The 57,451-nt window shown below is 62.9% G+C and carries 51 protein-coding genes and 2 pseudogenes (2 of these 53 running past the window's edge); 22 read left to right on the forward strand and 31 right to left on the reverse strand.

Translation table 11 applies throughout. The features are described 5' to 3' along the window. From N551_RS0125465 to N551_RS0125530, 14 genes are all read right to left on the reverse strand, one after another. Positions 1-41 carry the start of an SRPBCC family protein gene (locus N551_RS0125465; protein WP_027569315.1) on the reverse strand. Its footprint begins 397 nt before the window's first position, so only the first 41 of its 438 coding nucleotides appear in the window; its start codon is at positions 39-41; its stop codon lies off the left edge, out of view. Between the two features lie 9 nt (positions 42-50). Beyond that, a complete protein-coding gene (locus tag N551_RS0125470) occupies positions 51-2,954 on the reverse strand; it encodes a flotillin family protein (RefSeq protein WP_027569316.1) in 2,904 nt (967 codons plus the stop codon). A gap of 25 nt (positions 2,955-2,979) precedes the next feature. Continuing rightward, positions 2,980-3,813, reverse strand: coding sequence for a phosphoenolpyruvate hydrolase family protein (locus N551_RS0125475; RefSeq protein ID WP_027517172.1), 834 nt, complete (start codon positions 3,811-3,813; stop codon positions 2,980-2,982). Positions 3,814-3,816: 3 nt separating this feature from the next. Beyond that, positions 3,817-6,030 (reverse strand): ABC transporter permease, encoded by a 2,214-nt coding sequence (locus tag N551_RS0125480; RefSeq protein WP_027569317.1) that lies wholly within the window; start codon positions 6,028-6,030, stop codon positions 3,817-3,819. Further along, a complete protein-coding gene (locus N551_RS0125485; RefSeq protein ID WP_027569318.1) occupies positions 6,023-6,805 on the reverse strand; it encodes an ABC transporter ATP-binding protein in 783 nt (260 codons plus the stop codon). Before N551_RS0125485 ends, N551_RS0125480 begins: the two co-directional genes overlap by 8 nt. Then, on the reverse strand, positions 6,798-7,931 hold the full coding sequence (locus N551_RS0125490) for a branched-chain amino acid ABC transporter permease (protein ID WP_027569319.1): 1,134 nt from the start codon (positions 7,929-7,931) through the stop codon (positions 6,798-6,800). Before N551_RS0125490 ends, N551_RS0125485 begins: the two co-directional genes overlap by 8 nt. A 1-nt stretch (position 7,932) precedes the next feature. After that, positions 7,933-8,943: a branched-chain amino acid ABC transporter permease gene (locus N551_RS0125495; RefSeq protein ID WP_027569320.1), complete on the reverse strand. Its 1,011-nt coding sequence runs from the start codon at positions 8,941-8,943 to the stop codon at positions 7,933-7,935. Between the two features lie 200 nt (positions 8,944-9,143). After that, the gene (locus N551_RS0125500; protein ID WP_027569321.1) at positions 9,144-9,971 is read right to left on the reverse strand and encodes an AraC family transcriptional regulator; all 828 of its coding nucleotides are present in this window, start codon (positions 9,969-9,971) and stop codon (positions 9,144-9,146) included. A 129-nt stretch (positions 9,972-10,100) separates the two neighbouring features. After that, on the reverse strand, positions 10,101-11,351 hold the full coding sequence (locus tag N551_RS0125505; RefSeq protein ID WP_007593010.1) for an ABC transporter substrate-binding protein: 1,251 nt from the start codon (positions 11,349-11,351) through the stop codon (positions 10,101-10,103). 326 nt (positions 11,352-11,677) lie between these two features. Beyond that, positions 11,678-12,643 (reverse strand): ABC transporter ATP-binding protein, encoded by a 966-nt coding sequence (locus tag N551_RS0125510; protein WP_027569322.1) that lies wholly within the window; start codon positions 12,641-12,643, stop codon positions 11,678-11,680. Further along, entirely contained in the window at positions 12,640-13,614 is a 975-nt protein-coding gene (locus tag N551_RS0125515) for an ABC transporter ATP-binding protein (RefSeq protein ID WP_027569323.1), read from the reverse strand. Before N551_RS0125515 ends, N551_RS0125510 begins: the two co-directional genes overlap by 4 nt. Positions 13,615-13,617: 3 nt before the next feature. Further along, a complete protein-coding gene (locus tag N551_RS0125520) occupies positions 13,618-14,463 on the reverse strand; it encodes an ABC transporter permease (RefSeq protein ID WP_245287846.1) in 846 nt (281 codons plus the stop codon). Between the two features lie 11 nt (positions 14,464-14,474). Beyond that, positions 14,475-15,419 carry an ABC transporter permease gene (locus tag N551_RS0125525; protein WP_027569325.1) on the reverse strand — a complete coding sequence of 315 codons (945 nt, stop codon included), beginning with the start codon at positions 15,417-15,419 and terminating at the stop codon, positions 14,475-14,477. A gap of 79 nt (positions 15,420-15,498) precedes the next feature. Further along, entirely contained in the window at positions 15,499-17,040 is a 1,542-nt protein-coding gene (locus N551_RS0125530) for an ABC transporter substrate-binding protein (protein WP_027569326.1), read from the reverse strand. Between the two features lie 317 nt (positions 17,041-17,357). Between N551_RS0125530 and N551_RS0125535 the strand changes: the two genes are divergently transcribed. Further along, a complete protein-coding gene (locus N551_RS0125535; RefSeq protein ID WP_245287847.1) occupies positions 17,358-18,236 on the forward strand; it encodes a MurR/RpiR family transcriptional regulator in 879 nt (292 codons plus the stop codon). A gap of 145 nt (positions 18,237-18,381) precedes the next feature. Here N551_RS0125535 and N551_RS0125540 read toward each other — a convergent pair whose 3' ends face one another. The 3 genes from N551_RS0125540 to N551_RS36240 form a co-directional block, all read right to left on the reverse strand. Next, positions 18,382-18,657, reverse strand: a complete 276-nt coding sequence (locus N551_RS0125540; RefSeq protein WP_027569328.1) for a hypothetical protein — start codon at positions 18,655-18,657, stop codon at positions 18,382-18,384. 428 nt (positions 18,658-19,085) lie between these two features. Beyond that, entirely contained in the window at positions 19,086-19,418 is a 333-nt protein-coding gene (locus tag N551_RS0125550) for a hypothetical protein (RefSeq protein ID WP_027569329.1), read from the reverse strand. A gap of 277 nt (positions 19,419-19,695) precedes the next feature. Then, entirely contained in the window at positions 19,696-19,980 is a 285-nt protein-coding gene (locus N551_RS36240) for a hypothetical protein (RefSeq protein WP_245287848.1), read from the reverse strand. 322 nt (positions 19,981-20,302) lie between these two features. On the opposite strand from N551_RS36240, the gene N551_RS0125555 reads away from it, so the two are divergent. The 3 genes from N551_RS0125555 (at position 20,303) to N551_RS0125565 (ending at position 22,560) form a co-directional block, all read left to right on the forward strand. Further along, positions 20,303-20,821, forward strand: coding sequence for a hypothetical protein (locus N551_RS0125555; protein ID WP_245287849.1), 519 nt, complete (start codon positions 20,303-20,305; stop codon positions 20,819-20,821). 445 nt (positions 20,822-21,266) lie between these two features. Then, entirely contained in the window at positions 21,267-21,542 is a 276-nt protein-coding gene (locus tag N551_RS0125560; protein WP_027569331.1) for a hypothetical protein, read from the forward strand. A 265-nt stretch (positions 21,543-21,807) separates the two neighbouring features. Further along, entirely contained in the window at positions 21,808-22,560 is a 753-nt protein-coding gene (locus N551_RS0125565) for an outer membrane protein (protein WP_035962339.1), read from the forward strand. A 450-nt stretch (positions 22,561-23,010) separates the two neighbouring features. On the opposite strand, the gene N551_RS0125570 is transcribed toward N551_RS0125565, so the two are convergent. Then, complete coding sequence (locus tag N551_RS0125570) at positions 23,011-23,394, reverse strand: hypothetical protein (protein WP_245287850.1); 384 nt, start codon at positions 23,392-23,394, stop codon at positions 23,011-23,013. Positions 23,395-23,739: 345 nt separating this feature from the next. On the opposite strand from N551_RS0125570, the gene N551_RS0125575 reads away from it, so the two are divergent. The 3 genes from N551_RS0125575 to N551_RS0125585 all read left to right on the forward strand — a co-directional run bounded on the left by N551_RS0125575 (position 23,740) and on the right by N551_RS0125585 (position 26,756). Continuing rightward, the gene (locus N551_RS0125575) at positions 23,740-24,828 is read left to right on the forward strand and encodes an AI-2E family transporter (RefSeq protein WP_027569334.1); all 1,089 of its coding nucleotides are present in this window, start codon (positions 23,740-23,742) and stop codon (positions 24,826-24,828) included. A 155-nt stretch (positions 24,829-24,983) separates the two neighbouring features. Then, the gene (locus N551_RS0125580; protein WP_027569335.1) at positions 24,984-26,192 is read left to right on the forward strand and encodes an acetate/propionate family kinase; all 1,209 of its coding nucleotides are present in this window, start codon (positions 24,984-24,986) and stop codon (positions 26,190-26,192) included. Positions 26,193-26,297: 105 nt separating this feature from the next. Beyond that, a complete protein-coding gene (locus N551_RS0125585; protein ID WP_027569336.1) occupies positions 26,298-26,756 on the forward strand; it encodes a potassium channel family protein in 459 nt (152 codons plus the stop codon). Here the strand turns inward: N551_RS0125585 and N551_RS0125590 are convergent. Further along, positions 26,734-27,417, reverse strand: coding sequence for a helix-turn-helix domain-containing protein (locus N551_RS0125590; protein WP_027569337.1), 684 nt, complete (start codon positions 27,415-27,417; stop codon positions 26,734-26,736). The genes N551_RS0125585 and N551_RS0125590 overlap by 23 nt on opposite strands. Before the next feature lie 318 nt (positions 27,418-27,735). On the opposite strand from N551_RS0125590, the gene N551_RS0125595 reads away from it, so the two are divergent. Continuing rightward, positions 27,736-28,359: a response regulator transcription factor gene (locus N551_RS0125595; RefSeq protein WP_027569338.1), complete on the forward strand. Its 624-nt coding sequence runs from the start codon at positions 27,736-27,738 to the stop codon at positions 28,357-28,359. Between the two features lie 197 nt (positions 28,360-28,556). Next, positions 28,557-28,931 carry a response regulator transcription factor gene (locus tag N551_RS0125600; RefSeq protein ID WP_027569339.1) on the forward strand — a complete coding sequence of 125 codons (375 nt, stop codon included), beginning with the start codon at positions 28,557-28,559 and terminating at the stop codon, positions 28,929-28,931. Positions 28,932-28,943: 12 nt separating this feature from the next. On the opposite strand, the gene N551_RS0125605 is transcribed toward N551_RS0125600, so the two are convergent. From N551_RS0125605 to N551_RS0125615, 3 genes are read right to left on the reverse strand one after another with little or no spacing between them, the layout of a single operon-like run. Beyond that, entirely contained in the window at positions 28,944-29,555 is a 612-nt protein-coding gene (locus N551_RS0125605) for an invasion associated locus B family protein (protein WP_051462906.1), read from the reverse strand. Between the two features lie 29 nt (positions 29,556-29,584). Beyond that, entirely contained in the window at positions 29,585-30,460 is an 876-nt protein-coding gene (locus N551_RS0125610) for an alpha/beta hydrolase family protein (RefSeq protein WP_371180136.1), read from the reverse strand. Between the two features lie 17 nt (positions 30,461-30,477). After that, complete coding sequence (locus N551_RS0125615) at positions 30,478-32,166, reverse strand: transporter (RefSeq protein WP_027569342.1); 1,689 nt, start codon at positions 32,164-32,166, stop codon at positions 30,478-30,480. A 130-nt stretch (positions 32,167-32,296) separates the two neighbouring features. On the opposite strand from N551_RS0125615, the gene N551_RS0125620 reads away from it, so the two are divergent. The 6 genes and pseudogenes from N551_RS0125620 to N551_RS0125645 all read left to right on the forward strand — a co-directional run bounded on the left by N551_RS0125620 (position 32,297) and on the right by N551_RS0125645 (position 40,449). Further along, on the forward strand, positions 32,297-32,971 hold the full coding sequence (locus N551_RS0125620) for a YoaK family protein (RefSeq protein ID WP_027569343.1): 675 nt from the start codon (positions 32,297-32,299) through the stop codon (positions 32,969-32,971). Next, on the forward strand, positions 32,968-34,677 hold the full coding sequence (locus tag N551_RS0125625; protein WP_027569344.1) for a SulP family inorganic anion transporter: 1,710 nt from the start codon (positions 32,968-32,970) through the stop codon (positions 34,675-34,677). Before N551_RS0125620 ends, N551_RS0125625 begins: the two co-directional genes overlap by 4 nt. Positions 34,678-34,881: 204 nt before the next feature. After that, positions 34,882-37,635 carry a decarboxylase gene (locus N551_RS0125630; protein WP_027569345.1) on the forward strand — a complete coding sequence of 918 codons (2,754 nt, stop codon included), beginning with the start codon at positions 34,882-34,884 and terminating at the stop codon, positions 37,633-37,635. Positions 37,636-37,649: 14 nt separating this feature from the next. Further along, positions 37,650-39,350: an aspartate:alanine exchanger family transporter gene (locus N551_RS0125635; protein WP_027569346.1), complete on the forward strand. Its 1,701-nt coding sequence runs from the start codon at positions 37,650-37,652 to the stop codon at positions 39,348-39,350. 31 nt (positions 39,351-39,381) lie between these two features. Beyond that, entirely contained in the window at positions 39,382-39,819 is a 438-nt protein-coding gene (locus N551_RS0125640) for a hypothetical protein (RefSeq protein ID WP_027569347.1), read from the forward strand. 176 nt (positions 39,820-39,995) lie between these two features. Then, a pseudogene (locus N551_RS0125645) lies at positions 39,996-40,449 on the forward strand (hypothetical protein). A gap of 82 nt (positions 40,450-40,531) precedes the next feature. Here the strand turns inward: N551_RS0125645 and ppk2 are convergent. Both ppk2 and N551_RS0125655 read right to left on the reverse strand, forming a co-directional pair. Further along, on the reverse strand, positions 40,532-41,332 hold the full coding sequence (ppk2, locus tag N551_RS0125650; protein ID WP_027569349.1) for a polyphosphate kinase 2: 801 nt from the start codon (positions 41,330-41,332) through the stop codon (positions 40,532-40,534). A 36-nt stretch (positions 41,333-41,368) separates the two neighbouring features. Beyond that, a complete protein-coding gene (locus N551_RS0125655; RefSeq protein ID WP_027569350.1) occupies positions 41,369-41,821 on the reverse strand; it encodes a hypothetical protein in 453 nt (150 codons plus the stop codon). A gap of 181 nt (positions 41,822-42,002) precedes the next feature. On the opposite strand from N551_RS0125655, the gene N551_RS0125660 reads away from it, so the two are divergent. The 5 genes and pseudogenes from N551_RS0125660 (at position 42,003) to N551_RS0125680 (ending at position 47,783) form a co-directional block, all read left to right on the forward strand. Then, a complete protein-coding gene (locus N551_RS0125660; protein ID WP_035962349.1) occupies positions 42,003-42,410 on the forward strand; it encodes a hypothetical protein in 408 nt (135 codons plus the stop codon). Next, complete coding sequence (locus N551_RS0125665) at positions 42,403-43,635, forward strand: HlyD family secretion protein (RefSeq protein WP_027569352.1); 1,233 nt, start codon at positions 42,403-42,405, stop codon at positions 43,633-43,635. Before N551_RS0125660 ends, N551_RS0125665 begins: the two co-directional genes overlap by 8 nt. A gap of 113 nt (positions 43,636-43,748) precedes the next feature. Further along, a pseudogene (locus N551_RS36245) lies at positions 43,749-45,118 on the forward strand (TAXI family TRAP transporter solute-binding subunit). Positions 45,119-45,222: 104 nt separating this feature from the next. Then, complete coding sequence (locus N551_RS0125675) at positions 45,223-46,869, forward strand: DUF3300 domain-containing protein (protein ID WP_027569353.1); 1,647 nt, start codon at positions 45,223-45,225, stop codon at positions 46,867-46,869. Next, entirely contained in the window at positions 46,866-47,783 is a 918-nt protein-coding gene (locus tag N551_RS0125680) for a DUF2950 domain-containing protein (RefSeq protein ID WP_027569354.1), read from the forward strand. The genes N551_RS0125675 and N551_RS0125680 overlap by 4 nt, the downstream gene beginning before the upstream one ends. Before the next feature lie 113 nt (positions 47,784-47,896). Here the strand turns inward: N551_RS0125680 and N551_RS0125685 are convergent, their stop codons facing one another. The 3 genes from N551_RS0125685 to N551_RS0125695 form a co-directional block, all read right to left on the reverse strand. Next, positions 47,897-49,591 (reverse strand): MASE4 domain-containing protein, encoded by a 1,695-nt coding sequence (locus N551_RS0125685; RefSeq protein WP_027569355.1) that lies wholly within the window; start codon positions 49,589-49,591, stop codon positions 47,897-47,899. 102 nt (positions 49,592-49,693) lie between these two features. Beyond that, positions 49,694-51,061, reverse strand: coding sequence for an amidase (locus N551_RS0125690; RefSeq protein WP_027569356.1), 1,368 nt, complete (start codon positions 51,059-51,061; stop codon positions 49,694-49,696). Then, positions 51,042-52,238, reverse strand: coding sequence for an MFS transporter (locus tag N551_RS0125695; RefSeq protein WP_027569357.1), 1,197 nt, complete (start codon positions 52,236-52,238; stop codon positions 51,042-51,044). The genes N551_RS0125690 and N551_RS0125695 overlap by 20 nt, the downstream gene beginning before the upstream one ends. A 26-nt stretch (positions 52,239-52,264) precedes the next feature. Between N551_RS0125695 and N551_RS0125700 the strand changes: the two genes are divergently transcribed. Continuing rightward, positions 52,265-52,600 (forward strand): hydroxyisourate hydrolase, encoded by a 336-nt coding sequence (locus N551_RS0125700; RefSeq protein WP_027569358.1) that lies wholly within the window; start codon positions 52,265-52,267, stop codon positions 52,598-52,600. On the opposite strand, the gene N551_RS0125705 is transcribed toward N551_RS0125700, so the two are convergent. From N551_RS0125705 to N551_RS0125720, 4 genes are read right to left on the reverse strand one after another with little or no spacing between them, the layout of a single operon-like run. Further along, positions 52,601-53,416, reverse strand: a complete 816-nt coding sequence (locus N551_RS0125705) for an ABC transporter permease (RefSeq protein WP_027569359.1) — start codon at positions 53,414-53,416, stop codon at positions 52,601-52,603. Next, positions 53,416-54,279, reverse strand: coding sequence for an ABC transporter permease (locus tag N551_RS0125710; RefSeq protein ID WP_027569360.1), 864 nt, complete (start codon positions 54,277-54,279; stop codon positions 53,416-53,418). The genes N551_RS0125705 and N551_RS0125710 overlap by 1 nt, the downstream gene beginning before the upstream one ends. A gap of 19 nt (positions 54,280-54,298) precedes the next feature. Continuing rightward, positions 54,299-55,345, reverse strand: coding sequence for an ABC transporter substrate-binding protein (locus tag N551_RS0125715; RefSeq protein WP_027569361.1), 1,047 nt, complete (start codon positions 55,343-55,345; stop codon positions 54,299-54,301). A 30-nt stretch (positions 55,346-55,375) separates the two neighbouring features. Next, positions 55,376-56,470, reverse strand: coding sequence for an ABC transporter ATP-binding protein (locus tag N551_RS0125720; RefSeq protein WP_027569362.1), 1,095 nt, complete (start codon positions 56,468-56,470; stop codon positions 55,376-55,378). A gap of 88 nt (positions 56,471-56,558) precedes the next feature. Here N551_RS0125720 and N551_RS0125725 point away from each other — a divergent pair, with 88 nt between their 5' ends. Further along, positions 56,559-57,451, forward strand: partial view of an amidase gene (locus N551_RS0125725; RefSeq protein ID WP_027569363.1) — the 5' portion only. Its footprint extends 499 nt past the window's final position; the window shows 893 of its 1,392 coding nt (coding positions 1-893); it begins with the start codon at positions 56,559-56,561; its stop codon lies off the right edge, out of view.

Below are 57,451 nucleotides of genomic sequence, written 5' to 3' on the forward strand. Positions count from 1 at the left end.
TTGCGTGCGTTGACGACGGTTGAGACGTAGACCCGGGCCATGGTGCCACCTCAGCTCTTCTTCCGAGGGCTGCGCTCAGGGGGCGGCTCCCCGTCGGGCGAGGGCGCAGCAGCTGGCTTCTCGCCACCGCCACTGTCGCTGCCCTTGCGTGCGGAGTCCTTGATGCCCTGCATGTCGCGAGCTTCCCGGATCAGGCCTGGCATCTTGGCGAGGCTGCCACCTTCGACGCCGATGTCCGCCAGAAGCGAGTCGATCAGCGGCGCCTGGACGCGGTAGCGCAGCGCCGAGTCGATCACCTCGTCGGTGGCGCTACGGCCGCCATTGCCACCATGGCCGTTGCCATTGAGGCCATCGACCTGAAGGATGCGGATGCCCTCGATCTTCTCCATCGGCTTGACGCTCTCGCGGACGATACCCTCGATGCGGTCGAGCAGCTTTCTACGGAACAGCGAGTAGCGCGCCTGGTCGGTCAGCACGTTCTCGGCCTCGTTGAGCATACGCTGCGCCTCGGCCTCGACTGCAGCGCGGATCCGTTCGGCTTCCGCGGCAATTCGCGTTTCCTCGGCCTGCTTCTCGGCGATCAGGATCTCCACGGTCTTACGGCGCTTCGCGATCTCGCTCTCGCGCGCGGTAATGACGCGCTCGGTGGCTTCAGTGGCATGCACCCGCGCTTCCTCGGCCGAGGCCTTGGCCGCAGATTCTTCGAGCGACTTCAGGTGAATGGCAATCGCCTTCTCCATCAGAACGGTCTCGACCTCCTTCTCGCGATTGATTTCAAGCTTGCGCAGCTCGCGCTCGCGGCCGATGCGGGCCTCGTCGAGGCCGCGATCGGAGGCAATGCGGGCGCGGTCGACCTCTTCGCGCGCGGCAATCTCGGCTTCCTGAAGCGACTGGACACGGGCGACTTCGAGTTGTTCGATCGAACGTCGCCGTTCGATTCGCGCCGCCTCCAGCGCTTGTTCGCGCGAGACGTCCGTGGTCTCGATCTCCTTGCGCGCGACAATCTCGGCCTGCCTGACCTGGCGGTCGGCGTCGATGCGCTCGGATTTCTTGGTCGAGAGCGCAATGACGCGGTCCTCGTCCGCGATCTCGATCGCCTTCTTGTGCTCGATGTTGAGGACTTCGCGCTTCCTGGAGGAGGTGATGCGCTCGGCTTCTAGCGCGAGATCGACGCCGATGCGCTGGCGCTCGATGGTGTCGCGACGCTTCAGCTCGGCGGCCTCGAGCACGGCTGTGCGCTCGATCTCGAGCGCACGTGTGTCACGCTCGGCCTGGATACGCTCGGCTGCAACGGACTTCTCCTGCGCGATCCGGGCGGCTTCGATGGCTTCGCGTGAGGCGATGTCGGCTTCCTCGACGGCGCGGTTGCGGGCGATCTCCAGGGAGCGCACGCGTTCTTGCTGAGTGATGCGGGCAGCTTCCGTGGCTTCGCGCGCGGTTACCTCTGCGACTTCCAGCGCCTGGTTGCGTTCGATCTCCAACTGCCGCGTATTCTGCTCGACTGCGATGCGCTCGACAGCGAGCCTGTGCTCGCGGGCGATGCGCGCCGCCTCGACCGCGCGCTGCGCCTCGATCTCGGCTTCCTGGATGTTACGCACCTGCTGGATCTCCAGCGCACGGGTGCGCTCATCGGATGCGATCCGCTCGACATTGACAATCATGGTCTGGGCGATGCGGGCCTTTTCGGTCGTCTCGCGGGCAGCGATCTCGGCTTCGTCCACGGCGCGGGTCCGGTCGATCTCGCGGCGCCGGGTCTCCTCTTCGTTGGCGATGCGGGCGTCGGTCACGACGCGGTCCTGCTGGATACGCGCTTTCTCGATCGCCTCGCGGGCGGTGATCTCGGCTTCCTCGACGGTCTGCATCCGCTCGATTTCGCGCTGGCGCACCTCGCGCTCGGAAGCGATGCGGCTGGTATCGATCGAGCGCTGGTTGGCAATCCGGGCCTTCTCGATTTCTTCCCGTGCGAGCAGTTCCTTCTCCTCGATGGTGCGGGTGCGCTCGATCTCCCGCTGGCGGGTCTCACGCTCCGAGGCGATACGGGCTTCGGCGATCGCCTGGTCGTTGGCGATTCGCGCCTTCTCGATGGTTTCACGGGCGGAAATCTGCGCCTGCTCCGCTTCGGTCTCGCGCAGGGCCCGCTCGCGCGCGACCTCGGTGCGTTGCAGGGCGCGGCGCATCTCGATGTCACGCTCCTGTTCGAGGCGCGCCGTCTCGCTTTCGCGCTCGATCTCGAGCGCCTGCCGCTCGGCCTCCAGGTTGCGAGAGCGGATCCTGATCATCGAATCCTGCTCGATGTCGTTGCGCAGCTTGCGCTTGGCCTCGATATCCTCCATCAGGCGGGTCAGACCTTCGGCGTCGAAACGGTTCGAGGGGTTGAAGAATTCGAGATCGGTCTGGTCAAGATCGGTGATCGCGACTGATTCCAGCTCGAGTCCGTTCTGCGCGAGGGCCTCTGCCGCGTTCGCCTTGAGGCGGGCGACGTACTCGCCGCGTTGCTCGTGCATCTGTTCGAGGGTCATCTCCGAGGCAACGGACCGAATGGCCGAGATGAATTTGCCGGCGAGGAGGGCGTGGAGCTGCTCGGGCTCCATGGTACGGCGGCCGAGCGTGGCGGCCGCGATAGACACGGCTTCGCGAGTCGCCTGGACTCGGACATAGAAATCGGCCTCGATGTCGACGCGCATGCGATCACGGGTGATCACGGCGTCCTGCCGCGAGCGCACGATGCCCATCGGCTGCACGTTCATGTTGACCGGCGTGTAGTCGTGGATGAACGGCAGCACGAAGGCGCCGCCGTTGATCACAACGCGCTCGCCGAGCAGGCCGGTACGAACGAATGAGGTCTCCTTGGACGAGCGGTGATAGAGCCAGTTCACGATGTAGACGCCGACCACGATCACCACGACGGCGACGATCAGCCAAAGGATCAATTCACCGACCAGAGTCCCTGACATGTTTCTCTCCCTCGACCTTTCGGCGTTATCGCGCGCCGATCGCCTTGAATTTGCGAACCTGATCCGTCAGCGCCCGTTCGACCGGCAGCCGCTCCATCGAGGAGGCGCCGTAGAAGCCGTGGCAATTTCGTGTGTTCCTCATGATGAAATCAGCATCGTCCGGATCGGAGATCGGTCCGCCATGAGCGAGCACCAGAATGTCCGGATTGACGCCGAGCGCGGCGGAGGCCCAGGTGTCGATGTGCGCCGGGCAATCCGTCAGCTTGAGTGCGGTCTGCGCGCCGATGGTGCCCCCGGTCGTCAGGCCCAGATGACAGACGATGATATCCGCGCCCGCGATCGCCATCGCGGCGGCTTCCTTCTCGCTAAAGACGTAGGGCGTCGTCAGCAGGTCCTTCTCGCGTGCCTTTGCGATCATGTCGATCTCGAGCGCATAGGACATGCCGGTCTCTTCGAGATTGGCGCGGAACACGCCGTCGATAAGGCCGACGGTCGGAAAGTTCTGCACACCGGCGAAGCCGAGCGCTTTCAATTGGTCCAGAAAAAGATCCATGTCGCGGAACGGATCGGTCCCATTGACGCCGGCGAGCACTGGCGTCCTGGTCACGACGGGCAGCACTTCGCCGGCCATCTCCAGCACGATGGCGTTGGCGTCGCCGTAAGCCATCAATCCCGCGAGCGAGCCTCGGCCGGCCATTCGGTAGCGGCCGGAATTGTAGATGACGATGAGGTCGACACCGCCGGCCTCCTCGCATTTGGCCGAAAGGCCGGTGCCGGCGCCGCCGCCGACGATGGGCTCGCCGCGCCTTGCCATGTCGCGGAAGCGCTTCAACAGTGCAGCGCGTTCAAACCGGGCCATCGGTCACCTCGCTAGTCTCCGGCGCGCCCCAGTGCGGCCGAACAGTGTTCGGAACGCGCTGACAATGGTGGAGGCGAACTCGGGGTCATTGATGTTCTTGGGAACGCGGATGAGCTGACGGTTGGCGGTCTGCCGCACGTTGCGCTCAAGCGTGCGGAACAGCGCCGCATCGGTGTCCGGATCCCAGAACGGCTGTCCTCGCGCGTCGAGCGCGGAGACGCCGCCCTCGGGCAGGAAGAAGCGCACCGGGCCGTCCATCCGGTTGAGTCGATCGGAGATCCAGTGCGCCATGCGCTCGTTCTCCTCCGCCGTGGTCCGCATCAAGGTAACCTGCGGGTTGTGGACGTGGAATTTCCTGCCGCGGTAGCGCTCCGGGATGGTCTCGGGCGCGCCGAAATTCACCATGTCCAGCGCGCCCGCCGAGCCGACATAAGGCACCCGGCTGCGGATGATGGCGCCGAAGCGGTCGTCGGTCGCCGGGAACACGCCACCCATCAGGAGGTCCCCGACCTCCGTGGTCGTGAGGTCGATGACGCCTGCAAGCTGCCCGGAATCGACGAGTGCCTCCATTGAGCGCCCGCCGACGCCGGTGGCGTGGAAAACCAGGCACTCGAAATCTTCGCGCAAGTCGGCCGCGATCTTCTGCACCGCCGGCGTAGTGACACCAAACATGGTGATGCCGACCGACGGCAATCCGCTGTCGCTCCGATCCTTTCCTGCATGCTGATCAAGGCGCGCCTTGACCATGCCGGCCAGCGCGTTGGCGCCGTTGGCCAGCACGGCGCGCGAGATCGAGTTGAGGCCCTGCACGTCGGCGACGGAATGCATCATGGTGATGTCCGCGGGGCCGACATAGGGCCCGACGTCACTGGAGGCGACGGACGAGATGATAAGTTTCGGCACTCCGACAGGAAGGGTCCGCATACCGGGCGCGACCAGTGACGCTGCGCCCGAGCCGCCGGCCGAAATCACGCCGGCAACATTGCTCTGGCGCCGCAGCCAGCTGGCGAAGGCCTCGGCCATCGCGGTGACGGCGGCGCCGCGGTCGGGTCCGAATACCGCCGATCCGCCGCGACCATGGTTCAAGGCGATCTCCTGGGCGGAGACGTCGCTGGTCGCGTGCCTGCCGCTGGTGGAGACATCGACCAGTCGGGTTCGCAGGCCGGTCCCGGCGATGATGTCGCGGATGAAGCGGAGCTCGGTGCTCTTGGTGTCGAGCGTACCGACGACGAGCACGACCGGAGAGCCCTGCGTTTGTGCCGCGACCGGTTCGCGCCGGCGTCGTGCCGTCTCGTCGAGACGCATCACCTGTGTCGAGAACGTGCGGGCCGCAGCCTCGATGCGGGCGATCGGCACCGGTTGCGACCAGCGTGTCGGCGGCGTCGGGTTGGACATGTAGATGCGGATCGCGCCGCCTGGCCGCGTCTGCTGCGGAGAAGGCTTCGGTTCCGTATCCGCCGGCGGCACGTCGAGGTCGAGCTCGAGTCCGGCGTGCATTCCGACACCGAGCAGGCGCTGCTGCAGTTCGCGATCGGCGGCAAGCCGCACCGAATCGATGATGCGGTTGACGCGGCCGTTGACCATGATCGCGACGTTACCCGACACGGCCGTCGCCACGCCGATATTCTGCTCGATCACGAGCACGGACATCTCGCCGTCCTCGCCAAGCCGTAGCAGCATCTCCTCGACCTGGGCCACAATGACCGGCGCGAGCCCCTCGGTGGGCTCGTCCATGATCAGGAGCCGCGGGTTGGTGAGCAACGCGCGGGAGATCGCAAGCATCTGTTGTTCGCCGCCGGAGAGCTGGCCGCCGCCGTGATCCTTGCGCTCGGCCAACCGCGGAAACGTCTTGTAGATGCGCTCGACCGTCCAGGCGCCGCGGCGCAAGCCGGCGGCAAGCTGCAGATGCTCGTCGACACTGAGCGAACGCCATAGCCGCCGTCCCTGCGGAACGTAGCCGACGCCGAGTCGGGCTATGTGGGCGGGCGGCTGCCGGGTGATGTCATCGCCGCGGATACGAATCGAGCCGCCGCTGACCGGCACCAGCCCCATGATGGCCTTGCATAGCGTGGTCTTGCCCATGCCGTTGCGGCCGACGACCGAGAACACGCCGGCCTCGAGCGTCAGGTCCACGCCCTGCAGCGCGTGCGAATGGCCGTAATAGACGTCCAGGCCGCGGACTTCGAGCGCGGCGGCGGTACGGCGGACCTCACTCATGGCCGCCTCCGAGGTAAAGCTCCTGCACTTCGGGATCGGACTCGATCTCCTGCGGACGGCCTTCCTTGAAGATCCGCCCGTTGTGCATCATTGTGACGCTCTCGACGACGCGCAGGGCCACGTCCATGTCGTGCTCGATGATGATGTAACCGATATGCGCGGGCAGGGAGATCAATATCTCGATCAGCTCGGCACGCTCGGTCGGCGACAGTCCCGCGGCGGGTTCATCGAACAGGACGAATCGCGGCGCGCCGGCAAGCGCAAGTGCAATCTCGAGCTGGCGCTGCTGGCCATGCGCGAGCTCGGCAACGCGCTGATCCTTCACGCCCGAGAGATGGACGGCCTGCACGAGATTTTCGGCTGCGTGCATCAACGCATCGTTCTGACCGGGGCGGAGAAACGAGAAGCGCCCGCGTGAGACGCCCCGGCAGGCGAGGTAGACATTGTCCTGGACGGTGAGGCCGGGAAACAGCGCGGAGATCTGGTAAGTCCGGCGCAGGCCACGGCGGATGCGCTCATAGGGCGGGAAGTGCGTGACGTCCTCGCCGAAGAAGCGGATGGTGCCGGAAGAGGGTGGGAAGTCGCCGGTGATGCAGTTGAACAGCGTGGTCTTGCCGGCGCCGTTGGAGCCAAGCACGGCGCGCCGTTCGCCGGGGCGGACGGTAATAGTGATGTCGGTGAGCGCCGCGAGCGCGCCGAACAGACGCGTCACGCCGCGCAGCTCCAGCGCCGCGCCGGCGCCCACGACAGAGAGGCGTTGCGCGACGCTATCCATGGCGGGATCCTTGGGTGGATCCTTGGCCAGAGTCTCGGCCAAGTTCTCGGCCATGTCGTCCACTTGAACTTGCCGCGCCGGAGCGTTGGCGGCGCCGCCAGCTCTGCCAGAGCCCGATGACGCCGTCGGAGGACCAGAACACGATGGCGAGGAAGCCGAGGCCGATCAGGAGCCGAAAGCGGTTGCCGTCGAGCCCCAGCTTGACCAGGAAGTCGAGTGCGAAGGTGCGCAGCAGCACGAAGATCAGCGCGCCGATAAAGGGTCCGACGGGGCGCGTGATGCCGCCGACGATCGCGATGATAAGGATATCGATGCACGCTCCAACGCTCACGGATCCCGGCGAAATCTGCCGGTAGTTCCAGACCTGGAGTACCCCAGCCAGCGCCGCGACGAAGGACGCGAAGGCGTAGGCCGCAACGCGATGCGCATTGACGTTGAAGCCGAGCGCTGCCATGCGGCGGGGATTGTCGCGTACGCCTTGCAGCGCGAGGCCGAACGGTGCGCGGGAGATGTAGTCCACGGCGAAGTAGCACAGCGCGGCTACCGCGAGGACGATATAATAGAAGGGAATGTCGGCACGCCAGTTGACGCCCCAGAAATGCGGCGTGGCAACGGTATTGATGCCGGTATGGCCGTTGAAAATCGCCCAATTCTGGTTGGTGAAATAATAGAACGCCGCGCCGATTGCGAGCGTGATCATGATGGTGTAGATGCCCTCGGTGCGTACCGCCAGCGCGCCGCCGAGCGTGCCGAAGATGGTCGCGAGCGCGAGCGCCATCGGGACCGCAAGCCACCACGGCCAGCCCAGGCTGATATTGGCGTTACCGCTGACGCCAAACACCGCGACCATATAGGCCGAGAAACCGGCGATGGTGAGCTGCATCAGGCTGACCATGCCGCCATAGCCGGCAAGAAACATCAGACTCAGCGCCATGGTTCCGAGGATCAGCGTGGTCGCAAAGATCTCGATCAGGAAGAAGCCGTTGGCGATCAGGGGCATGATCAGGAGAATGGCCGCGACGGTCCAGGCCGCCGGATTGTCGATCTCCGGCCATCCGCGCAATCTGGAGCGTTGCACAGCAGCGGTGGGACGAACCGGGACGCGGGCGTCGTGGGCGAGGGACATGTCAGCCCCTCGCCAACAGGCCCTGCGGCCGAACTGCCAGCACCAGAACCATGATCAGGAAGGTCACGACGATGGCGTAGGTTGGGATGTAGACCGAGCCGAGCTGCTCGGCGAGGCCGATGATAAGCGCGCCCAGCGCAGCCCCCGGGATCGAGCCCATGCCGCCGACGATCACGACGACGAGGGAGGCGAGCAGAAAGCGGATATCCTCGCCGGGCGAGAGCGACTGGAACGTTCCGCCGACGACGCCGGCGACGCCGGCGAGGCCGGCGCCGAGCGCAAACACCACCACGAAAACGAGTTGGATCCGCACTCCGGTCGCCGCCAGGATGTCGCGATCGTCGACCCCGGCGCGGATGATCATGCCGATGCGCGTGCGGTTGAGCGCCAGCCACATCGCCACGCCGATCACGACGGAGGCGGCGAAGATCACGAGTCGGACCATGGGATAGCGGAGATAGACCGGCTCGCCTGAGGATTTGACCGCGGTGACCAGCGGCAGCTCCACAGGTCCGATCAACCAGTTCGGGGTCTGGATCTGATAGAAATCGCCGCCGCAGGCCCACAGCATCAAATCTGCGAACACGATCGAGAGACCGATCGTCACCATGGTCTGGCGCAGGTCCTGGCCCTCCATGCGGCGGAAGACGAGGACCTGGAGCAGGACGCCGACCAGTGCCGTCAGGATGAAAGCGACGATGAAGCTGAGGACCCATGAACCGGTCGCGGCGCTGATGGCGTAGCCGACATAGCCGCCGAACAAATAGAGTGAGCCGTGCGCGAGGTTGACGTTGCGCATCAGGCCGAAGATCAGCGTAAAACCGCTGGCGACGAGGAAATAGAGACCGCCGAGTGTGATGCCGTTGAACAGAGCGTTGAGGAAGACCCGCTTGCGGCCGAACGCATCTTCAACGCCCTGCGGCCAGACCGCGAAAATCAGCCAGAGTGCTAACGCGATCGCGATGATGACGATCAGTGCCCAGGCGGGATGGCGTTCGACAAAGCGGGTCATGATCGCCGCTCCGTCTTCACGTCACCCCATCTCTCGCCCCGCAAGCGGAGCGAAGGGGCACGCAGACCGTTGCCGGCCGCAAGCCCTGCCATGCACGTGCGCTCCCTATCGCGCGCGATCCTCGTTTCGGGACCGCGTTTGGCGCATCCTAATGCGGCTGTAAGGGAGGCGCTTGATCGTGAGTATCTTTTCGCGTGGCCTCAGGCGCGCAAAACCTTGGCCGCGCGGCGATAATCTGTCGGCGCCATGCCGACGTTGGCGGCGAAGAAGCGGGTGAATCCGCTCTGCGATGAGAAGCCGAGATCGAAGCCGATATCAGCGATCGGCGCTTCGCTCGCCACCAGCGCCTCCAGTGCCTGCTCCATCATCAGCGTATTGAGATAGAGGTGTGGCGTGACGCCGGTCTGGGTGCGGAAGAGCCGGTAGAAATGCGGCCGCGACAGGCCGGATTCGCGCGCGATGGTGTCGAGCTCGATCTCGGCGCCAGGACTCTCCGACATCATCTTGATGCATTTGCGAACGCGAAAATCCGTGACGGAGCCGTTTGCGCGTGGATCGCGCGCGGTCGCCGCCTGTTGCCAGCTTTCGTCGTAACAGATGTCGATCAGGCTTCTCAGCTCGCCATCGAGGCTGTTGAGCGAGGGAGCGCCGCACACGAGGGCGGCTGCGTGCCTGATATGCTTGTCCAGCGCAACGGACCGCGTGAACTGGGTGCGGCCGAAGCGCAGGCGGTCGGCGCCGGGCGCATCGGGCGCAAACCACTCGGCATTGACGTAGAGCACGAAGAAAACGGCGCCGCCTTCGAGATCGGACGGCAAGAAATTATGCGGCTCCCACGGATTGACCGCGACGACGGACCCTTCGGTGAGCTCGTAGCGTCCGTCGCTGACATCGATGCATGCGGAACGCCCGCCGACATGGAAGATCAAATGACCTTCGCGATGTGCGTGGATGTTGAAAGGGCGGTTCAACTGATAGACCGTCGCCCGACCAAAGCGGCCGTGGAAGACGGCGAGCGCCCGGCTCATGCCTCTCCTCCCAAAAGCTCTTGTATTTTTTGGTAGCGTTCAACAACCGGGGAGAGAATGCAAGGGCGCACGTGTCGCGCTTCTGGCAAATCTCTCCCCGGCCGGTCCACGTTCGCGAATGAGACTAGGTCAGTATTTCTTACATTCCGGTACTGTGCGGCTCGGTAAACCGATTTTGGCGAACACCGCGGGATCGTAGCCCAGGGTTTGGTTGACGTTCGGGATCACGTTCACGACCTTTGAGAACAGCGCGCCCTTGCCGTCGTCGACAACCTCGGTGACGAAGTTGGTGCCGATCGCCTGGCGGTTGGAGTCCAGCTTGATCTTTCCGTTGGGTGCGTCGAGTTCGATCTTGGCAAGGGCCTCCTTGTACTTGGCTTGATTGTTGGAGAGATCTCCGTTGACCTGGCGCAGCGCCAGGATCAGCGCCATTGTCGAGCCATAATAGTTGGTGGCGAGCAGCGATGGGCTCGGGAAGCGCTTGTTGGGCGGGAAGGCGTCCTGATAGTCCTTCACGAACTTCTGCCAACTCGGGTTCTCCCAGGTGTCGGCCTGGCCGCTCGCGGCCAGCGTGCCAATCAGGGCATTCTTGGCGTTTCCCTTGGACGACAGGATGGTCTGGTCGATCATGATCGAGCCGCCCATCAGATGCGCCTTGCCGCCGGCCTGCTGGTATTGGTTCAGGAAGTTGACGGCGTCGGCGCCGCCGAGGCCGAGATAGATTGCGTCGACGTCGTCGGGCAGTGCGGCGATAACCGAGGCAAAGTCCTTGGTGCCGAGCGGCACCCATTGCCGGTTGGTGACCTGTCCGCCAGCACCGCAGAACTCGAGCACGAGGCCGAACACCTGCGTATAGATGAAGGAATAGTCTTCGCCCACGGTCGCGATCTTGCGATACTTCTTTTGGTCATAAGCGTATTTGCCGAGGCCCACCTGCCATTGCGCCCCGTCCATGTTGTAGCGGAAAAAGTTCGGAGCGGGATCGACATAGGTCGTTTCCTGGGCCCCGGAGGCGGCATTGATGAAGGTCAGTTCGGGATGGGTCTTTGCAAAATTCTTGACCGCGATGCCTTCGTCGCCAGAGAGCGGCGACAGCAGGATCTGTACCTTGTCCTGCTCGATCAGCTTGCGCACGGCTCGCACGGCGGAGTCCGGCGTCGCGTCGGTCGAAGCGATGACAAATTCGAGTTCCTTGTCGCCGACCTTCTTGCCGAGCACGTTGAGGGCCGTCTGGAAGCCGCGGATACCGTCCTCGCCGAGCACGGTGTAGGTACCTTCGAGCGTCGCGGTGACGCCGACCTTGATCTTCTCCTGTGCGAAGGCGGTGCCTGAAAGTAACAGGCTGCTCAACGCGATCAGTCCTAGACTGCCTTTCAACATTGCTCTCCTCCCAGGGCGTTCTTTGTCGCTGTTTTTCACCGCGCCCTGACGCGTCCGCCGCGCGGTGCGGCGTTCGGACAAGGCCAACGGTTCTTGAAAGGGAGGCTATCCGAACTCGGATGCAGTGCACGTGTCGGAGCCGTGGGCGGTTTAACGAGCAGTCTCATTTTGAATGTTGCGTCGCGATTAACATCGCGGTGCAACAGGCGTCAGGCTTCCCGAATTGGCACCGGCCAGCCGCATGGCGGTTGCGACTGCGGCCGCTCGAATAGAGGAGAAATCAATCGTAGGCGTTGCGTGATTTCGCCGCGCGCGGCACTCGCTGGTTATACGTTGTGGCAGGCGATTGTCCGACCGTCCGCACCGACGGATCGAAGTTGTGGCACATCGACGAGACAGCGATCGCTGGCCATTGGACAGCGGGGCGCATACGCACAACCGCGCGGTCGCGTGAAGAGACTTGGCGGTTCACCCATTTCGATCGCACCCTGGATCCGTTTCGATGGATCGGGCTTCGGAATTGCTGCCACCAACGCGCGCGTATAGGGATGGAGCGGACAATCGAGGACCGTCCGCGTCCCGGCCTGCTCCACGATCCGGCCCATATACATGACAGCAACGCGGCTGCTGATCTGTCCGATCACGCCAAGGTCGTGCGAGATGAAGAGCATCGACAGTCCCAACTGGTCACGCAGATCCATCATCAGATTGAGCACCTGCGCCTGCACGGAAACGTCGAGGGCCGAGACCGGCTCGTCGGCAACGATGATGGACGGGGTGGGAAGAATGGCGCGTGCGATTCCGACCCGCTGCCGCTGCCCGCCACTCAGCTCGTAGGGATAGCGAGCGGCGAAAGAGGGGTTCAACCCGACGGCCGTCAAGGTGGCAGCTATGGCCGCGCTTCGCTCGGCGCGGCTCTTGAAGAAGCCGCTGATGTCGGCCGCCTCCGCCACCGAATCTCCAATTGCGCGCCGCGGGTTGAGCGATGCATTGGGATCCTGGAAAACCATTCGAACACTTAGACGCTTCTCACGGAGGCCGGAGCCGCCGGCTCCGATCAATTCGGTTCCCTTCAATTTGATGTTGCCGCTGTCGGGCTGGACCAGCCCGACGAGGGTGCGGCCCAGCGTGGTCTTGCCGCAGCCGGACTCGCCGACAATCCCGAGGACCTCGCCTTCGGCCAGCGACAGCGATACACCATCCACCGCCTGCACCCGGTATTTCCGACCGGCTCGCCTGGCACTGAACGAGACCATCATGTCCCGGACGTCGAGGATGGCATTGCCGCTCATGGCAGCTCCCCGCCGGCCAGTGGAAATGCGCAGAGCACCTCGTGCCCTTGGGAGGCCTCCAGGCGAGGCGGGGTCGCCACGCGGCACTCATCGCGTACCGCTGCGCAACGCAAGGCAAACACGCAGCCAGCAGCGACCGAACCTGGCAGCGGCGGCTGACCAGAAATTGTAGGCAGCCGGCGCGCGCCGGAATTTCGCGACGGCATGCAATCCATCAGTCCGCGGGTGTAATGATGACGGGGTGCGCTGAACAGCGCATCGACTGCCGCGGTTTCCACAATCCGGCCGGCGTACATGACAGCAACGCGATCGGCGAGCTGCGCAATGACTCCCATGTCGTGGGTGATGAACAATATCGCCATATCTAGCCGATTGCAGAGCTCGCGCAAGAGCCCGAGAATCTGAACCTGTATGGTGACGTCCAGCGCGGTGGTCGGTTCATCGGCGACCAGCACCTGTGGCCTGCAGGCCAGCGCAATCGCGATCATGACCCGCTGGCGTTGGCCTCCCGACAACTGATGTGGATACGCGGACAGCTGCATTTTGGGGTCGGGCATGCGGACCAGTTCGAGCAGCTCGCGAGCGCGGACGAGCGCCGCTGCGCCCGAAATTCCCTCATGCACGCGTACGGCTTCGGCGATCTGATCGCCGATCCGACGGACCGGGTTGAGTGAGGTCATCGGCTCCTGAAAGATCATTGCCATGCGGCCATGGCCGGCTTCGACACGTTGCCAGGGCTGCAGCTGCGTTACGTCGCAGCCCTCCAACAGGACCCGCCCGGCCCGGACCCGAGGACCGGGCTGCGGCAGCAATCCCATGACCGCAAGCGAGGTCATGCTCTTTCCACAACCGGACTCGCCGACGAGACCAAGGATCTCGCCCTTGGCCAATCCGAAGGACACGCCCGCGACGATGTCGACCGGCGCGGTTTCCGGCCCCACTGACACCGTAAGGTCGCAAACTGTCAGCACGGCCTAACCCTTCTCACCGAAGACTTGACGGAACCGCGGATCGAGTCGATCGCGCAATGCATCGCCGACTAGGTTCAGAGAAAATGCCGTCGCCACGATCATCATGCCCGGGAAGAAGAGCAGCCACGGAGCGCGCGTGATGAAGGTCCGCGATTCCGCCAGCATATTGCCCCAGCTCGGAATGTCCGGCGGGGCGCCGAGGCCCAGGAAGTCGAGTGAAGCCGCGCCGAGCTGCGCGAACGCGAAGACGAAGCTGGCCTGCACGAGAAGTGGTGAGACCAGGTTCGGCAAGATGTGCCGACTGATGAGCCACGCCGCTCCGGCGCCCATGCTGCGAGACGCCTCGACGTAGGTTTCCGCGCGCAAGCGCAGTGTCAGTCCATAGACGATGCGGGTCGTCGTCGTCATGTAGCCGATCCCGATGGCCAGAATGACGGTGGCCACACTCGGGCTCAAGATGACAATCAGGCCGAGTGCGAGAAGCAGAGTCGGGAAAGCCATCAGCACGTCGACTATGCGCATCAGCAGGTGACCCAGCCGCGGGAACAGAGCGGAGAGTACGCCGGCGGGAACGCCTGTCGCGAGAGCGAAGACGACCACGCCGGAGCCGATCAGAAGCGCCATGCGTGCTGAATGAATGGTGCGCGACAGGGTATCCCGGCCGAATTGATCGGTGCCAAACCAGTGGGTCACGTTCGGCGGCGTCAGACGGATCAGGGGATCGATGGCATACGGATCGTAAGGCGACAGCCAGGGTGCGAAGACCGCGGCGAGCACAGTCGCCAGAAGAACCCCGAGCCCGGCCAGCGCGATCGGGCGGGCGATGAACGGCTTGAGCCACAATGTCACGCTGTTGCTACTCATTGAAGTTCAACCCGCGGATCGAGCAGACGATAGCTCAGATCGACGATCAGATTGATCAGGAGATAAACCACCACGATGACCAGGATGACGCCCTGGATCACAGGGTAGTCTCGGCGAAGGATCGACTGAACGACGAGGCGACCGATGCCGGGCAGGGCAAACACGGTTTCGGTCACCACCGCTTCGGACAGTAGTGCGGCGAAGGTGAAGCCGAAGGCCGAGACGACCGCCAGGAGTGCATTACGCCAGATGTGGCGACGCACGACCTGCCACGGCCGAATTCCCTTTGCACGGGCCGTGCGCACGTAGTCCTCCCGGGAGACGTCGAGCATGCTGGCGCGCGTCAGCCGCAGGATCAAAGCGGCATTCGGAGCCGCAAGCGCCAGGCTTGGGAGGACGAGATAGCGGAGATTGAGGACACCACCTTCGAAGATCGACGGATAACCGGAGCTCGGAAACCAACCGAGCCAGGCGGCAAAGATCAGGATCAGATAGAGCCCGACCCAGAACGTGGGTATCGAGGCCATCAGCATCGCCCCGCCGGACAATCCCTGATCGAGCCACGTGCCGTGCCGGACCGCCGCAATCATGCCGATCGGCACCCCGATGACCGCAACCCAGATCATCGTCATGGTGGCGAGCAAAGTGCTGGTCTCGGCGCCATCGGCAATTACCGACAGCACGGGCGCCTGGAAGAAGATCGACCGCCCGAGGTCGCCCTCGAGCACATGGCAGGCCCAAGTGAGATATTGCAGGATAATCGGTTGGTCGAGACCGAGCTGGTGTCGCAAGGCGTCGATCTGGTCGGGGGTCGCGGTGTCACCGAGCAGAACATAAATCGGGTCACCCGGCACGATATGGATGAACGCGAAGATGATGATGGACGCTGCCAGCAGCGTCACCGCCGTCGTTGCTGCGCGCTTGAATGCGTAAGACCACATGTGATTGAGCGCCTGGTCAGCTGCAACGATGCGCGCCGGCGCCGGCGCTCGACAGTCTTCGCGGCCTCATTGCCCGTCCTTATTTCGTGGACACATTCCAGAACACGGGGCCGTTTGGGTTGAGCCCCTTGAGCTTGGGAGAAGCAATGTCATAGGTGTAGGCATCGCCTACTTTCATCACCGGTACCTGCTCATAGATCAGCGACTGGATCTTGCCCCAAGTCGACTTGCGCGCGGCTGGATCGGTCGTGTTGATCAACTCTGTCCGAAGCGAGCCGATCTCGGGGCTGTCCCACCAGCCGGGATAGCTCGCATTCAAGAACGTGAGCAGCAGCGGGTCGGGCGCGAAGGAATGGTGGGTGACGAAGATGTCCCATTGTTCCGGCTGGCCGCGCATCTTCAGAAGGGTAGCCCAATCGACGACCATCATCTGAACATTGATCCCGGCGTCGGCCAGCTGGCGGGTGAAGACGGAGGCTTCGTCATAGTGTGCCTGGTAGTTCGTCGAGACCAGCAGGCGGATCGGCGTCCCCGTGTAGTCCGCCTCCTTTGCGAGCTCCTTGGCCTTCTTCGGGTCGTGCGCACTGTAATTGGAGACGCCTTCGCTCGAGTACCAGGGTGTGCCGTTTGGAAAGATCGATCCTTCGGCATTCCACAGGTCCTTGGGACCGAAGGCGACGCGCAGCGCCTGCGACTTGTCCAGCGCGGTCTGGATAGCGCGACGGAGCTTGTAATTGTCCTTCAGGATTCCCTGCTTCGAGTTCATGAAGAACAGGCCGAAGATCGGCGCGTTGGTACGCTGCACCTGAACCGATGGATCTTTGCTCAGGGATTCGTACAGATCACCGGAGATCATTTCCGCATAGTCGTAGTCGCCCGCCTGCACGCCGCTCACGCGCGTGCCGACGTCTGGCACCGGAATGAAACGGATCTTGTCGAAGCTCGCAACGCGGGCGCCGGCGAAGCCGTCGGCCTTTTCCTTCACCGGCTTGTAGCCCTCGAACCTCTCCACCTCGACATAGCGGTTCGGCCGCCACTCCATGAACTTGTAAGGCCCGGTGCCGATATATTCTTTTTGCTCGATCGGCCGGTTCCCCGCTTTGGCGGCTATGTCTTCCGGATAAATCGCAAGACCGCCATTGACGTCCGCAATGAGAGCCTTCCAGGCGCCGTTCGGCGCGGACAATTTCAGGGTGACTTCATACTGTCCGGTGGCCTCAACCGACGTAGCCGCCGCCATCAGGAGCTTGCCGCGGGCACCGAAACTGCCCCATCGCGTCATCGAGGCGGCCACGTCCTTGGCGGTCATCTCCTTGCCGTTGTGGAAGAGGACACCTTCGCGGAGCTTGATGACGATGGTCCGACCGCCGTCTTCCGTGCGATCGCTCTCGGCCAGCATCGGACGCGGCGTATAGGTCGAATCCAGCGCATACAGGGTCTCGAAGATGTGGCGGCCGATGACCGATGCGACGTCGGCTGTCGTCAGCATGACATCGAGCGGCGGCGGTTCTCCGATGGTGGCTTCGCGCAGCAGCGTGGCGGCATTGGCCTGTGCAAGCAAGAATGACGCGGTGGCCAGCCCCACGACGCCACGCATCAAGACACTTGGACCGTATCTCATGATCGCCCTCCCGCCTTGCTGACCGCCTGCTTCCCGGTGCAGGGGATGTGCCTTTCAGCAGTTGGGCTGCTGGCACGCTATTGGTTGTTTGAAAGTTACATACAAAATTTGCCAATTATCAAGCGGAAAATGCTATTCTTGATGGGGCATGCCGATATACGTTTGGTCGATGCTGAAGGTTTCTTACGGCAGCTTCCCGCCAAGGGCGCAGGTGGATCTGACCTGGGGAAGGGCAAGCAATGGCGCGTGCAAAGCGAAATCATCCGGCGAGAGCCGTTGGTGCAGCGATCTCGAAGCCGTCGGGCGACGACAATGTCGTGGCCGGCGACATCATCTCCCTTATCAGGCAGAGCGCTCCAAGCCTCAGTCCATCGGAGCAGCGCGTTGCCACGGTGCTGCTGGCCGATATGGAATTTGCCGTTCACGCCAGCAATTCCGAGCTGGCCCGTCGGGCGCGCGTCAGCGAGCCGACGGTAACCCGGTTCAGCCGCTCCGTCGGTTGCCGGGGCGTCCGCGATCTCAAGGTGAGGCTGGCTCAAGCAATGGCGGTTGGGCGGATTTACGTTGAGCCTCCCCCGCATCTCGGGACCGATCTGGCACGCCCCGCGCTCTGGCGGTCGGTGTTTCAGGAAATTCGTCGTGCAATTGCCGCTGCCGAGGAGGGACTTCGCAAGGACGACATCGAGAGGGCTGCCGAAGCGATCTCCCGCTGTTCGAAGCTTGCTGCGTTCGGGGTGGGGGGCGGTTCCACTCTTGCGGCGGCGGAAGTTCAGAACCGGTTCTTTCGTCTTGGGATCGCCGTCTCGCATGCCTCCGATCCGAGCTTGATGCGCATGATCGCCGCGACCTTCGGGCGGAATGACGTCGTCGTTGCCATCTCGACCACCGGTGCGGCGAACGAAGTGATCGAGGCAGCCACTATCGCCAAGCAATACGGCGCCTTGGTCGTCGCAATTACAAAGCCGCAAAGCAGGCTGGCCTCAATCGCCGATATTGCGCTTGGCGTGCACGTGCCCGAAGCGCCAGACGCGCTTAAGCCGACCGCGTCGCGCTATGCATTTCTCGCCACCATCGATCTGCTCGCAGCGTCAACCGCCTATTGCAAGCCGCTCGAAGCCCAGGCCCGCATGCGGCGGATCAAATACGAGTTGCTGAAGGGGAGCGACGGGGACGCCAAAGGGCCGCTGGGGGACTGAAATATTTACAGTGGCCCAATGAGGATTTGGTCGGTGCATGCCGCTCGCAAGTGGCAACATCAATCGCGCTGTGAAACCTGAACCGCACATCCCGCAGAAAAACCATCCGGCAGGATGCGGTGTTCAAAGCCGGCAACGAAGGCTATCAGCGGCAGACGTAGCTGCCATTGACCAGCACGCGGACACATGCCGTGCCGACAGCGGCTGCACCGACTGCCGCGCCGCCGACGACCGCGCGCCTGGTGGTGCGCCGTGCTACGCCGGCGACTGATACGGGCGTCAAGGGCCGCCCGACTCGTGCTTCAGCCCGGCCGAGCGAGAGCGAAAGGCCTTCCTCCGCCGACCAGTCGATCGAGCCGGACACTCCGAGGGCGACCACGGCAACCGCGAGTGATAGCTTTGTGACCAAACCACGCTTCATGATAGTCTCCGCCTGTGAGAGTGAATTTGGATCGCTCCACGGACTGGCGCTCGGACCATTGATCAAGATCAAGGAACCGTCGAATCGTGAAGCTGTTAAGCGAAAGCGAAACACCAGAACGATTCAGTCGGGTTCGGGTACATGCGTCACCCTTTTCGCCGCTTTTTTACTTCTGTATGCAGAGCGGCCTGAGTGTCTCGTCGCTGCTGTGCGCTTTCGCGTATTCCATCAGCGCCGTCCGGGCTGCTTCGCAACGCTCTGCGCTTGAAATTCTTGTGTCGATATGACGGCGCCATTCGCGACGCCAAGCCAGCTGATGACGACCAGAACATAGGTCATGGTATCCTCCCCTCAGCCGTCACCTCCTGAGCGCAGATTAGCGCGAGAGGCGGCTTAATGAGCGCCGTCCATCGCGCCATCATAAAGCTCTATTGGCACACGTACATGATGCCTTCGCCGCCCTTCACCAACGAGCCTGGGACGCAACCGATGCCGTTGCGCGCCGCATAGTCGGTCCAGCCGCTATAGCCGTAGCTCCACGGTCCGCCAAAATAATAGGCTCGCACCGCGTACCAGGGCAGACCGTCATTCGTGTAGTAGTGACCGCGATAATAGGGAGTGACGTATAATCGCGTCGCCGCTTGCGCCTTGTCGACCTGCAGCGAAATTCCGCCTTGGTCGTTCCAGCCGATGGACAACGTCGTGCCGCATACGAGGACGGCGACAGCAGCGGCAATCTTCCTTGCGCTCGCTGAGTTCATGGACCTTCTCCAAAAATGAACTTCAACGTCATAAGACCAACGCAGCACCAGGGCCGTGGCTTGCTTTAGATCAAGGGATTCAACAAATCGCATCTGCTTCGTCTTCGATTTTACCGGGTCAAGTTCGGATCGCGTTAAGGGAATCTGGATGACGACGCTTTGACGTCGAGTGCAGCCCGCCGGGTCGCATCGGAAAGCATGCTGTCACGTGGTGCGCCGGCTCTCTCCACACTTGAGCCAAAAATGCCATCGTGCGAACGCTTCTCGCTCGAATGCGTCAGGCCGTCGGTGACAAGCTCCGAGACGGCATGACGCGTTTGGATCTGCTCTTCATCATTTCTGCCGGCGTAGGCTCGTGTTGCGCCGCGACCAATTTGTTGAAGGCGAAGAATAGCCGGGCGGTGATACCGCCTTTCCATCGGTGCTCATCAGGAAGCGCCTCGGCCGCCAGGCGTGACCAGCTTCTTGCCTCGGCCATCCAGGCCGTTTGGTTTGTCGGATCCTCGCTTGCAAGCTGCCGGCAAAGTGCTGCACGCGAGCTCAGTTCGAATTGGCTCATCATCGGCCCTCCCTGCCAGAAGCTCGATGTACGCGGTGAGAATTCTGCCTTGCCTGCTGCATCTCTGCAATTGCCCTCCCGGCCATCGTACCAAAGGGCATGTCACTGACACTGACCAAGCCGTGCGGCACTACGCGAGGCCCTGTTTGGGACAATTCAATTCGTTGATCTGGCTCAAGCGAAGCCGCGTTCGGACGCGGTGAACATTAGCCTTGCTGCAGCGTGCATGCGCTTACCGACTAAGTGCCGCCATGCCTCAGCAAGTACTTCACCAGGGGCGCGCCGCGGCTGACGCAACGGCGGGTCGATTTAGGCTACCACGTCCATGCAGGTTGCATTGCTGCGCCAATTCTGCCGCCGTGGGCCGTTGCTTGCCAGACGAAGATCTGCGGCGGCAATGGCGCTGACGATGCCCATCTCGCGATATCTGTTCTATGTCGGCGGTACGTTGCTCGCGATGCTCTTCGTTGCGGATGCCCTGGTGCCGGATCGGCCTGCCGTACGCGGTGAAGCTGCGCGCTCCGCCACCATCCGCATCCATTCCGATTGGAAATTGCCGGAGCGGGTCGTTCTCGACACGAGCCGGCCCACGATTGTCGCAACCGACATCGCCAAGGTCGAGCTTGGTGCCCTGCCGGGCGCCGACTTCCAACAGACGCGCGTTCGCGAGGCCTTTGCTCAGCTCGGACCGCTCGATGCCGAACGACCGCCAGCGCGTTCGTCGGCAAAGGCTGATGCGAAGCCGCAGCGTCAAAACAAAATTGTGAGGAGGCACATCGAAAAAAATATCCGGCTCGTCGCGCGGCCGCCGCAGTACGGCTGGTTTGGTAACCAGGTTTGGTGAGCGTCTCCGATGGTCGCATCTTCGGAGTGGGGCGCCCGCCATGATACTGTCAACGAGCGCACGTCGAGGCATTGCCCAATCAAACGTCCTCAAGATCGGGAGTAACTGACATGAGTGAAACGTTAAGGTCTGGACGGGTCGATCGTCGCGAGGCGTTTTCGTTGCTCGGATGGGCCGCTGTACTCGGATTGGCGACATCCGGCACGTTCCTGTTCGGAACAGAAGCGCCGGCGCAGACGATCGGCATGGAGCGACGCCAGGAGAGGCGGGGAGCCCGCCACGAGCGGCGTCAGGAACAGCGCACGGGGCCAGACTGAACGCCGTCAGGAAAGGCCGAGAGGGCGCACGGAGCGCCGCGAGAGCGGCGCAACTAGGACGTCACATGATCTTACCGATCTTCATTTGCCGACAGATGTCCGCTTGATTGAGATCCGGAAGCTGGCGGATGCCGCAAACCTGGTACGTCACGTTCGAGGTGCACAAGCGCGGGACCTTGCCGAAGCGGCGAAGTCCCCGGGAAACGCGCACATTCGAGAGCGAAGCCGAGGCGCGGACCTTCGCGCGAGAGAAATTCAACGAGGGATTGATCGTGTTCGCAGGCACGCTCAATCCTTTTTTGCCGCGACGGTTGATTCCCTCGAGCGACATTCCGTCCTGGATCGAGCAAGGCCGAGGCGACGAGATTACCGGCCCCGATGCCAAGCGCGACCCGGAGAAATAGGCGGGCCATCACGGTGGTTGATGCGGATGACTGGAGGTGACTCGGAGCGGACGGCTGCCTTTCGGCCAATTCGGATACTGGCGCAAGTCGTTCGACTCCGCGGGCGAGGCAAACCGAAGCCTGGTTCGAAATGTCTTGAGTGTTGCCATTTTGGCACGTGGAGTTTGCGGCCTCGCCCGTAGAGTTTCAGCTGGAAGTTGGGGGATGATTGCAATGCAACAAGCCGCCGTTCGAGCAATCAAAAAGCGGCCGGCAAGGAGAGAGCATGATGAAAAGACTTCTGCTGACAACAATTGGCCTGGTGGCGTTGGCCATGGGACCCGCCATGGCTGCCGATATGGCCGTGAAGGCGCCGCCTCCGGCACCGATTATTCCGATCTACAATTGGACGGGGTTCTACATCGGCGGCAATGGTGGCTGGGCGCAGAACCACAACTGCGTGGATTTCCTTGACGCGGCCGGCGTCGCCGTCGCTTCCGGCTGCCGCGATCGATCCGGTGGCGTCATCGGTGGCCAGCTTGGCTATCGCTGGCAGGCCAGCCAGTGGGTGTTTGGTCTGGAGGCTCAGGGCGATTGGGCGGATCTCAGTAACCAGCGCGTCAGCCTGTTCGATCCGACGCTCTCCACGCGCGCCAAAACGAGCGCCATCGGCCTCTTCACCGGCCAGATCGGCTACGCCTGGAATGCGTCACTGCTCTACGTGAAGGGCGGCGCGGCGGTGACAGACAACCGGCTGAGCGTCCTTGATACTGCGTCCGGCGTCGAACTCGCCGCGCAAAGTGCGACCCGTTGGGGTGGCGTCATTGGTGTTGGATTCGAGTACGGCTTCACCCCGAATTGGTCGGTGGGGCTCGAATACGATCATCTGTTCATGGGGCACCGGAATAATTCGTTCACGGTCGCCGATCCGCGCCTTGCCGCTTTTGTGAACGACCGGATCACCCAGGACGTCGATATGCTCACCGTGCGCTTCAACTACCGCTTCGGCGGGGCCAACCCGGTCGTCGCAAGGTACTGAGCTCTCCAGGGTCTGACGTCTTCAGGGGGCCGGCAGTCATGTCGGCCCTCATTTTTGTGGCCGTACCGCGCAAGCCAGTCAGCGCCTGTCGGCGCGATCGACCGGACCGCCGCGGTTGGTCGGAGTGCCGGGCCGCACCGCTTCCCGTGCGGCAGCGCGTGCGACGGGACGCACTCCCAACACGACGCCTGGCCTCGCGACGCAATGCGCCGGATAGTCCACGTTTTGGCAGTATATAATGACGTTGGCGCTTTCAGGACTCGCGAGAACCAGCTCGGTCGTCATGAATGCAGCTGCTAGTCCGATGCGCCTCCTCTGTTCGAAACCGCAAGTCGATGTCAGCGCTCCTGCCTGCGTGCTGATCCAGATCAATGGAGGTATCGCGCTCGCGCTGCCATTGCGCCACGGCGACAACAAGAGCGCGTGTGCTCGAGAGAATCCGAGGCAAATCTACCAGCCGGAATAGTAGCTCCGCCTCGCGTAGTAGCCGCCATAACCGCCATAGCTTCCGTAGGCGCTGTAGGCACTGGGCGGACAATAATCATAGCCGTATCCTCCGCCGTAAGAGGAGTATCCGCCGCCGTAGTAGGGATATGCACCATAGTAGCCGGAGCTTGCGATCGCGCCACCGACGACCGCCCCCGCGACCACTGCGCCGGCGCCCCAGCCACGGTAGCCTCTAGATCCGTAACCTCTGTAGCCATATCCGACGCCGCGATACCCCAAGCCACGATAGCCCAATCCCGCTCCGCGGTAGCCTCCGCCCCATCCGCCGCGATAACCCCAGCCTCCGTAGCGCACTTTCATCACGTCGTTATCAAGCGTGGCTCTCATCGCGCCAACATTGGTGGGCAAAGGCGCTGCTTCGCTTTCGGGTACGGAAATCATGGCGCTCGCGACAGTAAGAAATGCTGCCAATGCCCCTTTGATGAACCTCATAATGTCCTCCACCGCGTTGAAATCTCGACTGACCGGCGAGGGAGGGATTCCGTCGCGCCGGCGGCATGACCGTGCATATGAAATGTTGCGATCGTTACAGTGTTTGAGGCCAAGCGTGAGCTGAACCCGCCCGGACTTCAGCTGTAGGAGAGCCGCGACGCTTGATCTGGATCAAGCCAGCTGAGCGAGAGCAGGGGCTAGTTCGCCTCAGCATGCGCGGCATGAGCTGAAGGCGAGTCCGTGAAAACACTCCGCCAGATATTCTCCGGAGACGAGATCATCCAGCTTCTCATCCGGCTGGGGTTGCTGGGGCTGTTGCTCATCTGGGCGCTCCTCCTGGTCCGCCCATTCGTGCCCATATTGGCCTGGAGTGTCGTGCTTGCCGCTGCCCTTAATCCGGTGTTTCGGCGCCTCAGTGACATTCTCGGTGGCCGACCGAAGCTTGCAGCAACGATCCTTACTCTCGTCAATCTTGCTGTTGTGATCGGACCCGCGACCTGGCTGGGCATGGGCGCGGTCGACGGGATCACCGATCTTGCCGCCCAAATGACGGCTGGCGAACTGCACGTGCCTTCGCCGCCGCAGTCTCTCAAGGATTGGCCCGTCATCGGCCCTCAGCTCTTCGATCTCTGGGACCAAGCGACGACCAATCTCCGATCGCTCTTGCGCGCTGTGGTGCCCTACCTGAAGCCATTCGCGGCGACCCTGCTCGGATTTGCAGGCAATGCCGGGGTAGGTACGGTCAAGTTTCTACTGTCGGTGGCGGTGGCCGGGGTGCTGTTTCCGTATGGACCTCAGCTCGTGGGGGCGGGGCGCAGCTTTCTGTCGCGCGTCGTGCCCGACCAGAGCGAGCACTTTCTCGACCTAGCAGGTGCCACGATCCGTGCTGTGGCCCAAGGCGTGATCGGCGTCGCCATCATCCAGGCATTGCTGGCGGGCATCGGATTCAAGCTGGCCGGCATCGCCAGCGCGGGGCTGCTGGCATTTGCGGTGTTGTTGTTGTCGATCGTACAAATAGGCGGCGCTATTGTCATCCTGCCGGTCATCATCTGGATCTGGACCGACAAGGAATTTCCGATCGCGCTCCTGCTGACGGTGTTTTTCGTGATCGTTTCGGTTCTCGACAACATCCTGAAACCACTTGTCATGGGCCGCGGCCTGACCACGCCAGCGCTCGTGATCCTGATCGGGGTGATCGGAGGAACCCTCTTCCATGGGATCATCGGCCTCTTCATCGGACCTATCATCCTATCTGTGGTCTGGGAGCTGACGGTGGCCTGGATTCGTACCGAACGTGCCGTGCCGGCGAAACTGGCGATCGAGCTTTGACCCATATCAATTCGACCGAGCCTTTCAGGTAAAGCGATACAACAACGAGGTCGGAACGTGGTGGTGGAAATGTCTGGCCCGCCTGGTCCAGCTGCTGTGGCCACCGGTGCTGATGCAGGGCTTCGACATGCTCCGACGAGTGCGACGTGAGTGCCATGGATACTATCCTTGTCATCGATGCCGGCTCTTCCCGCCTCAGGTTCCGGATCTATTCGATCGAAGGAGAAGGAAGCCTGCGGCAACAGATCAAGGGACGGATCGACGGGATCGGGCGTTGCCCGCGACTGCAAGCGAGCAGCGCCGGCGGCGATCCGCTTGCCAATCGCGCCTATCCGATCGACGCAGTGCCGGATATTCCGGCCGCACTGAACATTGCAGGCATCTGGTTGCGGGATGAGCTTCATATCAGCCCCATCGCCGTCGGGCACCGCGTCGTTCACGGCGGTACGGAGCATGACCGGCCGGTCCTGATTGATCAGGGGATGCTGGCTCGCCTGGAAGGACTGACGGCGTTGGCGCCGCTTCATCTGCCGCACAATCTGGCGCCCATACGAGCGATCCTGGCTGACTTCCCAACGCTCCCGCAGGTCGCCTGCTTCGAGACCGCATTTCATCGAACCCATGCCGCCGTGGCCGACCACTACGCGATCCCTCGTGGGCTTCATGCCGAGGGCGTACGGCGCTACGGATTTCATGGCCTCTCCTACGAATACATCGCGAAGACCTTGCTGAGAGTTGCGCCGGAAATCGCGATGGGACGCGTGATCGTCGCGCATCTCGGGAGCGGCGCATCAATGTGCGCCCTCCATGGAGGACGGAGCGTCGAGAGCACCATGGGCTTTACCGCGATTGACGGACTGCCGATGGAAGCGCGACCAGGGCAGATCGACGCCGGAGTTGTGCTTTATCTCATCTTGGAGAAGGGAATGGCGGCGTCCAAAGTGCAGGAGTTTCTTCACGGAGATTGCGGGTTGAACGGCCTCTCGGGTCTCGGCGGCGATATTCGTCAGCTCGAGGCAAGTGAAGATGTCAGCGCGAAATTTGCGATCGACTATTTCGTTCACTGGGTCGGGCTTAACGCCGGTATGCTCTTGGCTGCGTTGCAGGGGCTCGATGCGTTCGTCTTCACCGCCGGGATCGGCGAAAGCTCCGCGTCGATCCGTTTGCGCGTGGCGGAGCGGCTCGCATGGCTCGGTGTCGAGCTTGATGTGGCGCAGAACGCGCGGCAATCGCAGCTGATATCGTCTTCAGCGAGCCGCATTCCGGTTTACGTCGTGCCGTCCGACGTGGATCTCATGATCGCGAGACACACGTTGGCGCTGCTGATGAACAGCAGCGCGACAGCATCAAAGGGGGCATCGTGATCGGTTCTGCTTGATCGGGGTTGCAGTCAAACGTAGAGAGCTTTGGTGGTCGGCGCTTGCCGGATCATCGGACGACTTCTTCGATGTCCGCGCTAGGAGTGCGCAATGGCGGTCCAGTTCCTGCTCGGTACCTTGATCAGCGTGATCAACATCATGATTCACGCGCTGGTGACCGTTGCGGCCATCGACATCGCTCGTACCGCTGGCTTGAAGCATACGGCGCGGCCCCGGTCGCACCTGATGGCCGTGATGGTCACCACTGCTGTCATTTTGATGGTTGCGCACACTGTCGAGGTTCTCATTTGGGCGCTCGCCTATGCGACGGTCGGCGCGGCGCCTTCGGGGAGCGATCTGCTATATTTCACCTTCGTGAACTACACCACGCTCGGCTATGGGGACATCACGCCCGCCGCGGGGTGGCGGCTGACGGGACCCATGACAGCGATGAACGGCATCCTGATGTTTGGTTGGTCAACCGCAGTTCTTTTCGAGGTGCTGCGCAAGACGGTGGAGCATCTTGCGGCGATCGCGGCGCCACAGTCTAATTCTGGAGATCGAGGCTAGCGAGCTTCAGCCTGTCCAGCAGCACGATCTGGCGCTGAGTGTTTCCGATGAAGCCGAGGATACCGAGCTCATGCAACCGCGATAGTGCGCGGGAGACGGTTTCCAGCGTTAATCCGAGATAGTCGGCGATATCACGCCGCGACATCGGCAGCGCCATGATCCCGGCCGCCGTCAGCCGCTTGTCCATCTCGATCAGGAAGGCTGCGACCCGCTCCAGCGACGTCTTGCGGCCGAGCAGCAGCATGTGGTCTTCCGCATGCTGAAGGTTGGTCGTGGTCATGCTCAGCAGGTTGCGAGCCACCACGGCGTCGTCCTGCGCGACCAGCTCGAGACTTTGGCGCCTCACGAGGCGAACCGTGGTGTCGACGATCGCTTCCGTCGTGAACCTGTGCGCGCTGCCGTTCTCCAGCCCGAAGATGTCGCCCGCAAGATGAAATGCGCCGATTTGGCGTCGGCCGTCCGACAGGAGCTTGTAGCTTCGCACAGCACCCTTCTTCACCTGATAGACGTACTCCGCGGCCTCCTTTTCGCCGTAGACTTCCGAGCCCTTCTTATAGGTAAATTCGTTTAAACTGATGATTGGATTTGACTCGGTGTTTAGCCCGAGCTCCCGGAGCGAATGAAGCGGCGAAGAGGCGTCGGCAGCGGTGCGAACGAACATGGCCAACTCCCGAACTGATGGTGGCGCGATATTTCCATGGCCGGGAGTAAGGAGCCGCCGAAAATCCGCTTCCCGCGAGGGTTGTTTAGGTCATAAGTGGGGTTTTCAACCATTGTCTGTAGGTGCATTGTACCAAGGTACAGGTAGGGTTCGATGCGCTGGATTGAGAACCCGTCAGAGTGTCTGTCAGATGGTGCGGCAATATGCCGAAAACGGACGCTCCGTTCGCGGTTGTGGCATCCCAATCTGGCTGCTTTGCTCAGGCATTAACGGCACGTCTGGTTTCTGCATTTGAAGTACCCGTCGAGGGAGAAAAATTTGCCCGGCTTCGTTTATGTCGTGGACGACGACGCATCCTTCCGGATGGCGATCCAGCGTCGACTCAAACTGGCCGGGTATGAAGTTGTGACCTACGCGTCCGCGCAGCAGCTACTGGATGATCCGCCAGGGTCCAGCCATCCGGGATGTATCTTGCTTGATGTGCAGCTTCCGGGCCTGAGCGGGCCGGAGTTGCAAACCTCGCTCCTCCAATGCCAGTCGCCGCTGCCCATCGTCTTCCTGACCGGACATGCCGATACCGCGACGACGGTCCGTGCGATCAAGGCCGGCGCGGAGGACTTTCTGACCAAGCCGGTATCGTCAGAACAGTTGATCGATGCGATTGAGCGCGCGATGGCTCAACAGGAGGCGGTGCGCAGCCAACAGAGCAAGCTCGATTCGCTGCGTTCTCGCTTGACGTCTCTGTCGCGGCGTGAACGACAGGTGTTCGACCTGATCGTACGCGGCAAAATCAACAAGCAGATCGCCTATGAGCTTGGAACGACCGAACGTACGGTGAAAGCGCACCGCCACCAAGTGATGACTAAGATGCAGGTACTGTCGTTTGCCGAACTGGTGTCCGCTGCCGAGCGGCTCGGTCTTCTGGATTCGGAAAAGGCGTAGTGCAGGCCTATTTTCGTGCGCTTCGTCAGGTCTGCGGTGAGACCTGTACGATGGGCCAATATGAAATGTTATTGACATAGTTCGGCCTGGACCGCCTACATACCGGCGTCGTTAGCCGTCGGATTAGCGCAGGAACCATTGCCGCGTAGCGTCGTTGCGACGCAAGTGCCGGGTTTCCAATCAGAAAGACGGGTCCATTGTTTGCACGTAAGTCGATTTACGTCGTGGATGATGATTCATCGATGCGCCGAAGCTTGGAGCGGCTGCTTCGGAAGCACGGCTTTGATGCGGTTGCTTTTGATTCCGCCGACGCGCTGCTTCGTTATGGCTGCATCGACGAGGCGTGCTGCATCGTTCTGGATATCAATCTGAACGGAGAGTCGGGCATCTCACTCCGCCGCAGGCTCGCTAGCGAGGGTGCCACGACCCCCATCATCTACATTACCGGCAACGACTGCCAGGCGAATCAAGTGGCCGCGATTCAGTCCGGGTGCGCCGCCTATCTGGCCAAGCCCTTCGCGGCAAGTGCACTCATCGACTCCATTGAACGCGCCTGCGCCGGGCATAACTGATCTCGCCGTTGCTCACTCCTCGATATCCTGCTCCAGCGTCTGAGCGGGCGCGCCATTGTGAGCTGAGGCGAATTGTGCCAGCGGCAACGATGTCGTCAGAGACAGAAGATTGGAATCGGTGACCTCGAGCACCAGCGCCTTGCCGGCTTCCATGTCCTTGACGAACTTGGCATCGGCGGCGTCGGCGGCGATACAGGCATTGCTCAGGCACCAGGTGTAGGGCAACGACTGGGAATGTCCCTGATCGACGGTCAGCTTGGCAGGCCGTTGCAGATACATCCCGACGGGGACAAACACTTGTAGCCGGGCAGTGGGGTCGGCGTCACGCTCGATCAGGTCCACGCGCACCGCCATCTGGCCCGTTGCAAACTTGCCGGTGATCGAGGTCCGGCACAGCATCGGCGCACCGCCGGGCTTGACGCAAAGCTTCCGCCAGTCGCCATACGTGATGTCTCTGGCTTCGCGCTGTCCGCGAGGCGCGAGTTCGGTGGGTTTTGCCTCGCGCGCATGCTGTTGCGCCGCAGCATTCTGGGACGAAGCGGGTGCGGCAATAGCCGTTGCGAACAAAAGCAACAGATGGGCTCGCGTAGGCTTACGTCGCGGCTTGAGAGCAGGGTTGATCATATTGCGCCTCCAGGCGTCGGCGTCTGCGGCTACTTTTGCGCATTGAGGAATTTTTCGACCAGTGGTGACCACGTCGCGATCGTGTCGGGCGAGCCGATGAAGAAATGCCCTTCGTTGCCAAAGGGCGGCATCAGATGATATTCGGCCCTGCCGCCGGCAGCGGTAAAGGCGTCATGCATGCGCTTCGACAAGGCCGGACCGAAAAACGTGTCGTTCTCGATATAGAACCACAGCATTGGCACCCGCGAGGTTCGGCCGAAATCGGCAGTTGCTTCGACCAGCTTGTCCGGTGCGCAATTGTTGTTGGGTTTGCCGTCGACGCGCCCGCCGCGTCCTGCGGCGAATGTGATGATTGCCTTCACCTGCGGTGGGTTTGCGCTCGAGAGCGCAATGGACGCCCAGCCGCCCGCGGACTGTCCGACGACGACCACGTCCATCGGCAGAACGCGTTTCTCGGCCACCATGTAGTCGATGATCCAGAGATCGACCTGCGCCACCGCACGCCCGGCGTCGTGGAAGTTCGGATTGGTGCAGTTTCCGACCTTGGAGAAGAACGGTCCATAGAGACCGTGCTCGGGAATATCGATCGCGGCTGCGCCGTAGCCGGTGCCGACTGGTGCCACCACGAGGTAGCCGCGCTTGGCAAACCACTTGGCGGCGTCGCGGAACTCCACCAGCGGGAAGAAGCTGCGATCGACGGCCTTGAGCGACACGCCGTGGTTCATGATCGCCAGCGGGAAGGGGCCGTCGCCGACGGGCCGCACGACATAGGCGAACATCGGCAGCGGTAGCGGCAGGGCCCACATCTCTTCCTGGATCGGGACATTGTCGTCGGCGCGTACAGGGGCAAGAAAGCAGGCCGAAATGCTCAATGCCGCCGCCAGGTAGGTCACTGTTGACCGCAAATTCACGCGCGCCTCCTTCAACCGGCGAAAGTGCTGGCCACGATGATCGGTCCAAGCACGGTCAGCACAACATTGCCGACAGCGTAAGGCACGGCGACCCCGAGCACGGGCGTCTGGCTTTCTGCAACTTCGCAGGCGCCGGTAACGGCGGCGTCGACGGTCATGGCGCCGGCCAGCGCGCCGCAGATGATGACCGGGTTCATGCGGAGCACGCGATGGGCAAACAGGGTCGTCACGATCAGCGGCACCAGCGTGACCACCAGGCCCATGCCGACCAGCAGCATGCCTTGCGACTGGATCGCGACCCAGGCTGCGTGGCCGTTGCCGAGCCCGATCGCCGCGATGAAGCCGCCAAGGCCGAGATCGCTCAGCGTCTGCTGCGCTGCGGGCGGCATTGCGCCCATTGTCGGCCGCCGCGAGCGTAGCCAGCCGCAGAAGAGCCCCGCAATCAGGGCGCCGCCGCCACCTCCCAACGTCAGGGGCACCGACCCGATCTTTACGCTTGCGAGACCGGCGAGCAGACCCACGGCGATGCCTGCGGCAAGGAATGCAATGTCGGTGCGATCTTCGGAGCGCAGAATCTGTCCTACATGCGAGGCGGCGCGCTCGATGTTGCGGGTGCTGCCGACCAGCGTCATGACGTCACCGACATAGACGCGGGTGTCCGCGCTCAAGGGGACTTCACGTCCCATTCGCGTCAAGGTTCGGAGGAACACGCCTCGTGCGGCATCGCCGACACGATCGGCCACGTCCTTGACGGAGCGGCCATGGAGCTTGCGATTGTCGACAAGGACGTCGATCACGTTGCCCGGAAGCGCCTTCAGGATCTCATCGGCGTCGATTTCTGTGCCAACAATCGGTTTTGCGGCGACAATGGCGGCGGTGCGTCCCGCAATGACGATGTCGTCGCTCACTTGAAGGACGGTGTCGCGATGCGGCTCGACATCGGCGCCCTGGCGCACGATCCGCTCGATCACGCTGCGGCTGCCGATCTCGTCTTCGACGGCGCCGACGGTCCGTCCCGCCGCTGCCGACACCCGGTACGCGCGCGCCTGGAATTTTCGATAATGCAGATTCTCATTTTGTTGCGGGTTGCCACCCGAAAGCTCCGCCTCGAGCTTTGCAGCTTCCGCTTTCAGATCGATCCCCATCAATTTCGGCGCGACAAACGGCACGTACAGCAGCGTGAGGATATAGCCGAGCACGTAGGTGACGGCGTAGCCGGCGGCGATATTGGCGTCCTGCTGCTGCAGCACCTCTTTGGCCAGTCCAAGCTGGGCTAGCGCGCCAGATGCGGTGCCGATGACCGACGACTGTGTCAGAGCTCCCGCTGCAAGACCGGAGGCGGTGCCGGGACCGAGCGCGAACACATGGGCAAATACGAGAACGATGATGAGGCCGGTACCACCAAGCACGAGCGCGAGCGCGACCTGAGCCAGGGTCCGGATGCTCAGCGAGGCAAAGAACTCGGGTCCGGACCGGTAGCCGATCGTGAACACGAACAGGCTGAAGAGAATGACCCTGAGCAGGGAAGGAAACGTGAAGGTGCCGAGCTGCCCGATCAGGACGGCAACGATGAGCGTGCACGCCGTGGTGCCGATCGAAAAGCCGCGGATCCGGACGCGGCCAAGAATGGTCCCGAGCGCGACTGACAGCAGCAGGAAGATTTCCGGAGCGGCGGAGATGATCCATCTGACCGTGCTCATGGTGCAGGCCCTCCAGCCATTTGCGCCAATCTGGTTGGTGATACCCGGCGATGCTTGATCCAGATCAACCCTCGCGATCGGCCAGACGCTCCCTATTCAAGCGCAGGATTTCAGAACCCGACGTTGGGACATGAGCACGATGGATGCCACCGCTGCTTCGTCGATACGCCGCGACGAAACGCTGCCAGTCGCGCTGTTGCTGGCCTTCACCGGTGGCTACCTCGACGCCTATACGTGGATCATCCACGGCGTCATGGCTAACGCCCAGACGGCCAATCTCGTCCTGCTGTGGGTTTATGGCTCGGTCGGCGACTGGACGAAGGCGCTCCACTTCGTCCCACCGATCCTTGCGTTCGCGGTCGGTATTGTCGCCGCGTCATGGCTGCGTCGAGCGGCGCGCGAGCGCGCCAGTGCCATCAGCACGCTGCTCGAGATTCTCCTGCTCGTCATCATCGCAGTCCTGCACAATCGCTTGCCGGATCTCGCGGGAACGCTTGGGATTTCGTTCGTCGCCGCCGTACAGAGCGCCGTTTTCACGAGGGTTGAGGGCGTGCTCTACAGCTCCGTCATGATCACGGGCAACATGCGGCAAGCGATTGAAGGCATGTTCGCTGTGGCCTCCCGGAATGGCTCGCTACGGCCGCCGGGCATTTTTGCTGTCTTGTGCATCACGTTCGGCCTTGGCGCCGCTCTTGGCGCCTTCGCGACCAAGCAGATCCCGGATCTGGCGCTCGGTGTCCCCGTGATCGCGCTCCTGGTTGTGCTGTTGCGGTGCGAAAGTCCGGACGACGAGGCCAGCCCATGACCTCATCGGACCGTAGATCGCGCCGGCCCTTCCTGTTTCCGCCCGCGGCTTGGCTGGCGGGGTATCACAGTGCCTGGCTGCGTTCGGACGCGATCGCCGGAATCACCCTCGCGGCTTATGCGATCCCCGTGTCACTGGCCTATGCCACGCTGGCGGGCCTGCCGCCCCAGATCGGAATCTACGGCTACATGCTCGGCGGCATCGGCTATGCGCTGCTCGGGTCGTCGCGCCAGCTTGCGGTCGGTCCGACCTCGGCGATCTCGCTGATGATTGCGGCGACGGTTGGGACATTGTCCGGCGGAGACGCGGCGAAATACGCCGAGATCGCAAGCTTGGCCGCATGCGCGGTGGCGCTGCTGTGCCTGATCGCATGGTTGTTCAAGCTCAGCGTTCTCGTCCGCCTGGTGAGCGACAGTATCCTGGTCGGCTTCAAGGCCGGCGCGGGACTTACCATCATGATGAGCCAGTTGCCGAGCCTGTTCGGCGTCGCCGGAGGCGGTCACAATTTTTTCGATCGCGCCATCAAGCTCGCCGGTCAGCTCGGCGGCATCAATTGGCTGGTTCTGGCGATCGGAGCCCTCGCGCTCTTGTTCCTGTTGGTGGGAGAACGGCGGCTGCCCGGAAGGCCGGTCGGGCTCACGATCATGGCGTTGTCGATTGTCGTGGCGACATTGCTTGGCCTTCCGTCCCTTGGCGTGCCGGTCACCGGGAAAATCCCAGAGGGATTGCCGGCTATCGGGTTGCCGAGTTTTGGCCTGTTGGAGCCCGACGAGCTCTTCCCGCTGGCTGCGGGATGCGTGCTCCTGGCCTATATCGAAGGCGTCTCCGCCGCCCGCAGCTTTGCTGCCAAACACGGCTATGCGCTCGATGTCCGGCAGGAGTTTTTGGGGCTGGGCGCGGCGAACCTCGTTACCGCCTTCGGCCACGGCTATCCCGTGGCCGGCGGGCTGTCGCAATCCGCGGTCAACGACAATGCCGGAGCGCGCACGCCGCTGGCCCTGGTGATCTGCTCGGTGACGCTTGCGCTATGCCTGCTGTTCTTCACGGGGTTGTTGACGAACCTACCCAAGGCAGTGCTTGCGGCGATCGTCTTTGCCGCCGTCTACAGGCTGGTGGACATCCGCGCGCTGTTGCGAATGTGGCAAGTCAGCCGCATCGACTTTCATGCCGCGGCGATTGCGCTGCTGGCCGTGTTGCTCCTGGGGATATTGCAAGGCGTCCTGCTGGCGGCTATTGCGTCGATCGTTCTGCTGCTGGCGCGGGCCTCGCGTCCGAATGTCGCGTTCCTCGGCCGGCTCCCCGGTACTGGCCGTTACTCCGACAATGCGAGGCACGATGGCGTCGAGCCATTGGTCGGCATCATCGCGTTTCGACCCGAAGCCTCGCTGCTTTACATCAATGCTGAAACGATCCTGGAAACAGTGTTAGGCACCTTGCCGCTATCGGTCGGCGTCAGGCTGGTTGTCTGCGATCTGTCGGCGTCACCCTACATCGATCTGGCCGGCGCGCGCATGTTGCATGACCTCTATGACGAACTCGCCTCCCGAAATATCACCTTCCGCATCGTCGGCGCGCACGCGCAATTGCGCGATCTGCTGCGGGCTGAGGGGCTGGCGGAAAAGACCGACAGCGGGGCGTGGCTTCGTTCGGTCGACAGCGTGCTCGGGGAAAGCATGACCGGACAATCATCTGATCCCAATCCATAGGATCCGCCCGACTTATTGGCCGGTCGGCTCTGATGCGATCTCACCATCGTCCTCGATCCGTCATGCGGCAGCGCTTTGGACGATGTCGCACCGGAAATTACTCCAGGCCTCTTCAAGATGCTCGACCCTTGACTTGGATCAATAGACCGAGGTGAGCGGGCACCACGATCCTAGCCGTGACATCGCAAAGATCCGGAGAGAGACATGTCCAAGGACGCCAAGGCTGCAGAAAAGCGCATCGATCAGTTCATTTCCGGGCCCGGCGGCCGGGCGGACGACTGGCGCGATCTGGTCGAAGCAGCCAAAGCATGGGCGCGCGCCGGCGATCGCGCCAGGTACGATGCGGCACTGGCCGATCTCTCCGTCATTGAAGAGTTTCACGGGTATCCTGGGCTACAACTGATGGCCGCTTTGCGCGAAGCGGCCTCGGCCGGGGATGCGGCGGGTTCACTTGGTCTTGCGACGCGGATTACGCAGGCCCTGATGACAAGATCCTTCCGCCAACATGCCGGCGATTGGGATCCCAAGGACGACGGCAGTGGCGACGCACCCGAACTCGTGTCCTCGACTTTCGGCTCACATGCAGCCCGGCGACCCTATTTCGAAACGTTGGTCGTCACCGGCATCTCCTCCGAGAAGTGGCCGGCTCTCGCTGCCGAATGGCGCAAGTTGCGCCGTCCGGTCGATTCTTTCGTCTATGAGCCGGTGATCGTCGGCAGCCTCGAAGACGCCTTCTGCGCGACAATGCTCAACCCCAATATCGCCGCCGTCGTCATCAACGAAGGTTTCGGCCTGCGCTCGCGTCACGACGCGCCGATACTCCGCACCATGACCGCCGCCGCTGGCATCAATGACGAGGCGGACGCGTCCGCGCTCCGGCTCGCGCACGTCATCAAGCGGGTCCGTCCCGAGCTCGACATCTATCTGATGTCGAATCGCGACGTGGAGGCAATGGCGGGGAACCCCGAAGCCAATGTGGTCCGGCGGATATTCTACTCCATCGAGGAGCTCCTCGAGCTCCATCTCTCCATCCTCGAAGGGATCCAGGACCGCTTCGATACGCCATTCTTCGACAATCTCAAGAAATACGCGCAACGCCCGATCGGCACGTTCCACGCGCTGCCGATCGCTCGCGGCAAGTCTGTCTTCAGGTCGGACTGGATCCGCGATATGGGCGAGTTCTACGGCTTGAACCTGTTCCTGGCCGAAAGCAGCGCGACCACCGGCGGCCTCGACAGCCTGCTGGAGCCGACCGGCACCATCAAGAAAGCACAGGACAAGGCGGCGCGAGCGCTCGGCGCCGATCGCGTGTTCTTCGTGACCAACGGCACCTCGACTTCAAACAAGATGGCAGTGCAGGCGCTGCTTGGGCCGGGCGACATCGCGATCGTCGATCGCAACTGTCACAAGTCGCACCACTACGGCATGGTGCTGGCCGGCGCCCAGCCGATCTATGTCGAAGCGTTCCCGATGACGGAGTATTCGATGTACGGCGCGGTGCCGCTGAAGACCATCAAGCAGGCGCTGTTGAACGCGAGGGCCGACGGCAGGCTGGATCGCGTCAAGATGCTCGACCTGACCAACTGCACCTTCGACGGCCACATCTACAACACCCGACGAGTGATGGAGGAGTGTCTCGCGATCAAGCCGGATTTGATCTTCCTGTGGGACGAAGCCTGGTTCGGCTTCGCGCGCTTCTCGCCGTTCCTGCGGCGACGGACCGCGATGGGCGCCGCCAACGAGATCGAGGCCTGGATGCACGACCCGAAATCGGTCGCGGCTTACGAGAAGCAGCAGGCCGAGCTCGGCAAGACTCCGTCGGACGAGGTACTGCTCAAGACCCGACTGGTTCCCGATCCGCGGCAGATCCGCTTGCGCGTCTACCAGACCAACTCGACCCATAAGTCGATGTCGGCGATCCGTCAGGGCTCGATGCTGTCGGTCAAGGACGTCGAATTCCACACCGTCGAGCAGCAATTCAAGGAGGCGGTGTTCACGCACGCGTCGACCAGCCCGAACCAGCAGCTCATCGCCAGCCTCGACGTCTCGCGTCGCCAGATGGAGCTCGAGGGCTACGGCCTGGTGGCCAACGCGATCGAAATCGCGTTCGCGATCCGCAGGGCGGTCAACGGCAATCCGCTGATCTCGAAATACTTCCGGATTCTCGGCGCGGACGCGATGGTGCCGGCGCAATATCGCCAGAGCGGCTTCACCGACTATCTCGCAACAGGCATGAATTGGGCGAGCATCCTGAAGAGCCTGGACGACGACGAGTTCTGCCTCGATCCGACCCGCATGACCTTGGTGTGCGGCACCGCCGGCTACGACGGCACGCAGTTCAAGGGCATCCTTGCCAATGATTACAATATCCAGATCAACAAGACGTCGCGCAATTCGGTGCTATTCCAGTCCAACATCAACAACACCCGTAGCGATGTTGCGCATCTGGTGAGGGTGCTGGCCGAGATCGCGGGCGAGGTCGACCGCGGGCTGGTTCAGGGCGGTGCCAATGCGAAGAAGACCTTCGAGGCGCGGGTCAAGAGTCTGATGACCGATGTGCCCGACCTGCCGAACTTCTCGCAGTTTCACGACAGTTTCCGTGGCGATGCCGGCACCAAGACCAACGAGGGCGACATCCGCAGCGGCTTCTACTCGGCCTACGACGCAGCGGGATGCGAATATATCCGGCTCGGCGATTCCGAGATCGACCGTCGCCTCAAGGCCGGGCCGGACCTCGTCTCCGCGAGTTTCGTGATCCCGTATCCGCCTGGCTTCCCGATCATGGTGCCGGGGCAGGTCATCACCCAGGAAACCATCGACTTCATGCGCAAGCTCGATGTGAAGGAAATCCACGGCTACGACGCCAAGGAAGGGCTGAAGCTCGTACGCGCCGAAGCCCTCGCAAAGATCGGTCGGCCCAAGCCCGGTGCCGCGCCGAAGCTGAAGGCCGCATCATAATAAAGGGGACGGACATGCAAGGGTTTTTCACGTTCTTGCAGCAGAACCCGTTTCTGTTGCTGTTCTTCGTCGTCGGGCTCGCCGTCTGGATCGGCCGGGCCAGCATCAAGGGGTACGGCCTCGGCATGGTTGCCGGCGCCATCGTAGTGGGCGCAGCCCTTTCGGTCTGGGCCTCGACCTACGGCGTGAAGCTTGAGCTCAACACCTTTGCCAAGAGCCTCTTCTACTATCTGTTCATGTATGGCGTCGGCCTGCGCGTGGGGCCGTCCTTCATCAACAGCCTGAAGGGCGATGGGCTGAAATTCTGTATCCTTGCCCTGGTGTCGAGCGTTCTTGGTCTGGCGCTTGTCGTCATCTGCTCAAAACTCTTCGCGCTGCCGATCGGGGCTGCCGGCGGCATGCTGGCGGGGTCGCAGACCATGTCGGCCGCGATCGGTTCGGCCGAGCAAGCCATCACCTCCGGTGTCGTGAAGCTTCCTGACGGCATGAAGGCCGAGGACGCGTCGGGCATGATCGCGCTGTCCTACGGCATCACCTACATCTGGGGCACGGTCGGCATCATCTTGATCTGCAAGTACCTGCCGCGCTGGTGGGGCGTCGACGCCAAGGCGGCTGCCAGGCAGTACGAGCAGGAGTTCGGCGTCAAGGATCTCGAAGGCGGCGGCCTGACGGGTTACCGGCAGTTCGGCCTGCGCGCCTACCGGCTCGAAAACCCGGCCCAGGTCGGCATGAGCATCGCCAAATTCCGTGTGATGAATCCCGAATACCGCATCGTCAACGTGGCGCGCGGCGGAGAGCCGCAGGGCGCCGATCCCGAATTCGTCCTGCAAAAGGGCGACGTCGTCGCGCTCGGCGGCTCGACCGAACATCTGACCGACAAGATGGGCCTGATCGGTCCCGAGGTTGCCGACGCCAAGGCGCTCGGCATTCCCATGGATCAGGCGGACATCCTCGTCACCAACAAGGAGATGGCCGGACGGACCTTTGAATCCTTCCGCGATACGGCCATCGCGGGCCAGCTGCAGGTCACCAAGGTGGAACGTGGCGGCGTACAGATCCCTGCGGGTCTCAAAACTGAGTTGCAGCGGATGGACATCGTCTCGGTGGTCGGCATCAAGTCGGCAGTCAGCGAGCTCGGTGAGATGTGGGGACGTATTGCGCGGACCAACACCTCGACCGACCTGTTGACGCTTGCCTCAGGCATGATCATCGGCTTCCTGATCGGGATGATCGAATTTCCAGCCTTCGGCGCCAAGATCGGCCTAGGCAATGCCGGTGGATTGTTGCTGTCCGGCGTGATCGTCTCGTCGCTGGTCTCGCGGCTCCGCTTCTTCGGCAATACGCCGAACGCGGCGCGCAACGTGCTGGAGGATCTCGGCCTCGTGGTCTTCGTCGCCATCGTCGGTATCAATGCCGGCGCCGGACTGTTGGCGCAACTCACGGGCGCGGTTGCCTTGAAGATCTTCGTCGCCGGCTTCATTGCCTGCACGATCCCGCCGTTCATCGTCTGGGCAATCGGCTATCACGTGTTCAAAATTAATCCGGCCGTGTTGATGGGCGGCGTTGCCGGTGCGCGGTCGCACTCCGGTCCGTGCCGCGAAGCCGCGGTGGAAATCCAGAGCTCCGTGCCCTGGATCGGATTCCCGGTCGGCTACGCGGTGTCCGGCATTCTGCTCACCGTGTTCGGCTACTTCGCGATGATCCTGGCTCAATAGCTCGGCGTCACAACCAGAGGAAATAAAACTCATGAGAAAAGTCGCTATCTATGCCGCCCTGGTCGCCTCGCTGGCAGGCGTCGCCGGCTTCAGCACGCCCTCGCGGGCAGAGACCGGTCAGGTGGCCGTTGTCTTCACCAAGGGCGGTTTCATCGTTGGTGTCGGTGGCGGCGAGGGCGTTCTGCTGCTCCGGGGCCACAAATATCCCTTCACCGTCTCGGGCATGAGCGTCGGCTTCACGATCGGCGCCTCGACCACCAAGCTGGTCGGCCGCGCCCTCAACCTGAGGGGGCCGGAGTCGATCGAAGGCTCCTATGCTGTGGGCGGGGCGGGCGGTGCCATCGCCGCCGGCGCAGGTGCCGTTCAGCTGCAAAACGGCAACGGCGTGATTCTGCAGCTCAGCGGACCGAAGGTCGGAGCCGAGCTGTCAGCTGCGGTGGGGGGCGTGACGATAAGTTTGAAGCGCTAGAGCGGCAGTCGGGCCGCTTTGGCGGTCGCGGCGTTCAAGCCAGAATGGCGGCTGCTTCTCTCAGGCACGCAAGTCAGGGAAGCGGCCGCAGATCAGCGCCAGGTTCGGTGCCAACCGCGTTTCGGGAGGCATCGTCGAAAAGCGGATCACGGCACCCATACCGAGGAGGGCATGCCATGCATCGTTATCTCCTAGCTCTTGCTGCGACCTTCGTTCTTCTCACGGCCACGCTCATTCCTGATGACGCCTATGCCCGCCGCGGAGGCGGTGGCGGCTATCGCGGAGGTGGAGGGGGCATGCGCGCCGGAGGTTTCCATGGTGGCGCCGTTCACGCCGGCCGGATCCATGGCGGAGGCGGACGCCATTACGCAGGAGGTCCGCGGCCAAGCCATCCGATCGCCGGTCGTCCGGGTCGTCCCGGTTACCCTGTTGCGGGCCGTCCCGGCCGTCCGATCGCCGGTTATCCTGGAGGCTATCCGCGATATGGCTATCGAGGCGCGGCTTTACGGTGCTGCTGCCGTCGGTGCGGCCGCCGCCGGCGCCTATGGATACTACAACAACAGCTACAACAACGGTTGTTATCAGGACACGTATGGCAACTGGGTCTGTCCCAATCAGTACCCGTATTGAAAGAATGCGTTGCTGACGGTCCCAGCGAAGTCCGTCGGCAGCATCGATCGGACCGCGCCCGCCGTGCGGCCCGATCACCTCGTCAATAGCGTTCGGTGACGAAGTTCATCCCGCGCAGGACCGCCTGGTCATTGTAGCGCCCCTTGTCTGAACGCTTCGGCAGCTTCACCTTGTCCTTCTTGATCCGCTTGTGCGGGATAGCCTTCAGGATGTGCGCGATACAGTTCAGCCGCGCCCGCCGCTTGTCGTCGGAGCGAATGATGTACCAAGGCGCGTCCTTCGTGCTCGTCTTCTTGAGCATCAGGTCGCGCGCGCGCGAATAATCATACCAGCGTTTGAAGGATTGGAGGTCCATCGGACTCAGCTTCCATTGCCGCAGCGGATCGTCGATGCGGGCGTTGAAGCGGCGCTCCTGCTCGTCCATCCCGACCTCGAGCCAGATCTTGATCAGGATGATGCCGCCGTCGATGGCGTACTTTTCCATCTGCGGGCAGAGCGCGAGGAAACGATCGTGCTCGGCGGGCGAGCAGAACCCCATGACATATTCGACGCCGGCACGATTGTACCAGCTCCGGTCGAAGATCACGATCTCGCCGCCGGCCGGAAACTGCTTCATGTAGCGCTGGAAGAAAAGCTGCGTCTTTTCGCGATCCGATGGCGCCGGCAGCGCCACCACGCGGAATACGCGCGGGCTGACCTTTTCTGTGATCGCCTTGATCGTGCCGCCCTTGCCGGCCGCGTCGCGGCCTTCGAACAGGACGATGACTCGAAGCTTGTTTTCCTTTACATAATCCTGGAGATGGCAAAGCTCGATCTGGAGCTTTTCGAGCTCCTTCTCGTAGTCCTTGCGTTTCATCCGCTCTGAGGCTTCGTCCTTTGCCATGCCGCTCCGCCTTCTCTTGACTCGGCCGAAACGTGATCAGTCGCCCCAGGAAATGATGACGCCGATGTCGCCGGGCACGCCGTCAGGAAAATCGATGACCTGATAGCCGATGCGATAGCCGCGAGGCTTGAGGTATTCGGACCAGAGCTCGAAGATCTCTTTTGGAATTCCCGTCAGCGTTTTCTCCCAGCCCGCCTCCATTTGGTTGATCGCGCGGCCCTTGTCGGTGCACAGGGTGTTCGGGAAGCGATAGACCTGCACTTCGGTCAGGCCGTTGCGAACCGCGCGCTGGATGATGGTCGAGGCGAGCTTGATTTTCTCCTCCTCGGATTTGCCGGACGGTTTGCTCAGCCGTTCGATCAAGTCGCGCTTCTCGGCTTCGGCCGCGGCGGCGAGGCGAACATATTCCTCGGCCTTTCTGGCTTCCTCGAGTGCAGCTTCCTTGCGAATTTGCAGTGCGTTGGGAATGAGCTCATCGATGCCGGGCATGATTGGTATGTTCCTGGCTTGCTGTGGGAGCGGAGTCAGGGCTAAGCTAGGTTTCGCGCCGTTCGGACCTTTGATTCATATCAAGCAATTTTCTCACCTGCGCGGCCACGGTAACGAGCCGGCGCGCAGACCGCCCTGATCCCTTCTGTGGAGGCGACCATTGAGCGAGCAACTTCATCCGATGGCCCCGCATCATCTGCCGTTCTATCTCGCGCCGGGAAGCGGCACGGACGTGTTGATGGTCGTGATGGGAATCTTCCTGGTCGGCACCGTGCTCTGGGTCGGTACGCTCTATTGGAAGCTGCACAGCCTGCCCGAACGAATGGCGCACAAGTCGCAGAAGCTGCAGTTCGAGATCGTGGCCGTGCTGGGCATCATCTCGCTCTTTACGCACATGCACATTTTCTGGGTGGCCGGCCTTCTGCTCGCGATGATCGACTTGCCAGATTTCGGCACGCCGCTGCGGAGTATCGCAGGCTCGGTCGAGAGGATCGCTGACGCCGCGCCAGGTGAGGGTCGGGAGCCCGAACTACCAGGCTTGCCGCCGGTCGAGAAGCCGATCGCCAAGAAGGAGCATAGCCATGTTTGAGCTCATGTTCTGCTCCCTTCTGACCATCCTGCCGGACTACCTCTACCGCCGCTATGCCCAGGGCAAACGTTTCGGCAAGGAGATCACCTTCTTTTCCATCTGGTATGAATTGCGATGGGGCATCACCGGCTGCCTGATGCTGACGATTTCTCTGATCACCATGATCTTCTACTTTCACCCGTCAACCACCTCGGCCACGCTCTATTTTCGCACGGTGCCGATCCTGCCCGAGGGCTCCGGCCGGGTGGCGGAAGTCAATGTCGGCTACAGCGAGGCCGTGAAGAAGGGTGACGTGCTGTTCAGGCTGGACGGTTCGAAGCAGAAGGCTGCTTTGGAAACAGCCACCCGCAAGATCGCCGAGGTCGACGCTGCGATGACAAGCGCCGAAAACGACGTCGTCAAAGCCGAAGCGCAGATCCAGGAAGCCAAGGCCAGCCTTCAGCAGGCCAAGGACGAGCTGGACGTCAAGACGGAGTTGCAGCGCCGCAATCCCGGTATCGTCCCGCAGCGCGATATCGAGAAATTACAGATCGTGGTCAACCAGCGGCAGGCTGGTGTGGACTCTGCCAGCGCGTCCAAAACGTCAGCGACATTGCGGCTTTCAACGCTATTGCCGGCTGAAAAAGCGAGCGGCCAGGCGGCGTTGGCGGAGGCGCAGGTCGATCTGGACAAGACCTTTGTTCGCGCCGGTGTCGACGGCCGCGTGGAGCAATTCCTGGTCCGCACCGGCGATGTCGTCAATCAGCTGATGCGCCCGGCCGGCGTGCTGGTTCCGGACGGTGCCGGCAGGCGCGCCTTGCAGGCCGGCTTTGGTCAGATCGAGGCGCAGGTGATGAAGGTCGGCATGGTGGCGGAAGCAACCTGCATCTCGAAGCCGTGGGTGATCATTCCCATGGTCGTCACCAGCGTCCAGGATTTCATCGCGGCCGGGCAGTTCCGAACCGGCGAGCAACTGATCGAGGCGCAGAATGTCGGGCGACCTGGAACGATTCTGGCTTTCCTGGAGCCGCTCTACAAGGGCGGGCTTGAAGGCGTGACGCCGGGCAGCAGCTGCATCGTCAATGCCTATACCAGCAATCATGAGGAGATCTCCGCGAAGGAGACGGGCACGGGGCGGGCAATTGCCTTGCACGTCGTCGATGGTGTTGGCCTCGTGCACGCCATGCTCTTGCGAATTCAGGCGCTCTTGCTGCCGATCAAAACGCTGGTGCTGAGCGGGCACTGACAGGCTTCGCTTTGGTTTGAATCGCACTTCGGTTCAGCGATGCGCCTCAGTTGAGCCGGTCTGGCCTCATGAGCCAGTCCGACCACCGAGCGCATATCAACTGTGAGCGCCACATGGTCCCTGCGAGAATGCCGGTTTGGCTTCGTTCTATCATTGTCGCCAGCGCTGTTGTGCTTGTGCTTGGAGCTGGCCTGTTCGGCTACCGCTGGTACTCTCGCCCGACGACGCTGACCATCGCGGTCGGATCGCTGGATGGCGAAGCCACGCGTCTGGTATCGGCGTTGGCAAGCCGGCTTGCCGTCGCGAACGCGCCGGTCCGGCTCAAGCTGGTGGAAACCACCAACGCGCTTGATGCCGCCGAGCAGTTTGCGGCGGAAAAGGTCGAGCTTGCTGTCGTCCGCGGTGACGTCGGCGACCTATCGCAGGCGCAGGCTATCGTGGTCCTCGCCCATGCCGTTGTCCTGTTGGTTGCGCCGCCGGGCTCCTCGATTACCGAAATCGCTGGTCTGAAGCGCACCAGCGTCGGCGTGATCGGCGGCGAGATGAATCGCAAGGTCGTCGACGTCCTCAGCGACGAATACGGCCTTGGACGCGCCAACGTGACATTCCGCAATCTCCAGCCGGCAGACGCGCGGCGGGCACTCGATGCCAAGGAGGTACGAGCGATTTTGATCGTCGTTCCTCTTGCCGAAAAGTATCTGGCCCTCTTGCGCGGCCTCTTTCTGCAGACGCCGAAGACCGCGCCGGTCCTCCTTCCCGTCGAGGCGGCTGGTGCCATCGCGGAAAAGCAGCGCGCCTATGAAAGCTTCGATGTCCCGAAGGGCACGCTGCGCGGTTCGCCGCCTGTCCCGAGCGAGGATCTCACCACGCTGCGGGTTTCGTTCTATGTGGTCGCGCAAAAGCAGCTCAGCGCAGAGGTGGCGGGCAGCCTGGCCGACGCGCTGATGAAGGCACGCAGGGACCTGCTCGGCGAATTGCCGATCCTCTCGCAAATGACCGCGCCGAGCACGGATTCGGACGCCTTCCTCTCCCGGTCCATCCCGGCGCCGCAGCATTCTACAACGGAACGCAGCAGAGCTTTCTGGACGAATGGGGAAACGCGATCTTTCTCGCGCCCATGATTTTCGGCGGCCTCATCTCCGTATTGGCGGCGGCTTGGAAATTCCTTCAGGTGCGTGATTCCTCTAAAGACGAACGGGGCCTGGACTTGCTGTATGCGCTGGGCGCGCGGATACGCAGGACTGAGGCGGAGGCCGAACTGTCCGATATCGAGGTCGAGATCGACCGGGTGCTCCAGGGCCAGCGCGCCAAGGCCGCTGCAGGAGACGAGAATGCGCTCGATGTCTCCACACTGAATGTAGCCGCGCACCGCCTTCAAAGCCTGATCCACGATCGCCGGATCTTACTTTCTGCGCGGCTGGGCAGCAGCGGCCAAGCGGTGCGGCCGGACATCGACCGGATCGAACGTCCGGCCGCGGAGTGAATAGCTCCGACCTCCGGGAGAGCTCCATCTTCTTTGATCTTGATCAATAGAAGATACTGATCGTCCAAGATGCTTGGTCCAACGGGAGCTCAAGGGAGGACGTGATGCTTCGTTGCGGGAACACTCTGATCGCGATGGCGTTGCTCTTGGCGATGCCTGTCGCCGCAGTAGCCCAAACCGCAGACGCTCCGGCGGCCCCAAGTAGCCAAGTCCAAACCGCCGGCAAGCCTCCAGCGGCTGCTGAGTTGCTCAAGCCCGAGCAGCTCGAAGCTCTGGTCGCACCGATTGCGCTCTATCCGGACGAACTGCTTGCAAACGTGCTGGCCGCGTCCACCTATCCCTTGGAAGTCGTGCAGGCCGATCGCTGGCTGAAAGAGCGCAAGACTCTGAAGGGTGATGCCCTGAAGACTGAAGTCGAGAAGCAGCCGTGGGATGACAGCGTCAAGGCGCTGGCCTCAACCGCCGAAGTGTTGACCATGATGAGCGACAAGCTCGACTGGACCAAGGCGCTGGGCGACGCCGTGCTCGCGCAGCAACCGGATGTGATGGATGCGGTGCAGCGGCTGCGCACCAAGGCCTATGACAACAAGAAGCTGGTGACCACCACGCAGCAGAAGGTCAGCGTCAAGACCGAGGAAAGCAGGCAGGTGGTCGTGATCGAGCCGGCAGTTCCCGATACGATATACGTGCCGTACTACGAGCCTGCGACAGTCTACGGCGCGTGGCCCTACACCGAGTATCCACCGTATTACTTTGGCTATCCCTCCTATATCGGCGCGGGTGTGGTCGCGGCTGGTCTTGCATTCGGCACGGCTTGGGCCATTGGCCGCTGGGGCAATTATTGGGGCGGCGGCTGCAACTGGGGCAACCGCAACGTCTATATCAATCACCGAACCACCAATATCGGAAACGGCTGGCAACACAATCCGTCGCATCGCCAGGGCGTTCGCTACAACAATTCAAATGTTCAGCAGCGCTTCGGCAACAGCAACCTCAAGGCCGGTGCCGCCGACCGGATGGATTTCCGCGGCCGTGACGGACAGCAGAAGCCGGGACAGGATCGGCCTGGTGCGGGAGATCGCGCAGGAGATCGTGCCGGCGACCGCGCAGGTGATCGAGGCGGTGACCGACAAGGCCCGGGGGATCGTGCCAAGGCGGGGGGCGATCGTGCTAAAGGTGGTGGCGATCGCGCGGCCAAGGGTGGTGGTGCCAAGAATGCCGGCGCAAAAAGTGCCAGCTCTAAAGCGGGCGGTGCCAAGGGCGGCGGTGGCGCCAAGGCAGCGAACCGCGGGGGTGGCGGCGCCCTGAACGTGTCGTCGGGCCGCTCGGCGGCTGCAGCATCGGCGCGTGGCCAGGCGAGCATGGCGAGCATGGGACCGCGCGGTGGCGGCGGCGGAGGTGCGAGCTTCGCCGGCCGAGGCGGCGGCGGAGGCTTCCAGGGTGGCGGTGGCGGTGGCCGCGGTGGTGGTGGCGGTGGCGGACGGCGTTCCGATATCGGGCTGAAGCATGATGTCGTTCTGCTCGGCCATCTCGCAAGCGGCCTTGGTTACTACCGCTTCAGCTATATCGGCAGCGACAAGGCCTATGTCGGGGTCATTGCGCAGGAAGTCGAAGAGGTGAAGCCAGAAGCCGTTACCCGCGGAGCCGATGGTTATCTCCGGGTCTATTACGAGAAGCTCGGTCTAAAATTCCGTACGTATCGGGATTGGCTCGCCGGCGGCGCGACGATTCCTGCGCAGGTGATGCCATGATAAGCTTCAAGTCGCTTCATCGCATCGCCCTGCCGGCCATCATGGCGCTGGCGCTCACGAGTTCGCCATCCCGGGCGCAGCAATCGTATCCGACACCGGAGGATGCAGCGGCGGCGCTCGCGTCGGCGGTCAAGAGCGGACCGGAACGGGCCGTCCTGAAAGTGCTCGGCAGCGCTGCCGAGGACATCGTCTCGTCCGGTGATGAGGTCGCCGACGTCGACATCCGGAAACGTTTCACCTCGATGTACGACGCCAAGCATTCGATCAAAGCGGAGGGTAACAAGAAGGCAATTCTGATGTTGGGTCCGGACGAATTCCCGTTCCCGATCCCGCTCGTCAACACCAGGACCGGCTGGGAATTCGATATCGCCGAAGGTCGCATCGAGGTGCTCTATCGCCGCATCGGCCGCAATGAGCTCGACGCCATCCAGACCAGTCTCGCCTTTGTCGATGCCGAGAACGACTACGCCGACAAGGATCGCGGCGAGGGGGCCGGCGTGTACGCACAACGCATCGTCAGCAGCGCGGGCAAGAAGGACGGGTTGTTCTGGCGTGACGACAATGACCAGAGCCCGCTCGGCGCGTTAGCAGCGCAGGCTTCGGCTGAAGGCTACAAGGCCGAGGAGGGTGCGGCGCCCTACCACGGCTATTATTTCCGGATCCTGAAGGGGCAGGGGTCGAACGCGCCAGGCGGCGCGCTCAACTATGTGGTCAATGGCAAGATGATCGGAGGTTTTGCACTGGTCGCCTGGCCTGCCGAGTACGGCAATTCCGGCGTCATGACCTTCCTGGTCAACCATGCGGGCGTTATCTATCAAAAGGATCTCGGTTATCGGACCAAGGTTCTCGTGTCCCGCATGACTGCATTCGATCCGGACCAGACCTGGAAGAAGGTCGATGGTACAAAACCCTGAGCGACGTACGCAGATAGTGCGTCTGGCACCTTCGTATCGGTCGCCAACCTTAGCACGATCATGATCTCTATGAAGTGAGCGAAAGGCGGAACGATCGTGAGGGTCTCGTGGTGTCATTGCGACGAAGTGGGAGCGGAGATTGGCATCTCCAACTCGAAAACGGAGCCCCTGACGTCCGATTTGACCAGCCTCAACCTTCCTCCGCACCTTGCGACGAGGTTGGAGGAGATGGCCAGTCCCAACCCCATACCGCCTTGCTTCGTCGTGAAGAAAGGGTCGAAGATGCGCTCTTGATGACGCGGTGTGATGCCGGTGCCCGAGTCCTCGACGGACAAATGGACCGTTGCGCCACCATCGAGGGCGGTTTTCAGACGGAGCTCTCGTTGGTCGGCGGGGACAGAGCTCATTGCGTCAATCGCGTTTTTGCAGAGGTTCAGGACAATCTGCTGAAGCTCAGTGCCGTCCAGTGCGACTGGAGGTATGTTGCCCTGAAGCTCCGTCGTCACTGATACGCCATTGGCCAGGAGATCGTGCTTCAACAGTCTCAGCGTAAGCTCCGCGATGTCCTCGACGTTTGCCGAAGCGCCGCCGCGCGCCGTTTTGATTGTAATCTCGCGAATGCTCGATATGATGTCAGCCGCCCGACCGCCGTCGGCTTCGATGTCACAGAGGATGTTCTCGAGTTCCTCGAGTTCAGGGGAGGCAGCTCGCAAGTGACTTAACCCTGTCGCAGCATTGAGCGAGATGGCCCCTAATGGCGACCTCAGCTCATGGGCGATCGCGCCAGTGACCGCGTCGATGCTGAGAAGCCGGTTCGCTCGTTCGCGTCGCTGCAGGGCAATGACGCTGGCAAGGCGCGAATAGATAAACATCGTTTCGATGAGCAATACGGTCAGCAACATGCAACTGCCGACCAGAACGAAACCGCGTGCTGCGTACCAACCGATGGTGAACCGAACCGAACTGCCGATGATCGCCACCAGGAAATTGGGCAGGTAGGCGAGTAAAGTCACCATTAGCCAAAGGTCAAGAATGGTGCGCATGCGCGCAAACAGGACGGTGAGAGCGGTCACATTCCAAAGCAAAAGTATCAGGTTGACCTGATTACCGAGAGGGGTCTGATGCCTGACGTCGTTCACGTAGAAGCTAGGGAGAAATTCGGCTTTCGCGGTCACCATCCACGTCAGTGCTGCCACGGTGGCAGCGATGCAGCCGAAAGCTAGTGCGATCGCGGCTATTGCAGGTCTGCCTGGTCGGCCGGCGGCGGAGTGATTCTTTGTGAATCCGTACACCAGGATAGCCGCGGGAAAAGCGGTGTGCCAAAGCACGTAAAGCCAAGCGGGGCTATCCAGTCCATTTCCAATGACACCTGCGGTGGCGTATCCGTTCGGAAAGGCGAGCGTTTGCAGGAATGCGAACGATCCGCTGAAAACGTACCCGCTCGCGAGTGCGAGAAGTGCCCGCTGAGGCTGGATCGAAAATTGAGCAAACAGCAGGGCTGCCGTGATGAATTCGGCCAGGGCCAACGCGGTCTGCAATACTGGAACGAAACCATTGATCTGGCCCAATTGGATCCGGGCGAACGGCGCGATGGCCGCTGCAAGGACGATGAGCAAGACGGCGACACCCACCGCCCAGGCCTTTTGGCGAGGGGTTGCGGGCATGTTCGCGATGATCAATGGGAATTCTTGCTCATCATCGTAGGCGGGCTCGGCGGCTGCGCTGGCCGATCGTTGGCTCGCTCGCGCAATGCCCGGCCCCGATGCTGTCGCACCGCCGCCAAGTCCCATGAACTTGCGCTGGCTCATTCCGCCTCCGGGACCACGAGACAGCATCTTACTCGTCCCCGCGCCCGTTGAAAGCCCATAAGGGGGATCGGCGTCTTCGGAAGAGACATCTGACGGCCGGACTTATGTTCGCAGCATCGCCTCGATATCTTGCGCTGCTTCAAGCAGCGTGCGGTCTTGTCCGCGCGCGGCGATGACCTGGAGGCCGAATGGAAGTCCGGACCGGTCCGTTCCGCACGGTATCGAAATCGCAGGCAGCCGGGCATGATTGACGAAGGGCGTTAACGCCGCATGCGCGCGCGGGCTCGCCTCGCGGCCACCGATCCTGTCGGGTCCGGACTGGGTGAATGGCCACGCGACACAGGGGACGGTGGGCGCCAGCAGCAGATCGACCTCGGCGAAGAATGCCGCGAAAGCATTGGCGATCCCGGCACTTGCCAGCAACGCACCGGCAACGTCGGCGCCCGACCACGACATCCCTCGCTCGATCTGCCTGGCGATGTCAGGATCGAAGACCGCCGGATTCTCGCGGAACGCGTCTCGATAGAGTGCGGCGAGCCCGGCGTGCTGAAGCGGCATGATGGCCTCTTCCGTCGCGCCCGCCGGCCAGACGGGATCGCGCTGCGCGATGCCGAGGCCTGCGGCGGAGAGACGCGCGATGGCGAAAACGAGCCCGTTAGCGACAACATCATCGACGGCGACGTCGAGCCCAAGGCGTGGCGAGAACGCGATGCGCAGACCGGCGATGTTTTTAGCCCCTTGAGCGATGGGGGCTGAATCCGGGTCGCGCGGATCGATACCGGCCATGGCCTCGAACGCCAACGCGATATCGGCGATATCGGTGGCGATCGGCGCGATGACGGAGAGGCCGAAGAACGGTTCGGCGAAGCCGGGCCCATAGGGGATCGCGCCATACGACGGCTTGAACCCGGCGATGCCGACATGAGCCGGCGGCCTGCGGCTCGATCCGCCCGCATCGGTACCGATCGCCAGCGGCACGAGGCCGGCCGCAACCGCGGCAGCAGGGCCGCCCGACGAGCCACCGGGTGTCAACGTGGGATCGAGTGGATGCCGCGTCGGCCCATACAGCGGCGAGGTTGTCACGCCCTTGCAGGCGAATTCGGACGTTGCGCCGATGCCGACGACGACGGCGCCGGCCTTGCGCAGCCGCTCGATCGCAATCGCGTCGCGCGGCGCAATGAAATCGGCGAACAGGCGCGAGCCCTGTGTCACACGCCAGCCGCCGACCCAGATGTTGTCCTTGACGATGACGGGGACACCGGCGAGCGGCATCGCCTCGCCGGCACGCAGGCGATCATCGACCGCTGTGGCGTCGGCAAGCGTACGCGCGGGAGCGGTCGTCACCACCGCGTTCAGCGCCTTGGCGGCCTCGATGCGCGTAAGCGCGGCCTTGGCGGTCTCGACCGCACTCGTTCGTCCGGCGGAGACGTCGGCGGCAATCTCGCACGCGCTACTTTTTCGGGTTGTCATGGCCTCCCCAGATCAGTGCCAATGTGCCGCAGAGGGCGAGGCACGCCAAGGCGAAGAAGGCGGCACCGAGACTGGCTGCGCCGTCCAGGAGCGACACCAGTGCCGGTGCTGCCAAGAGGCCGGCGTAGGATGCTGTCAGCACCGCGCCGGTGGTTTCGCCGATCCTGTCCTGCGGCGCGAGGCGGGCGATCTCGGCCACGAAGACACCGTTCCAGCCCGAGGCCGTCAGGCCGAACAGAGTTGCAATCGCAAACTGGCCCGTCCGTCCGAGCGATGCGCCATCGAGACCCAGCAGCGCGGCGCAGAAAGTCATGCCGAGGCCGATGACGACGAGAACTCCGCGTGGGGCGTTGAGGCGCATTGCGACGAGGCCCCAGCCGAGCCGGCCGACCAGCCCGCCGGCCTGGGCGCAGGCGAGCGCCATTCCGGCCTCGACATGGCTGAGGCCGAGTTCGCGGGTGCCGAGCGTGACGAAGACCGTATTGAGCGACACCTGCATTGCGCTGAACGGCATCGAGGCCAGCGCCAGCATTCCGATGCGTCGATCCGCGGTCACCAATGCCAGCCGCATGCGAAGGCCAAGCTGTGGCTGTGGAATGACCTTGGCGGCGTAAGCCGGCCGCAAGCGCTCGAACCACGCTATCGCCAGCAGCGCACAGGCGCCCACGGCGGCATAGCACCAGGCGGGCCCGAGCGAGATTGCGATCGCGGGCAGAACCAGCGAGCCGCAGACGGCGCCGATCTGGTTTCCGGTCTGGCGAACCGAGAACACGAACGCGCGCCGCTCGGTCGTCACGAGCCGCGCCAGCAGCGCCGCGCTTGCGGGCGTCTCCGGTCCGAAGGCGAGGCCAAGACAGAGGCCGGCTGCGAGCAGGGCCGCCGTCGAGCCGAGCGAAGCCAGCGCCATGCTGGCGATGATCGCCGCCGCGCAGAGGCTCGCGATCCGCAGCGAGCCCAAGCGGGCGATGAACCCGCCGCCCCAGAACGAGGCGGGAATGCCGACCGCGAACACGGCGCAGGAGAACATCGAGAGCTGCCAGACTTCGATCTGGGCGCGCGGTGCCACCACGCCCGGCGCGAACAGAGCCAGCGCCACCAGCGCCTGCAGTGAGGTCATGGCGCCAAGCGCCGGCAGCAATGCCGGCGCTGGTCGAACGGCCGTGTTTGCGTCTACCATGGTGCTGCGCTCACGGGAGGAACATTGTGGCAGGCGGTATTTCCATTCACGCGGTCGATGTGGCGAGCGGACGTCCGGCGCAGGGTCTGCGTGTCGAGATCTGGCGGATCGATCCGGACTCGTTGCGCGTCGCCGACGGTCGGCTTGGTGCCAACGGCGTGCTCGATCATCCCGTTGCGCAGGGCGCGGGCGTGACGGCAGGCGAGTACGAGGTCCTGTTTCATCTCGGCGAGTTCTTTGGCGAGCGCGAGGAGTTCCTTACGGTGACGCCGTTCCGCTTTCGCATCAAGGATGTCGACGAGCATTTTCATCTACCGCTGAAATTCACGCGCTGGGGCTATTCGCTGTTCCGCGGCGCTTGATCAGTTGGTTAGCCGCCGCGACAGTCCCGTGACACGCTCCATGATCGCGACCAGCGCTACGGTTGCGATGATCAGCACGCCCGACAGCGCGGCGATGGTGACGTCGAGCTTGCCCTCGAGGTCCTGCCACATCCGGATCGGCAGCATGTCGGTGGCGGCATCACGCAGGAACAGCGACACCGGCACGTTGTCGAAGGACGACATGAAGGCGATGAAAGCGCCCGCAATGATGCCCGGCCGGATCAGCGGCAGCACAATCCTCCGGAACGTGTAAAGCCGGCTCGCGCCAAGGACCGCCGAGCTTTCGAGCAGGGTCGGCTCCAGCTGAGCGAGCGCGGCAATCGTGTTGCGCACCACATAGGGGACGCAGACGACGGTGTGGCCAATCACCAATGTCAGCGGCGACACTGGCAATCCGACCAGCGAGAACAGCATCAACGCGGCCAGGCCGAAGGCCAGCGCCGGCAGCACCAGCGGCGACATGAAGAGGGAATCGAGCAGCCGGGCCGACAGCCTCGGCGAGCGCGAGATCGCGAGCGCGGCGGCAACGCCGAGCACCACCGACAGGCCCGTCGCCCACAGTGCCACGATGAAGCTGTTCTTGGCTGCGAAGTGCAGCTGCCAGGCGTTCCACAATTCGGCGTACCAGCGCAGCGAATAGCCCGGCGGCGGAAAACGCAGCGAGAAGCCGCTGGTGAAGGAGACGATCAACACCACCAGCGACGGCGCGATGATGATGATCAGCGCGATCACGGCGATCAGGCTCATGACCAGCTCGAAACTGAACGCCTCCAGAGTACGCTTGCGCCGGCTCATCACGCACCTCCATAGCCGCGCGACAGGCGGCCGAGTGTGGTGAAGACGGAAACGACCGCGAGCACGGCCAGCAAAAAGATGATCGAGATTGCGGAGGCAAACGGCCAGTTCTGCAGCGTCGAGGCCTGCTGATAGAGATACATCGGCATGAACAGCATCTGGCCGCCGCCGATCAGCGACTGGGTTATAAAGGCCGTGATTGCGGCGGCGTAGGTCAGTGTGCAACCAGCGATCACGCCGGGCAGCGACAGCGGCAGCACGATCTTGAAGAAGGTGCGCCAGCTTCCGGCGCCGAGCGAGCAGGAGGCATCGTCGAGATTGGAATCGATCCGGCCGAGCGCGGTGATCAGCGGCAACGTCATCAGCGGCATCTGCACTTGCGCCAGCGCGATCACCACGCCGAACTGGGTGTAGAGCAGTTTTTGGGGCGTATCGATGATGCCGAGCGATTGCAGCGTCGCGTTGATAATGCCTTGGCGGCCCAGAATGACGATCCAGGCGAAGGTGCGCACCACGACGCTGGTCAGGAGCGGTAGTAGCACGATCAGGATAATGATGGTCTGAAGCCGCGGCCCGACCCGCTGGTAGAGCCAGGCGATGGGAAAGCCGAGCACCAGGCAGACGGCTGTCACCTCCGCCCCGAGCAGCAGCGTCGAGCCGAGCACGCTGAGGCTGAAGGGGTCGGTGAGGAAGTGCAAATATTGGCCGAGCCCCCAATGGAGCGCGGCCGTGTCGTTGTGGAGCGAGAGCCAAAGCAGTTGCAGCAGCGGCGCCAAGAAGAAGACCAGGAAGAACAGCGCCAGCGGCACTGCCAATCCCATCCCGTGGGAGGTCACGTCCCGTGGTGCCGGTGCTGCGCCCATCGTCGGATCCCTGAAGCTCTTAGATCTTGATCTCGCGGTTGAAACGCTCGATCCAGGCCGAGCGCTGCTCGTTGATCTTCTTCCAGTCCTGGAACACGAATTTCTGCTTCAGCTCGGCGGTGTCCTTGGCGAGCACGCGCGCAATCTCGCCGCCCATCGTCACCTTGGAATTGGTCGGCACGATCAGATAGGGCGGGTTCATCAGCGTGGTCTGCACCTCGGGAGTCAACGACGCCTCGATCAGCTTGAAGGCGAGCTCGCGGTTGGGCGAGTTCTTGACGATGTGGATCGTGGTCTTGAAGGCGATGGCACCTTCCTTCGGGGCCACGAACTCGACCGGCACGCCGCGCGCTTTCAGGATCTGGATCGCGTTGAAATTGCCGGGCGAGATGTCGATCTGGCCCTGCTGGAACAGGGTGGCGAGCGCGCCGGGATTGGCCGCGACCGCGGCGAGATTGGGCTTCAGCTCCTCGATCGCCTTGAAGCCGGGATCGACATTGGCTTCCGAGCCGCCGCGCATCTTGGCGATCTCGACCAGCCAGCCGGTCCCGAGCGTCGAGTTAAGATTGGTGATGCCGACGCGGCCCTTGAACTCGGACTTCCACAGATCGGCCCATGAGGTCGGCGGCGTCTTGACCGCCTCCGGATTGTAGGTGAGGCCGACGACCTGGAAGAACGAGGCGGGGCCCATCGGCTCCTGTGCCTCGGCGATGAGGTCCTTGTAATAGGCGCTCTTCTCGACCGGATAGGGCTCAACCAGGTCCTGGCCGATCGCGACCAGGGCGGGGCCGGGATCGTGCAGCATGACGTCGATCGGCGGATTGGCCTTGGCGGCGTTCACCTTGGCGATCTGGTCGACCGAGAGCATGGGATCGAGCACCATTGCGGCGTCCGCGTTGGCCTTGCGGAACGCCGGCACCAGCACGGCCTTGTGCGCCTCCTCCCAGCTTCCGGTGAAGGTCGCAAACACTAGCGGGCGGGCCTGGGCATAGCTCAATCCGGGAAACGCCTTCATGGCACCGAGTGTGAGTGCGGTCGTTATCAGGCTTCGGCGGTTCATGATCATGGTCGAACTCCCTCTGGACAAAAACTGGATCTAAAGCGTTGCAGGAAAAGCGTTGGCGAGCGACGGGGCGAGTGGCGCGAGGCGCACCGCGGCGCCGCTCCCCAGCGTGCGCGTCTCGCCGATGCGCGCCTGTGAGATCTTGACGCTGGAGCCGTCGGCGGTGGTGATCTCGTGCACGACCGTGGCCCCGAGCGGCAGCGACATGCCGACCACTCCGGCAAAGCCGGTCTCGTCACCGACGAATTGCAGATGCTCGGGGCGGATACAGACGGTGACGCGGCCGCCTTCGGCAAACGCGCCACCCGCCGGCCGCGCGATGATCTCAGCGCCAGCATCGAGGCGGACTTTGGCAGCCGTCCGGTCCGCCGAGACGACCACGCCGGGCATGCGGTTGCTGGCGCCGACGAACGTGTTCACGAACAGCGTCTGCGGCCGGTCGTAGACGTCGGACGGCGATCCGAACTGCTCGAGCTTGCCGTGGCTCAGCACCGCGACGCGGTCAGCCATCGACAGCGCTTCTTCCTGGTCATGGGTCACGATCACCGTGGTGATGCCGGAGACGCGCTGGAGCCGCTTGACCTCGATCTGCATGTCGAGCCGCAAATTCTTGTCGAGCGCGGCAAAGGGCTCGTCGAGCAACAGGATCGACGGCTTGATTGCCAGTGCGCGAGCGAGCGCCACGCGCTGCTGCTGGCCGCCGGAGAGCTGCCGTGGCAACCGTTCCGACATGGTCGGCAGTTGCACCAGATCCAGCAGGCGCTGCGCTTCGCGCTGGCGGGTCGTCTTGTCGATGCCGCGCGCGGCAAGCCCATAAGCGACGTTCTCGCCGATGCTGAGATGGGGGAATAGTGCGTAGTTCTGGAACACGATGCCGACCGCGCGACGGTTCGGCGGCAGCGGGTCGACGATGTCGTCGCCGATGATGATCCGCCCCTGCGTCTGTGCGATGAAGCCGGCGATGATCCGCAGCAGGGTGGTCTTGCCGCAACCGGAGGGCCCAAGCAGCGCGATGATCTCGCCGCCCTTGATGTCGAGATTGATGTTCTCGACGGCGAGCGCGCCGCTCGGATAGCGGTGGGTGACGGCGTCCACGACGAGCGATCGGCCGCCTTGCACTTCAGCCATGATGTTGCCTCCCGTTACCCCAAAGCAGAAAGCAAGTCTCGTGCCCGCCGCGCTCGCCTTTCGATGCGAGGTTTGGCATGGTGGGGCGATGACATCGGATCGATCGGTTTGCGACCTCACTGCCACAACCCTTGCGCGCGCCATTGCGAAGGGCGAGCTGTCGTCGCGCGAAGTTGTCGAGGCGCATCTCGAACGGATTGCGCACCAAGACGTGCAATTGGCGGCGTTCGTGATCGTCGACGCGGACCGGGCTCGCCGTGCTGCGGATATCTGCGACGCCGCGCCCGCTCCGATCGGCGCGCTGCATGGGATGCCCGTCGGGATCAAGGATCTCACCGACACTGCGGGACTTGCGACCACCTACGGATCGGCTCTGTTTCGTGATCACGTCCCGGCCGAAGACGATCTCGTGGTCGCGCGGCTGCGGCGTGCCGGCGCGATCATCTTGGGCAAGACCAACACGCCGGAATTCGGCTTCGGTGCGGTCTGCACCAACAAATTGTGCGGCCCGACCCGCAATCCGTTCGATTCCGCGCTGACCTCGGGCGGTTCGTCCGGCGGCTCCGCTGTCGCGGTCGCGGCTGGCATGGTGCCACTGGCGCACGGCACAGATTTCGGCGGCTCGGTGCGGACGCCCGCAAGCTTCTGCGGCGTCGCCTCGATCCGGCCGACGCCCGGTCGCATCCCGTCGCCGCATCGCCCGCTCGGCTGGGACATGCTCGCCACCCACGGTTTTCTGGCCCGCGGTGTTGACGATCTCGAACTGGCGCTGTCGGTCTGTGCGGGAGGCGATGTGCACGACCCGCTCTCGATGGGCGTCGTCAATGACGACCGGCCGGTTGCAGCACGTCCCCGCATCGCAGTGACGCCCGATTTCGGTGTCGCGCCCGTGGCGCGCGAAGTCCGTGCGCGGTTCGCCGCGGCCTGCGAGGCGCTCGCGGCCGCTGCCGATGTGGTGCCGTCCGCGCCCGATTGCGGCGG

Origin of the sequence: Bradyrhizobium sp. URHA0013, from assembly GCF_000518345.1 — a bacterium.
In the GTDB taxonomy this organism is placed as follows: domain Bacteria; phylum Pseudomonadota; class Alphaproteobacteria; order Rhizobiales; family Xanthobacteraceae; genus Bradyrhizobium.

Bases quoted from the DNA above. Each gene is read 5' to 3' on its own strand.
- N551_RS0125510 (WP_027569322.1), bottom strand. From the start codon at position 12,643: ATGAGCGGCAATGCCATCCTCGACGTCCGGGACATGATGGTCTCGTTC.
- N551_RS0125685 (WP_027569355.1), bottom strand. From the start codon at position 49,591: ATGAGCCAGCGCAAGTTCATGGGACTTGGCGGCGGTGCGACAGCATCG.
- N551_RS0125710 (WP_027569360.1), bottom strand. From the start codon at position 54,279: ATGGGCGCAGCACCGGCACCACGGGACGTGACCTCCCACGGGATGGGA.
- N551_RS0125475 (WP_027517172.1), bottom strand. From the start codon at position 3,813: ATGGCCCGGTTTGAACGCGCTGCACTGTTGAAGCGCTTCCGCGACATG.
- N551_RS0125635 (WP_027569346.1), top strand. From the start codon at position 37,650: ATGCAAGGGTTTTTCACGTTCTTGCAGCAGAACCCGTTTCTGTTGCTG.
- N551_RS0125625 (WP_027569344.1), top strand. From the start codon at position 32,968: ATGACCTCATCGGACCGTAGATCGCGCCGGCCCTTCCTGTTTCCGCCC.
- N551_RS0125530 (WP_027569326.1), bottom strand. From the start codon at position 17,040: ATGAGATACGGTCCAAGTGTCTTGATGCGTGGCGTCGTGGGGCTGGCC.
- N551_RS0125665 (WP_027569352.1), top strand. From the start codon at position 42,403: ATGTTTGAGCTCATGTTCTGCTCCCTTCTGACCATCCTGCCGGACTAC.
- N551_RS0125695 (WP_027569357.1), bottom strand. From the start codon at position 52,238: ATGGTAGACGCAAACACGGCCGTTCGACCAGCGCCGGCATTGCTGCCG.
- N551_RS0125480 (WP_027569317.1), bottom strand. From the start codon at position 6,030: ATGAGTGAGGTCCGCCGTACCGCCGCCGCGCTCGAAGTCCGCGGCCTG.
- N551_RS0125540 (WP_027569328.1), bottom strand. From the start codon at position 18,657: ATGAAGCGTGGTTTGGTCACAAAGCTATCACTCGCGGTTGCCGTGGTC.
- N551_RS0125705 (WP_027569359.1), bottom strand. From the start codon at position 53,416: ATGAGCCGGCGCAAGCGTACTCTGGAGGCGTTCAGTTTCGAGCTGGTC.
- N551_RS0125585 (WP_027569336.1), top strand. From the start codon at position 26,298: ATGGCGGTCCAGTTCCTGCTCGGTACCTTGATCAGCGTGATCAACATC.
- N551_RS0125680 (WP_027569354.1), top strand. From the start codon at position 46,866: ATGATAAGCTTCAAGTCGCTTCATCGCATCGCCCTGCCGGCCATCATG.
- N551_RS0125470 (WP_027569316.1), bottom strand. From the start codon at position 2,954: ATGTCAGGGACTCTGGTCGGTGAATTGATCCTTTGGCTGATCGTCGCC.
- N551_RS0125565 (WP_035962339.1), top strand. From the start codon at position 21,808: ATGATGAAAAGACTTCTGCTGACAACAATTGGCCTGGTGGCGTTGGCC.
- N551_RS0125500 (WP_027569321.1), bottom strand. From the start codon at position 9,971: ATGAGCCGGGCGCTCGCCGTCTTCCACGGCCGCTTTGGTCGGGCGACG.
- N551_RS0125560 (WP_027569331.1), top strand. From the start codon at position 21,267: ATGCCGCAAACCTGGTACGTCACGTTCGAGGTGCACAAGCGCGGGACC.
- N551_RS0125495 (WP_027569320.1), bottom strand. From the start codon at position 8,943: ATGACCCGCTTTGTCGAACGCCATCCCGCCTGGGCACTGATCGTCATC.
- N551_RS0125555 (WP_245287849.1), top strand. From the start codon at position 20,303: ATGCAGGTTGCATTGCTGCGCCAATTCTGCCGCCGTGGGCCGTTGCTT.
- N551_RS0125620 (WP_027569343.1), top strand. From the start codon at position 32,297: ATGAGCACGATGGATGCCACCGCTGCTTCGTCGATACGCCGCGACGAA.
- N551_RS0125550 (WP_027569329.1), bottom strand. From the start codon at position 19,418: ATGAACTCAGCGAGCGCAAGGAAGATTGCCGCTGCTGTCGCCGTCCTC.
- N551_RS0125590 (WP_027569337.1), bottom strand. From the start codon at position 27,417: ATGTTCGTTCGCACCGCTGCCGACGCCTCTTCGCCGCTTCATTCGCTC.
- N551_RS0125660 (WP_035962349.1), top strand. From the start codon at position 42,003: ATGGCCCCGCATCATCTGCCGTTCTATCTCGCGCCGGGAAGCGGCACG.
- N551_RS0125715 (WP_027569361.1), bottom strand. From the start codon at position 55,345: ATGATCATGAACCGCCGAAGCCTGATAACGACCGCACTCACACTCGGT.
- N551_RS0125505 (WP_007593010.1), bottom strand. From the start codon at position 11,351: ATGTTGAAAGGCAGTCTAGGACTGATCGCGTTGAGCAGCCTGTTACTT.
- N551_RS0125525 (WP_027569325.1), bottom strand. From the start codon at position 15,419: ATGTGGTCTTACGCATTCAAGCGCGCAGCAACGACGGCGGTGACGCTG.
- N551_RS0125720 (WP_027569362.1), bottom strand. From the start codon at position 56,470: ATGGCTGAAGTGCAAGGCGGCCGATCGCTCGTCGTGGACGCCGTCACC.
- N551_RS0125570 (WP_245287850.1), bottom strand. From the start codon at position 23,394: ATGAGAGCCACGCTTGATAACGACGTGATGAAAGTGCGCTACGGAGGC.
- N551_RS0125630 (WP_027569345.1), top strand. From the start codon at position 34,882: ATGTCCAAGGACGCCAAGGCTGCAGAAAAGCGCATCGATCAGTTCATT.
- N551_RS0125690 (WP_027569356.1), bottom strand. From the start codon at position 51,061: ATGACAACCCGAAAAAGTAGCGCGTGCGAGATTGCCGCCGACGTCTCC.
- N551_RS0125655 (WP_027569350.1), bottom strand. From the start codon at position 41,821: ATGCCCGGCATCGATGAGCTCATTCCCAACGCACTGCAAATTCGCAAG.
- N551_RS0125675 (WP_027569353.1), top strand. From the start codon at position 45,223: ATGCTTCGTTGCGGGAACACTCTGATCGCGATGGCGTTGCTCTTGGCG.
- N551_RS0125580 (WP_027569335.1), top strand. From the start codon at position 24,984: ATGGATACTATCCTTGTCATCGATGCCGGCTCTTCCCGCCTCAGGTTC.
- N551_RS0125640 (WP_027569347.1), top strand. From the start codon at position 39,382: ATGAGAAAAGTCGCTATCTATGCCGCCCTGGTCGCCTCGCTGGCAGGC.
- N551_RS36240 (WP_245287848.1), bottom strand. From the start codon at position 19,980: ATGATGAGCCAATTCGAACTGAGCTCGCGTGCAGCACTTTGCCGGCAG.
- N551_RS0125615 (WP_027569342.1), bottom strand. From the start codon at position 32,166: ATGAGCACGGTCAGATGGATCATCTCCGCCGCTCCGGAAATCTTCCTG.
- N551_RS0125605 (WP_051462906.1), bottom strand. From the start codon at position 29,555: ATGATCAACCCTGCTCTCAAGCCGCGACGTAAGCCTACGCGAGCCCAT.
- N551_RS0125485 (WP_027569318.1), bottom strand. From the start codon at position 6,805: ATGGATAGCGTCGCGCAACGCCTCTCTGTCGTGGGCGCCGGCGCGGCG.
- N551_RS0125490 (WP_027569319.1), bottom strand. From the start codon at position 7,931: ATGTCCCTCGCCCACGACGCCCGCGTCCCGGTTCGTCCCACCGCTGCT.
- ppk2 (WP_027569349.1), bottom strand. From the start codon at position 41,332: ATGGCAAAGGACGAAGCCTCAGAGCGGATGAAACGCAAGGACTACGAG.